This is a genomic window from Citrobacter sp. Cf116, assembly GCF_030336505.1.
In the GTDB taxonomy this organism is placed as follows: Bacteria; Pseudomonadota; Gammaproteobacteria; order Enterobacterales; family Enterobacteriaceae; genus Citrobacter; species Citrobacter freundii.
In genome coordinates, this window is sequence record NZ_JAOWEQ010000037.1 from 60611 (window position 1) to 117959 (window position 57349).

General features: G+C 51.5%; 54 protein-coding genes and 1 pseudogene (2 of these 55 cut by a window edge). 21 read left to right on the forward strand and 34 right to left on the reverse strand.

Translation table 11 applies throughout. The features are described from left to right. Positions 1–555 carry the 5' portion of a tartrate dehydrogenase gene (locus OGV74_RS09685; protein ID WP_086504161.1) on the reverse strand. 531 nt of this gene lie to the left of the window's left edge, so only the first 555 of its 1086 coding nucleotides appear in the window; the start codon lies at positions 553–555; its stop codon lies off the left edge, out of view. A gap of 103 nt (positions 556–658) precedes the next feature. Between OGV74_RS09685 and OGV74_RS09690 the strand changes: the two genes are divergently transcribed. Next, positions 659–1576 (forward strand): LysR family transcriptional regulator, encoded by a 918-nt coding sequence (locus tag OGV74_RS09690; protein WP_003020959.1) that lies wholly within the window; start codon positions 659–661, stop codon positions 1574–1576. Positions 1577–1662: 86 nt separating this feature from the next. On the opposite strand, the gene minE is transcribed toward OGV74_RS09690, so the two are convergent. From minE to minC, 3 genes are read right to left on the reverse strand one after another with little or no spacing between them, the layout of a single operon-like run. Continuing rightward, positions 1663–1929 carry a cell division topological specificity factor MinE gene (gene minE / locus OGV74_RS09695; RefSeq protein ID WP_001185666.1) on the reverse strand — a complete coding sequence of 89 codons (267 nt, stop codon included), beginning with the start codon at positions 1927–1929 and terminating at the stop codon, positions 1663–1665. A gap of 3 nt (positions 1930–1932) precedes the next feature. Continuing rightward, entirely contained in the window at positions 1933–2745 is an 813-nt protein-coding gene (gene minD / locus OGV74_RS09700; RefSeq protein WP_003020956.1) for a septum site-determining protein MinD, read from the reverse strand. A 23-nt stretch (positions 2746–2768) separates the two neighbouring features. Beyond that, positions 2769–3476, reverse strand: a complete 708-nt coding sequence (minC, locus tag OGV74_RS09705; RefSeq protein ID WP_003020951.1) for a septum site-determining protein MinC — start codon at positions 3474–3476, stop codon at positions 2769–2771. 126 nt (positions 3477–3602) lie between these two features. Between minC and OGV74_RS09710 the strand changes: the two genes are divergently transcribed. From OGV74_RS09710 to ycgN, 3 genes are all read left to right on the forward strand, one after another. Further along, the gene (locus OGV74_RS09710) at positions 3603–3896 is read left to right on the forward strand and encodes a YcgL domain-containing protein (protein ID WP_003020949.1); all 294 of its coding nucleotides are present in this window, start codon (positions 3603–3605) and stop codon (positions 3894–3896) included. A 69-nt stretch (positions 3897–3965) separates the two neighbouring features. Continuing rightward, positions 3966–4625 (forward strand): fumarylacetoacetate hydrolase family protein, encoded by a 660-nt coding sequence (locus tag OGV74_RS09715; RefSeq protein WP_003020947.1) that lies wholly within the window; start codon positions 3966–3968, stop codon positions 4623–4625. Between the two features lie 92 nt (positions 4626–4717). Continuing rightward, complete coding sequence (ycgN, locus tag OGV74_RS09720; RefSeq protein WP_003020944.1) at positions 4718–5164, forward strand: cysteine cluster protein YcgN; 447 nt, start codon at positions 4718–4720, stop codon at positions 5162–5164. Positions 5165–5193: 29 nt separating this feature from the next. On the opposite strand, the gene OGV74_RS09725 is transcribed toward ycgN, so the two are convergent. From OGV74_RS09725 to nhaB, 3 genes are all read right to left on the reverse strand, one after another. Beyond that, a complete protein-coding gene (locus tag OGV74_RS09725) occupies positions 5194–5535 on the reverse strand; it encodes a TehB family protein (protein ID WP_003020940.1) in 342 nt (113 codons plus the stop codon). 110 nt (positions 5536–5645) lie between these two features. Beyond that, positions 5646–6176 (reverse strand): disulfide bond formation protein DsbB, encoded by a 531-nt coding sequence (dsbB, locus tag OGV74_RS09730; RefSeq protein ID WP_032949460.1) that lies wholly within the window; start codon positions 6174–6176, stop codon positions 5646–5648. 141 nt (positions 6177–6317) lie between these two features. After that, a complete protein-coding gene (nhaB, locus tag OGV74_RS09735; protein ID WP_086504160.1) occupies positions 6318–7862 on the reverse strand; it encodes a Na(+)/H(+) antiporter NhaB in 1545 nt (514 codons plus the stop codon). Positions 7863–8098: 236 nt separating this feature from the next. Between nhaB and fadR the strand changes: the two genes are divergently transcribed. Next, positions 8099–8818, forward strand: a complete 720-nt coding sequence (fadR, locus tag OGV74_RS09740; RefSeq protein WP_003020931.1) for a fatty acid metabolism transcriptional regulator FadR — start codon at positions 8099–8101, stop codon at positions 8816–8818. Positions 8819–8920: 102 nt separating this feature from the next. Here the strand turns inward: fadR and OGV74_RS09745 are convergent, their stop codons facing one another. Continuing rightward, positions 8921–10453: a SpoVR family protein gene (locus OGV74_RS09745; RefSeq protein ID WP_003844058.1), complete on the reverse strand. Its 1533-nt coding sequence runs from the start codon at positions 10451–10453 to the stop codon at positions 8921–8923. A gap of 322 nt (positions 10454–10775) precedes the next feature. Here OGV74_RS09745 and OGV74_RS09750 point away from each other — a divergent pair, with 322 nt between their 5' ends. Then, on the forward strand, positions 10776–12074 hold the full coding sequence (locus tag OGV74_RS09750; RefSeq protein WP_003841565.1) for a D-amino acid dehydrogenase: 1299 nt from the start codon (positions 10776–10778) through the stop codon (positions 12072–12074). Positions 12075–12086: 12 nt separating this feature from the next. Next, positions 12087–13157 carry a catabolic alanine racemase DadX gene (dadX, locus tag OGV74_RS09755; protein WP_086504159.1) on the forward strand — a complete coding sequence of 357 codons (1071 nt, stop codon included), beginning with the start codon at positions 12087–12089 and terminating at the stop codon, positions 13155–13157. 105 nt (positions 13158–13262) lie between these two features. On the opposite strand, the gene OGV74_RS09760 is transcribed toward dadX, so the two are convergent. Beyond that, positions 13263–14996: a potassium/proton antiporter gene (locus OGV74_RS09760; RefSeq protein WP_003844057.1), complete on the reverse strand. Its 1734-nt coding sequence runs from the start codon at positions 14994–14996 to the stop codon at positions 13263–13265. 97 nt (positions 14997–15093) lie between these two features. Next, positions 15094–16008, reverse strand: coding sequence for a muramoyltetrapeptide carboxypeptidase (gene ldcA / locus OGV74_RS09765; protein ID WP_032949456.1), 915 nt, complete (start codon positions 16006–16008; stop codon positions 15094–15096). Between the two features lie 98 nt (positions 16009–16106). On the opposite strand from ldcA, the gene emtA reads away from it, so the two are divergent. Then, on the forward strand, positions 16107–16718 hold the full coding sequence (gene emtA / locus OGV74_RS09770; RefSeq protein WP_003020914.1) for a membrane-bound lytic murein transglycosylase EmtA: 612 nt from the start codon (positions 16107–16109) through the stop codon (positions 16716–16718). 11 nt (positions 16719–16729) lie between these two features. Here emtA and ycgR read toward each other — a convergent pair whose 3' ends face one another. Then, positions 16730–17464, reverse strand: a complete 735-nt coding sequence (ycgR, locus tag OGV74_RS09775; protein ID WP_003020911.1) for a flagellar brake protein YcgR — start codon at positions 17462–17464, stop codon at positions 16730–16732. Between the two features lie 201 nt (positions 17465–17665). On the opposite strand from ycgR, the gene OGV74_RS09780 reads away from it, so the two are divergent. Further along, the gene (locus OGV74_RS09780) at positions 17666–17920 is read left to right on the forward strand and encodes a GlsB/YeaQ/YmgE family stress response membrane protein (RefSeq protein WP_003020908.1); all 255 of its coding nucleotides are present in this window, start codon (positions 17666–17668) and stop codon (positions 17918–17920) included. A gap of 41 nt (positions 17921–17961) precedes the next feature. Here OGV74_RS09780 and OGV74_RS09785 read toward each other — a convergent pair whose 3' ends face one another. The 17 genes from OGV74_RS09785 to OGV74_RS09865 all read right to left on the reverse strand — a co-directional run bounded on the left by OGV74_RS09785 (position 17962) and on the right by OGV74_RS09865 (position 38630). Then, positions 17962–19932 (reverse strand): TonB-dependent receptor plug domain-containing protein, encoded by a 1971-nt coding sequence (locus OGV74_RS09785; protein WP_016150376.1) that lies wholly within the window; start codon positions 19930–19932, stop codon positions 17962–17964. A 23-nt stretch (positions 19933–19955) separates the two neighbouring features. Next, positions 19956–20813, reverse strand: a complete 858-nt coding sequence (gene modD / locus OGV74_RS09790; RefSeq protein WP_003841555.1) for a ModD protein — start codon at positions 20811–20813, stop codon at positions 19956–19958. Continuing rightward, positions 20810–21622, reverse strand: coding sequence for a class I SAM-dependent methyltransferase (locus OGV74_RS09795; protein WP_032949452.1), 813 nt, complete (start codon positions 21620–21622; stop codon positions 20810–20812). The genes modD and OGV74_RS09795 overlap by 4 nt, the downstream gene beginning before the upstream one ends. A 9-nt stretch (positions 21623–21631) precedes the next feature. Beyond that, the gene (locus tag OGV74_RS09800; RefSeq protein WP_060854779.1) at positions 21632–22393 is read right to left on the reverse strand and encodes an ABC transporter ATP-binding protein; all 762 of its coding nucleotides are present in this window, start codon (positions 22391–22393) and stop codon (positions 21632–21634) included. Beyond that, on the reverse strand, positions 22390–23349 hold the full coding sequence (locus OGV74_RS09805; protein ID WP_369712959.1) for a FecCD family ABC transporter permease: 960 nt from the start codon (positions 23347–23349) through the stop codon (positions 22390–22392). The genes OGV74_RS09800 and OGV74_RS09805 overlap by 4 nt, the downstream gene beginning before the upstream one ends. 26 nt (positions 23350–23375) lie before the next feature. Beyond that, the gene (locus OGV74_RS09810) at positions 23376–24398 is read right to left on the reverse strand and encodes an ABC transporter substrate-binding protein (protein WP_086504158.1); all 1023 of its coding nucleotides are present in this window, start codon (positions 24396–24398) and stop codon (positions 23376–23378) included. A gap of 207 nt (positions 24399–24605) precedes the next feature. Then, on the reverse strand, positions 24606–26318 hold the full coding sequence (locus OGV74_RS09815; RefSeq protein WP_003841545.1) for an alpha,alpha-trehalase: 1713 nt from the start codon (positions 26316–26318) through the stop codon (positions 24606–24608). Positions 26319–26488: 170 nt separating this feature from the next. Beyond that, positions 26489–27919 (reverse strand): dihydroxyacetone kinase phosphoryl donor subunit DhaM, encoded by a 1431-nt coding sequence (gene dhaM / locus OGV74_RS09820; protein ID WP_016150370.1) that lies wholly within the window; start codon positions 27917–27919, stop codon positions 26489–26491. A gap of 10 nt (positions 27920–27929) precedes the next feature. Then, complete coding sequence (gene dhaL, locus OGV74_RS09825; protein ID WP_003020881.1) at positions 27930–28562, reverse strand: dihydroxyacetone kinase subunit DhaL; 633 nt, start codon at positions 28560–28562, stop codon at positions 27930–27932. 11 nt (positions 28563–28573) lie between these two features. Beyond that, positions 28574–29644 carry a dihydroxyacetone kinase subunit DhaK gene (gene dhaK / locus OGV74_RS09830; protein WP_003020880.1) on the reverse strand — a complete coding sequence of 357 codons (1071 nt, stop codon included), beginning with the start codon at positions 29642–29644 and terminating at the stop codon, positions 28574–28576. A 325-nt stretch (positions 29645–29969) separates the two neighbouring features. Beyond that, complete coding sequence (locus OGV74_RS09835; protein WP_003020877.1) at positions 29970–31244, reverse strand: Glu/Leu/Phe/Val family dehydrogenase; 1275 nt, start codon at positions 31242–31244, stop codon at positions 29970–29972. Positions 31245–31565: 321 nt separating this feature from the next. Then, the gene (locus OGV74_RS09840; protein WP_086504156.1) at positions 31566–32534 is read right to left on the reverse strand and encodes a Csu type fimbrial protein; all 969 of its coding nucleotides are present in this window, start codon (positions 32532–32534) and stop codon (positions 31566–31568) included. A 13-nt stretch (positions 32535–32547) separates the two neighbouring features. Further along, the gene (locus tag OGV74_RS09845; RefSeq protein ID WP_086504155.1) at positions 32548–34833 is read right to left on the reverse strand and encodes a fimbria/pilus outer membrane usher protein; all 2286 of its coding nucleotides are present in this window, start codon (positions 34831–34833) and stop codon (positions 32548–32550) included. 55 nt (positions 34834–34888) lie between these two features. Continuing rightward, positions 34889–35611 (reverse strand): fimbrial biogenesis chaperone, encoded by a 723-nt coding sequence (locus OGV74_RS09850; RefSeq protein ID WP_200054574.1) that lies wholly within the window; start codon positions 35609–35611, stop codon positions 34889–34891. Between the two features lie 14 nt (positions 35612–35625). Then, positions 35626–36156, reverse strand: a complete 531-nt coding sequence (locus tag OGV74_RS09855) for a Csu type fimbrial protein (RefSeq protein ID WP_086504153.1) — start codon at positions 36154–36156, stop codon at positions 35626–35628. 309 nt (positions 36157–36465) lie between these two features. Next, positions 36466–37197: a MerR family transcriptional regulator gene (locus OGV74_RS09860; protein ID WP_003841536.1), complete on the reverse strand. Its 732-nt coding sequence runs from the start codon at positions 37195–37197 to the stop codon at positions 36466–36468. 203 nt (positions 37198–37400) lie between these two features. Next, positions 37401–38630: a diguanylate phosphodiesterase gene (locus OGV74_RS09865; protein WP_286520736.1), complete on the reverse strand. Its 1230-nt coding sequence runs from the start codon at positions 38628–38630 to the stop codon at positions 37401–37403. 317 nt (positions 38631–38947) lie between these two features. On the opposite strand from OGV74_RS09865, the gene ycgZ reads away from it, so the two are divergent. From ycgZ to OGV74_RS09885, 4 genes are all read left to right on the forward strand, one after another. Continuing rightward, a complete protein-coding gene (ycgZ, locus tag OGV74_RS09870) occupies positions 38948–39184 on the forward strand; it encodes a regulatory protein YcgZ (protein ID WP_003020856.1) in 237 nt (78 codons plus the stop codon). Positions 39185–39225: 41 nt separating this feature from the next. Continuing rightward, entirely contained in the window at positions 39226–39498 is a 273-nt protein-coding gene (locus tag OGV74_RS09875) for a hypothetical protein (RefSeq protein ID WP_003844030.1), read from the forward strand. Positions 39499–39532: 34 nt separating this feature from the next. Next, on the forward strand, positions 39533–39799 hold the full coding sequence (locus OGV74_RS09880; protein ID WP_086504151.1) for a biofilm development regulator YmgB/AriR family protein: 267 nt from the start codon (positions 39533–39535) through the stop codon (positions 39797–39799). 132 nt (positions 39800–39931) lie between these two features. Beyond that, positions 39932–40483 carry a LuxR C-terminal-related transcriptional regulator gene (locus OGV74_RS09885; RefSeq protein ID WP_003020846.1) on the forward strand — a complete coding sequence of 184 codons (552 nt, stop codon included), beginning with the start codon at positions 39932–39934 and terminating at the stop codon, positions 40481–40483. 77 nt (positions 40484–40560) lie between these two features. Here the strand turns inward: OGV74_RS09885 and OGV74_RS09890 are convergent, their stop codons facing one another. From OGV74_RS09890 to OGV74_RS09900, 3 genes are all read right to left on the reverse strand, one after another. Next, on the reverse strand, positions 40561–41820 hold the full coding sequence (locus tag OGV74_RS09890) for an MFS transporter (protein ID WP_086504150.1): 1260 nt from the start codon (positions 41818–41820) through the stop codon (positions 40561–40563). 64 nt (positions 41821–41884) lie between these two features. Further along, complete coding sequence (locus OGV74_RS09895; protein ID WP_086504149.1) at positions 41885–42832, reverse strand: PfkB family carbohydrate kinase; 948 nt, start codon at positions 42830–42832, stop codon at positions 41885–41887. Positions 42833–42862: 30 nt separating this feature from the next. Next, positions 42863–44299 (reverse strand): glycoside hydrolase family 32 protein, encoded by a 1437-nt coding sequence (locus OGV74_RS09900; RefSeq protein ID WP_086504148.1) that lies wholly within the window; start codon positions 44297–44299, stop codon positions 42863–42865. Between the two features lie 173 nt (positions 44300–44472). On the opposite strand from OGV74_RS09900, the gene OGV74_RS09905 reads away from it, so the two are divergent. From OGV74_RS09905 to OGV74_RS09925, 5 genes and pseudogenes are all read left to right on the forward strand, one after another. Then, positions 44473–45468, forward strand: coding sequence for a LacI family DNA-binding transcriptional regulator (locus tag OGV74_RS09905; protein ID WP_086504147.1), 996 nt, complete (start codon positions 44473–44475; stop codon positions 45466–45468). Between the two features lie 477 nt (positions 45469–45945). Next, positions 45946–46866: pseudogene (locus tag OGV74_RS09910) on the forward strand (helix-turn-helix transcriptional regulator). A gap of 38 nt (positions 46867–46904) precedes the next feature. Continuing rightward, positions 46905–48002 carry a hypothetical protein gene (locus OGV74_RS09915; protein WP_003020828.1) on the forward strand — a complete coding sequence of 366 codons (1098 nt, stop codon included), beginning with the start codon at positions 46905–46907 and terminating at the stop codon, positions 48000–48002. A 46-nt stretch (positions 48003–48048) separates the two neighbouring features. Further along, positions 48049–49620, forward strand: coding sequence for a cobalamin adenosyltransferase (locus OGV74_RS09920; protein WP_286520742.1), 1572 nt, complete (start codon positions 48049–48051; stop codon positions 49618–49620). Next, the gene (locus OGV74_RS09925; RefSeq protein ID WP_003020821.1) at positions 49617–49883 is read left to right on the forward strand and encodes a YkgJ family cysteine cluster protein; all 267 of its coding nucleotides are present in this window, start codon (positions 49617–49619) and stop codon (positions 49881–49883) included. The genes OGV74_RS09920 and OGV74_RS09925 overlap by 4 nt, the downstream gene beginning before the upstream one ends. 167 nt (positions 49884–50050) lie before the next feature. On the opposite strand, the gene ychF is transcribed toward OGV74_RS09925, so the two are convergent. Both ychF and pth read right to left on the reverse strand, forming a co-directional pair. Continuing rightward, positions 50051–51145: a redox-regulated ATPase YchF gene (gene ychF / locus OGV74_RS09930; RefSeq protein ID WP_003020818.1), complete on the reverse strand. Its 1095-nt coding sequence runs from the start codon at positions 51143–51145 to the stop codon at positions 50051–50053. A 115-nt stretch (positions 51146–51260) separates the two neighbouring features. Next, entirely contained in the window at positions 51261–51845 is a 585-nt protein-coding gene (gene pth / locus OGV74_RS09935) for an aminoacyl-tRNA hydrolase (protein ID WP_003020814.1), read from the reverse strand. A gap of 274 nt (positions 51846–52119) precedes the next feature. Here pth and ychH point away from each other — a divergent pair, with 274 nt between their 5' ends. Then, positions 52120–52401, forward strand: a complete 282-nt coding sequence (gene ychH, locus OGV74_RS09940; RefSeq protein WP_003020810.1) for a stress-induced protein YchH — start codon at positions 52120–52122, stop codon at positions 52399–52401. 114 nt (positions 52402–52515) lie between these two features. Here ychH and lysC read toward each other — a convergent pair whose 3' ends face one another. Then, positions 52516–53877: a lysine-sensitive aspartokinase 3 gene (gene lysC / locus OGV74_RS09945; protein WP_286520744.1), complete on the reverse strand. Its 1362-nt coding sequence runs from the start codon at positions 53875–53877 to the stop codon at positions 52516–52518. A 608-nt stretch (positions 53878–54485) separates the two neighbouring features. Here lysC and OGV74_RS09950 point away from each other — a divergent pair. Further along, on the forward strand, positions 54486–55871 hold the full coding sequence (locus tag OGV74_RS09950) for a diaminobutyrate--2-oxoglutarate transaminase (protein ID WP_003020802.1): 1386 nt from the start codon (positions 54486–54488) through the stop codon (positions 55869–55871). Positions 55872–55886: 15 nt separating this feature from the next. Continuing rightward, positions 55887–57349 carry the 5' portion of a pyridoxal phosphate-dependent decarboxylase family protein gene (locus OGV74_RS09955; RefSeq protein WP_086504144.1) on the forward strand. The gene runs 1 nt beyond the window's last position, so the window shows 1463 of its 1464 coding nt (coding positions 1–1463); it begins with the start codon at positions 55887–55889; its stop codon straddles the right edge of the window (only 2 of its three bases are visible, at positions 57348–57349).

Here is a 57349-nt window from a genome sequence, read left to right on the forward strand (position 1 = left end):
CGTTTTGCGTGGTCGACTTTGTGCCAGTTCAAAGGCATAACGCAAAATTCGGTCGACGCCACGGCGGGTGAAGACCGACTCCTGGATCACCATCTCGTGTTCAGTACCTTCGCTCACGCGTCCGCCGAGGGCAGAGTATTCTCCCTCGGTGTTTTCGCGTACGACGTAGAAATCAATGTCGCCAGGCTGCTTGCCAACCAGTGGGCAAGGAACTCCCGGAAACAGGCGCACCGGGCGCAGGTTGACGTACTGGTCGAATTCGCGGCGAAACTTAAGCAGCGAACCCCATAATGAGATGTGGTCAGGCACGGTGTCCGGCCAGCCAACCGCGCCAAAATAGATAGCATCGAAGGATTGCAACTGCTCATGCCAGTCATCGGGCATCATTTTGCCGTGATGGGCGTAGTATTCGCAGCTGGCCCATTCCATTTGCTCAAAGCTGAGCGACAACCCCCAACGCTCGGCGGCTGCCTGCAAAACATGAATGCCCTCAGGCAGGACTTCTTTACCAATGCCATCTCCGGGGATAGCGGCGATACGCCAGGTTTTCTTCATAGCAGCTCTCACTTGTGCGCCATCAAAATTGACTTTCCCCTTATCCTATAATTGACTGATTAATAGTTAATCCCCCTAACTGGTGAAACATAAAACACAGATCATGAATAATCTGCCGCTGCTAAAAGATTTACGCGTCTTTATGCTGGTTGCCCGTCGTGCAGGATTTGCCGCTGTTGCCGAGGAACTGGGCGTATCACCGGCTTTTATCAGTAAGCGCGTTGCCCTGCTGGAGCAAACGCTGAATGTAGTGCTGCTGCATCGAACAACGCGGCGCGTAACCATCACGGAAGAGGGGGAGCGGATCTACGAATGGGCGCAGCGGATCCTACAGGATGTCGATCAAATGATGGACGAGCTTTCTGATGCCAGGCAGGTCCCGCGGGGGATGCTACGTATTATTAGTAGCTTTGGTTTTGGCCGCCGGGTGGTGGCTCCGGCGCTGTCGGCGCTGGCAAAAGAGTACCCGCAGTTAGAACTGAGGTTCGATGTTGAAGATCGTCTGGTGGATATGGTGAATGAGGGCATCGATCTTGATATTCGTATCGGGGATGATATCGCGCCGAACCTGATTGCCCGGAAGCTGGCGACTAACTACCGTATTTTGTGCGCCTCGCCGGAATTTTTGACGCAGCATGGGACGCCGAAGCAACTCAACGATCTTGCCACTCTTCCTTGTCTGGTCATCAAAGAGCGCGACCATCCGTTTGGTATCTGGCAAATGCGCAACAAAGAGGGCGCGCATTCGATTAAAGTTACGGGGCCTCTGTCGTCTAATCATGGCGAAGTGGTACATCAGTGGTGCCTTGATGGGCAGGGAATAGCCCTGCGGTCATGGTGGGACGTTTGCGACAACATTGCCAGCGGAAACTTGATACACATATTGCCCGAGTATTATCAACCAGCAAATATTTGGGCGGTGTATGTTTCCCGGCTGGCGACGTCGGCAAAAATCCGTATTACGGTCGAGTATTTGCGCCGCTATTTTACCGAAAACTATCCAAAGTTTACTTTGGAATAAAAGTGCAACAGGTTGGCAAGAAACAGAAAATAAAAAAGGCAGAATAATCTGCCTTTTTTGTAACGATGACTCTCTGAGCATAGCCGTTATTTAGATTCTTCGGCTTCAGGTAATGTCACGTTAAGTTCGAGGATAGAAATATCGCCGTCTTTTTGCTCAAGTTGTACGGTCACCATTTCAGGATCAATTTGTACATACTTGCAGATAACCTCGAGAATATCTTTCCTCAACTGCGGTAAATAATGTGGCTCGGCGTCACTACGACGGCGTTCCGCAACAATAATTTGCAGTCGCTCTTTAGCGATGTTCGCTGTGCTCTTTTTCCGCGAGAGAAAAAAATCCAGTAATGCCATAACTTATCCTCCGAACAGGCGTTTGAGGAAACCTTTCTTCTCTTCTTCAATGAAGCGGAAAGGACGTTCTTCTCCCAACAGACGGTCTACGGTATCAGCATAGGCTTTACCGGCATCGGCATTGATGTCGAGAATAACCGGCTCACCCTGGTTAGACGCGCGCAGGACTGACTGATCTTCAGGAATCACGCCAACCAGCTTGATTCGCAGAATTTCCAGTACGTCTTCCATGCTCAGCATGTCACCTTTATTTACGCGGCCAGGGTTGTAGCGCGTAAGCAACAAATGCTCTTTAATCGGATCTTCACCGTTTTCCGCACGACGAGATTTCGACGCCAGAATACCCAGAATACGGTCAGAGTCACGTACAGAGGAAACTTCCGGGTTAGTGGTGATTATCGCTTCATCGGCAAAATACAGGGCCATCAGCGCACCGGTTTCAATACCCGCCGGAGAGTCGCAGACAATGAAGTCGAATTCCATCGTTTTCAGGTCGTCCAGAACTTTCGCGACGCCTTCACGCGTTAGCGCGTCTTTATCGCGAGTCTGTGAGGCCGGAAGAATAAAGAGGTTTTCGGTACGCTTATCTTTGATTAACGCCTGATTTAACGACGCATCGCCCTGAATAACGTTGACGAAGTCATAAACGACGCGGCGTTCACAACCCATAATCAGATCGAGGTTACGCAGGCCGATATCAAAATCAATAACGACAGTTTTCTTTCCCTTCTGGGCCAAACCTGTAGCGATGGCCGCGCTGGAGGTGGTTTTGCCAACGCCCCCTTTACCCGAAGTAACAACAATAATGCGTGCCATAGAAATTCCTTGTTAAAAAGGGATCAATTCAACGGTTGAACTGTCAAAGCGTTCTCTGCTAATTGCAGACGTGCCGCTTTGCCATAAAATTCTGCTGGGATTTTATCACTCAGCCAATAAACACCTGCGATAGACACCAGTTCTGCCGTCAGATGGGTACAAAAAATTTGCGCTTCCCGATCACCGCTAGCGCCTGCCAACGCACGGCCTCTCATCATTCCATAAACATGAATATTGCCATCAGCGATAAGCTCTGCGCCTGCACTGACGTGGCTTGTAACAATCAGATCACATTGTGGTGCATAAATGCGCTGACCGGAACGAACCGGCACATTTATTAATCGTGTTTTTGTGATGGGAGTAACGTTTTGCGGCGGAGCGACGTGAGTCGGGGCCTCAACGGGCGCAGGACGAATAGCTTTTTCTTTACCTTCAGTCAGTAAAGGAAGACCCATTTCGTCGATTTCAGCCTTGAGTCTGGCGTCTTTGCATCCGCTAACGCCGATAATGCGCAATCCAGTAGACGCGACAACTTTCTGCAACGCTGACCAGTTTACTGGGCTTTCAAGACCACTCACGTTAACCACGACGGGAGCATGTTTTAAAAAAGCAGGTGCCTGCGCGATTTTGTCTTCCAACGCCTGACGAATAACCTCGGGTTCTGCTTCATGTAAGTGAACCACTGATAAGGTGAAGCTACTGCCTTTAAGCTCGATTGGCGTGTTTGACATCCTGGCCTTACTCAATTTGCTATTTATCATCCCCAGCGCGGGGTGATATTCCGAAGACTATAAGGCATGTTATAGTCAGTATTATATTGAGGCAAGCCACCATTCCGTGAATTCAGAGTAAAAGATATGTTTTGTGTGATCTACCGAAGCAGTAAACGTGACCAGACCTATTTATATGTCGAAAAAAAAGACGATTTCTCGCGAGTTCCTGAAGAACTGATGAAAGGATTTGGTCAGCCGACGCTGGCAATGATGTTGCCGCTTGATGGCCGTAAAAAGCTCGTTAATGCCGATCTGGAAAAAGTAAAACAGGCACTCACCGAGCAGGGCTATTATTTACAAATACCACCACCGCCAGAAGATTTACTTAAACAGCATCTGGCTGCGGCGAAACAAAATACACCAGACGCGAAACGTTAAACTGCATCCGGCAGCAGCACGCCCCATCGATGCAGTACCTGAAATCGATAACTACGTTAGGGGAAAATAATGTATCAACATCATAACTGGCATGGTGCTCTGCTGGATTATCCGGTGAGTAAGGTGGTTTGCGTAGGGAGTAACTATGCCAACCACATTAAAGAGATGGGCGGAACCCCTCCGGAAGAGCCGGTGTTGTTTATCAAACCGGAAACTGCGCTGTGCGATTTGCGCCAGCCGCTGGTGATCCCATCTGATATGGGTTCAGTTCACCATGAAGTTGAGCTGGCGGTACTGATTGGCGCGACCCTACGTCAGGCGACGGAAGAACATGTGCGCAAAGCCATCGCGGGCTATGGCGTCGCGTTGGATCTGACCCTGCGTGATATTCAGGGCAAAATGAAGAAAGCGGGGCAGCCGTGGGAAAAAGCGAAGGGTTTTGATAACTCTTGTCCGCTGTCGGGGTTTATTCCGGTGGCCGAGTTTAACGGCGATCCGCAGGATACGATGCTGGGGTTAACGGTCAACGGTGAAACACGCCAGCACGGCTCCACGGCGGATATGATCCATCAAATCGTTCCTTTGATTGCCTATATGAGTCGTTTCTTTACCCTCAAAGCGGGCGATGTTGTGTTGACGGGGACGCCAGCAGGTGTTGGGCCGTTAAACAGCGGTGATGAGCTGGCCATCAGTTTTCATGGTCAAACGCTGACGACACGCGTGCTGTAATCTCTTCTTGCCGCCTTTTCGGGCGGCAAAACTTGCATCAGCGTGCCAGACTGGTTATAAGGTGCAGCTTTATTGCAATAGCGGATACCCTGATGAGCGACATACCTTTCTGGCAAAGTAAAACCCTGGATGAAATGACCGATGCCGAGTGGGAGTCATTATGTGACGGGTGTGGTCAATGCTGCCTGCATAAGCTGATGGATGAAGACACCGACGAAATTTATTTTACCAACGTCGCGTGTAAGCAGCTCAATATCAAAACCTGTCAATGCCGTAATTACGAACGCCGATTCGAGTACGAGCCTGACTGTATCAAACTGACGCGCGATAATCTGCCTACCTTTGAATGGCTGCCGATGACCTGTGCTTATCGTCTGTTAGCGGAAGGTAAAGGGCTGCCGGAGTGGCATCCACTGCTGACGGGGTCCAAAGCGGCAATGCACGGCGAGCGTATTTCAGTACGTCATATTGCGGTGAAAGAATCGGAAGTGCGTGACTGGCAGGACCATATTTTGAACAAACCTTCATGGGCGGACTAAGCCGCCCATCGATTAGCAGGCGTAAGGGCTTAAGACTTTTTCGCCTGATACATCTCATCTCCATGGTTGTCATCTTCAACCCAGAAATTGATGTTGAATTGGGCGTCGTCGCTTAATTCAACGCGATGCCAGTACTGCGGCGGGCTGGTCGCGAACTGACCGGCATTAATCACCACTTTTACTTCAGGCTCTTTTGCGTCTTCATTGGCAAAACCGTAATACGTTACCGTACCTTCCATCACACAAAGCTGGCCAAAAACGCCTGCTGCAGTGTTATGGTGAGAAAGAAGTGCTGCGGGGACATTGTCTTTGGTAAAGAAGGGAGTAGAGCGTTTAACTTTCCAGTTTGCCGGGATGCGTAAATGGGACATAAGACATCTCCTTGGTGTGGCATCTATAAGATGTATTTAATATACATCTTATAGATGCCAGCAGGCAATGAATTTAAGCCAAAAAAAACGCTCCCGAAGGAGCGTCTCTGTTAGCGACCGAAGAGGTCACGTTTTTTCGGTTTGAACGGTTGTGCTATCACCACCAGCACGGCGACTACCAGGTAGGCAGTGAAGATCCCCAACAGCCACTGCGGCATTTCCAGGGTTAAAAAAGACCACTGGCGCTCAGCACAGTCACCGGACGCTAAAAACACCTGCGGCAGCCATTTGTCCAGTGGCAGCCAGCTTGGGAAGCGTGCGGCAAAATCACAGGTCATAAACGGGGACGGGTGCAGCTGAATCATGGTGTGCTCATATGCTAACTGAAGTCCGCGCCAGGCACTGTAAATCCAGATTATCATCGCCACATAACGCAGCGGTGTTTTTGGTGCAATAGCACCCACCAGCCCTGCACCCATAACGCCAAATAATGCGCTACGTTCGTAAATACACAACACGCAAGGTTTTAGCAGCATGACGTGCTGGAACCACAGCGCAACGAGCTCCAGCGCAAAGGCGGTTAACGCCAACAATAACCATGCCCCACGACCTCGGGAGCACTGGTTTAAAAATCGCAACATAATCATTTCCCTGCAACATGCGTAGAGACCGCAGTTTAAACCAATTCACTTTATGCGCCACTAGCGGGAATTGAAAATTTGCGTAATCGGATAATTATCATGCAAAAAGTCAAACCGGGCAGTGATTTGCCCGGTTAATTGTTATGAAAGTGTAGCTAACCAGCCCGTTTGGGTCATCCACTCGGTCACCGGGACAAGCGTGAACTCGACGCAAAGCAGACCGACGAGCGTCAGGACGAGAGTATAAGGCAGAGCCATCCACACCATGCGACCATACGAGAGGCGAATTAACGGCGCCAGTGCAGAGGTCAGCAGGAACAGGAATGCAGCCTGGCCGTTTGGCGTGGCCACCGAAGGCAGGTTGGTCCCGGTATTGATCGCCACCGCTAACAGCTCATACTGATTGAGGCTGATGGTCCCCTGTTCCAGCGCGGCTTTGGCCTCGTTAATGTAAATGGTGCCGACAAATACGTTATCAGAAATAGAAGACAGTAGGCCATTGAAGAGATAGAACAGCGTCAGTTGGGCATGTTCTGAGGATTGCAATACGAACTGAATGATCGGCGAGAAGAGCTGTTGATCGATAATCACCGCAACAACAGAGAAGAACACGGTCAGCAGGGCGGTGAAGGGCAGCGACTCGGTAAAGGCTTTACCTATCGCATGTTCGTCGGTGACTCCCGTCAAGGAGGTTGCCATAATGATGACTGACAAACCGATCAATCCTACTTCAGCCAGATGCAGGGCCAACGCAACTACCAGCCAGACGCCAATAATCGCCTGGACAATCAGTTTGATTTTGTCCTGGCGGGTACGTTGCTGGCGGCTCTGATCGTCAAACTGTTGCAGGACATCACGGACGGTCTCCGGCAGCGTTTCGCCATAGCCAAACCAGCGCAATTTCTCGACCAGTACACAGGTTAACAGACCGCAAATCAGTACCGGGACGGTAACCGGCGACATGCGCAGGAAGAAGTCGCCAAAATGCCAGCCAGCCGCTTTGGCGATAATCAGGTTTTGTGGCTCGCCCACCATGGTCATCACGCCGCCTAACGCCGTACCGACACCCGCGTGCATCATCAAGCTACGCAGAAAACCACGGAACTGCTCAAGAACGACCTTATTGTGCTGATCGATATGGCTGTCATCGAGCATGTTGTTGTCTTCCGCGCGGGAAGAGGCAACGCGATGGTAGATGCCATAAAAACCGACCGCAACGCTGATTACCACGGCCACGACGGTCAGCGCATCAAGGAACGCCGAGAGGAAAGCGGCCGCAACACAAAATGCCAGCGACAGCAGCGTTTTGGAGCGAATAGTGAGTAGCAGACGCGTGAAAATAAACAGTAGCAACTGCTTCATAAAGTAGATGCCTGCCACCATAAACATCAGCAGCAATAACACCTCAAGGTTTGCGGCAACCTCTTCACGAACATGCGTTGCGCTGGTCATACCAATAATGACAGCTTCGATAGCCAACAGCCCGCCAGGCAGCAGTGGGTAGCATTTTAACGCCATCGCCAGCGTGAAAATGAACTCGGCCACCAGCAACCAGCCGGCGATAAAGGGGTTGATGAAAAAAATAATCGGGTTAACGACTAAGAAGACAAGCAGTGCAAGTTTGTACCAGTCTGGTGATTGACCTAAAAAATTGCGCCACATCGCGCGGCCCCATGATAGCTCCATGGTGATTTCCCTACCTTTAAAAATGAAATCATATTTTTATGTTTGACCGCAAAGCTTAGCGGGAGGAGGGAGTACAGGCAAGCTATTCACAAGACTGGCAAGGTTGGCTGTACTGTAGCGTTATTTGGAAAATGAAGCCTTGATCCACTTTTTCTTCATTGCGTCAGCTATCAGCTAAGATACCCATCTGGTATGATGTGTGTAACTATGTTTTGCTGTGTAATGGAATTTTTACTATGGTCATTAAGGCGCAAAGCCCGGCTGGGTTCGCGGAAGAGTACATCATTGAAAGTATCTGGAATAACCGCTTCCCACCTGGCACTATTTTGCCCGCTGAACGTGAACTCTCCGAACTTATTGGGGTGACACGTACCACGCTACGCGAAGTATTGCAGCGTCTGGCGCGAGATGGCTGGTTGACCATTCAACACGGCAAACCGACGAAGGTAAATAACTTCTGGGAAACCTCCGGGCTGAATATTCTTGAAACGCTGGCGCGCCTCGATCACGAGAGTGTTCCGCAGCTGATTGATAATCTGCTGTCTGTGCGTACCAATATTTCGACGATCTTTGTTCGTACTGCGTTTCGCCAGCATCCTGATAAAGCACAGGAGGTTCTGGCGACGGCAAATCAGGTGGCTGACCACGCTGACGCATTTGCCGATCTGGACTATAACATTTTCCGCGGTCTGGCATTTGCCTCCGGCAATCCGATTTACGGTTTGATCCTCAACGGTATGAAAGGATTATATACCCGCATTGGCCGCCATTATTTTGCCAACCCGGAAGCGCGCGCGCTGGCGCTGAGCTTCTACCACAAGCTGTCAGAACTCTGCGAGCAGGGTGCTCATGAGCAGGTGTATGAAACGGTGCGCCGCTACGGTCACGACAGTGGCGAGATTTGGCATCGTATGCAGAAGAATCTGCCGGGCGATTTGGCGATTCAGGGCCGTTAATCGCTCAAAGCCGGATGGCGACGCCAAAGCGTCTTATCCGGCCTGGAATGCATGCACTTCGTAGGCCGGATAAGGTGTTTACACCGCCTCCGGCAATAAGATTTACAGACCGTTCATCCTTGGCGGACAACGCTCCAACAGCTCCACGCTGCCATCTTCATTCTGCTGCTCCAGCATCACATCAAAACCCCAAAGCCGGTGTACATGCTTGAGCACTTCTTTGCGTCCTTTATCCAACGGTGCGCGGTTATGCGGAATATAGCGCAAGGTGAGCGAACGGTCGCCACGCAGATCGACATTCCAGATTTGAATATTCGGCTCCAGGTTGCTCAGGTTGTATTGCGACGACAACCTGTTGCGGATCTCACGATATCCTTCCTCGTTATGAATCGCAGAAATCTCCAGATAGTTGTGACGATCGTCATCCAGCACGGTGAACAGGCGGAAATCGCGCATTACCTTCGGTGACAGGAACTGGCTGATAAAACTCTCATCTTTGAAATCGCGCATCGCGAAATGCAGGGTTTCCAGCCAGTCGGAACCCGCTATATCCGGGAACCAGTATTTGTCCTCCTCGGTCGGCGACTGACAAATACGTTTGATATCCTGGAACATGGCAAACCCCAGGGCATAAGGGTTTATCCCGCTATACCACGGGCTGTTGTATGGTGGCTGAAATACCACATTGGTATGGCTATGCAGAAACTCCAGCATAAACCGTTCGGTGACTTTACCTTCATCATAAAGGTGGTTCAGGATGGTGTAATGCCAGAAAGTGGCCCAGCCCTCGTTCATCACCTGCGTCTGTTTCTGCGGATAAAAATACTGGCTGACCTTGCGTACAATGCGTAGCACTTCACGTTGCCAGGACTCCAGCAGCGGGGCGTTCTTCTCCATGAAGTACAGCAGGTTTTCCTGTGGCTCAGAGGGATAACGCCGGGCTTCCGCCACGCTTTTCTCTTCCTCTTTCTTCGGTAGCGTGCGCCACAACATATTGACCTGACTTTGCAGATACTCTTCACGACTTTTCTGCCGGGCTTTCTCTTCCTGTAGGGAGATTTTTTGCGGGCGTTTGTAACGGTCAACGCCGTAGTTCATCAGCGCATGACAGGAGTCGAGGAGCTTTTCGACTTCATCCACCCCGTAGCGTTCTTCACACTGGGTTATATAGTTTCGTGCGAAGATTAGGTAATCGACGATGGAACTGGCATCCGTCCAGCTACGAAACAGGTAGTTGTTTTTGAAGAAGGAGTTGTGTCCGTAGCAGGCATGCGCCATCACCAGCGCCTGCATGGTGATGGTGTTCTCCTCCATCAGATACGCGATACACGGATTGGAGTTGATAACAATCTCATAGGCCAGTCCCTGCTGACCATGCTTATACAAGCGCTCGGTTTCAATAAACTTTTTACCAAACGACCAGTGAGGATAGTTGATCGGCATCCCGACGCTGGAGTAAGCGTCCATCATCTGTTCGGAGGTGATCACCTCGATTTGGTGCGGGTAGGTATCCAGTCTGTAGAGTTTCGCCACGCGGTCTATCTCTGCCAGATAGACATCCAGCAGATCAAACGTCCAGTCGGGTCCATCGCTTAACCGTGTGCTGTCCTTGTTCATGGAATCAATCGTAGCCATTCGCGCACCCTCATTGTTGGCGGCACTCTCTGTCTGGAGTACCTCATTTCAAGCATAGATCATGGTGTTAAAAAACGTGCTGCGGCAGAAATTTTTTCTTTGCGATTTCTCGTTAGCGAGGCGTTGAAAAACGGCATGGTCGCAAAATTTTATGCTGGATAAAAATAACGCACAGCAGGAGATGCCAAAGCAGAGAGTTCCCCGCCATCACCGCTATATGTGAGATAAGTCACCATAAAAAAGCCATATGTTGAATAATATTTTCAACTGAGTTATCAAGATGTAATTAGATGATTGTTCTTTTACTGTTAACGGAGTGGCTATGCGAGTTGTCATACTGGGAAGTGGTGTCGTTGGCGTGACCAGCGCCTGGTACTTAAGTCAGGCTGGACACGATGTCACCGTCATTGATCGTGAGCCCGGTCCGGCACTGGAAACCAGTGCGGCGAACGCGGGGCAAATATCTCCAGGTTATGCGGCACCATGGGCGGCACCAGGCGTACCGCTTAAAGCAATCAAATGGATGTTTCAGCGCCACGCTCCGCTGGCCGTTCGTCTTGACGGAACCCAGTTTCAGTTGAAATGGATGTGGCAGATGCTGCGCAACTGCGACACCAGCCACTACATGGAAAATAAAGGACGCATGGTGCGACTGGCGGAATACAGCCGTGATTGTCTGAAAGCGCTGCGCGCCTCTACCGGTATTGAGTATGAAGGACGTCAGGGCGGAACCCTGCAACTGTTCCGTACCGCTCAACAGTATGAGAACGCCACTCGCGACATCGCCGTGCTCGAAGACGCTGGCGTGCCATATCAGCTCCTGGAAGCAAATCGTCTGGCGGAAGTCGAACCGGCACTGGCAGAAGTAGCGCACAAACTGACCGGCGGTCTGCGTTTACCGAATGATGAAACCGGCGACTGCCAGTTGTTTACCCAGCGTCTGGCGCAGATGGCGGAGCAGGCGGGCGTTAAGTTTCGCTTTAACACCCCGGTCGATAAGCTGCTGAGCGATGGTGAGCAGATTTATGGCGTCCAGTGCGGCGAAGAGATTATCAAAGCCGATGCCTATGTGATGGCGTTTGGTTCGTATTCCACGGCGATGCTGAAAGGGATCGTTGATATCCCGGTCTATCCGCTCAAAGGCTATTCGTTGACTATTCCGGTAGCGCAAGACGACGGTGCGCCGGTTTCTACTATCCTTGATGAAACTTACAAAATCGCTATTACCCGCTTTGACAATCGTATTCGGGTTGGCGGCATGGCGGAGATTGTCGGTTTTAATACAGAGCTGCTACAACCTCGTCGTGAAACGCTGGAAATGGTCGTACGCGATCTCTTCCCGCGCGGTGGTCATGTGGAGCAGGCAACCTTCTGGACCGGACTGCGTCCGATGACGCCGGACGGTACGCCAGTGGTGGGGCGCACCCGCTTTAAGAATCTGCTGCTCAATACCGGCCACGGCACGCTGGGCTGGACCATGGCCTGCGGTTCCGGTCAGTTGCTGAGCGATATCCTTTCTGGCCGTACGCCAGCCATACCTTATGACGATCTGAGCGTGGCGCGTTACAGTCCGGGGTTTACCCCCTCTCGTCCACGGCATTTACATGGCGCACATAACTGATAAGGACGTGAGATGACCCGCCCGATACTGGCCAGCATTGACCTGCAGGCGTTGAAACAAAATCTGACCATTACCCGCCAGGCAGCGCCGGACGCTCGCGTCTGGTCGGTGGTGAAAGCCAATGCATATGGACACGGCATTGAACGCGTCTGGAATGCGCTGGGCACAACCGATGGTTTTGCCATGCTCAATCTTGAAGAGGCGATAACCCTGCGCGAGCGCGGATGGAAAGGCCCGATACTCATGCTGGAGGGTTTTTTCCACGCTGAAGACCTGACGGTATATGACAATTATCGACTGACCACCTGTGTACACAGTAACTGGCAGCTAAAAGCATTGCAGAATGCCCGCCTCAAAGCACCGCTCGATGTTTACCTGAAGGTGAACAGCGGTATGAACCGGCTTGGGTTTTTACCGGAAAGAGTTCCAACGGTCTGGCAACAGCTGCGGGCGATGCCCAACGTCGGCGAAATGACGCTGATGTCGCATTTTGCAGATGCAGAGCACCCGGAAGGTATCCAGGAAGCAATGGCGCGTATTGCGCTGGCAACAGAAGGACTGGAGTGCAGACGGTCACTGTCGAATTCGGCCGCCACGCTGTGGCACCCTGAAGCGCACTATGACTGGGTTCGTCCGGGTATTATTTTGTATGGCGCGTCGCCTTCGGGACAATGGCGGGACATCGCCAACACCGGCCTGAAGCCAGTGATGACTCTGAGCAGCGAGATAATCGGCATACAAACGCTGAAAGCTGGCGATCGGGTGGGTTACGGTGGCCGTTACACCGCCAGCGGCGAGCAGCGCATTGGAATAGTGGCGACCGGCTATGCAGACGGTTATCCGCGCCATGCGCCAAGCGGAACGCCTGTGCTGGTGGACGGTGTACGTACCGGGACGGTAGGGACAGTCTCAATGGATATGCTGGCGGTAGATCTGACACCGTGCCCGCAGGCAGGGATCGGGACGCCGGTAGAGCTGTGGGGCAAAGAGATTAAAATTGACGATGTAGCTACCTCAGCAGGAACGGTGGGCTACGAGTTAATGTGTTCTTTGGCGCTGCGCGTACCGGTTATGACGGTGTAACATTTACGGGGCTGCCTGATGGCGCTGCACTGATCCGGCCTGTAGATTCAGTGCATTTTACAGGCCGGGTAAGGCGCTGCCGCCACCCGGCAAACAACATCCTCTTTACTCATCCTCGTCTTCAGCAACGCGAACACCGACCTTCAGCACTGCATTATCTTCCTTCTCGGCCACCGTCCAGATCATGCCAGCGAATTCCACCTGGTCACCGACGACCGGCGCGGCACCAAGCAGATGCTGGACAATTTCACCCAGCGTTTGCTGCTTATCACGATACTCTGTGCCATCATCCAGGCCATAAATCAGCGCCACATCGGCATATTTCGCGCTGGCTTCCAGAATAAAATCACCGAAGAAGCGCTGGTCTAACGACACTGGTGGTGACTGGCTGAATAGCTTGCCGAGAGCGGGGAGATCGCGCTCGCGACCAATAACACACAATACGTCGCCTTCGCGCAGACGCGTGCTGCCGGAGGGGTGAAACAGCACGTTGTCACGAAACAGGGCGGCTATTCGCGTTTCTTCCGGCATATGCAGGTCGCGCAGCGCGGCACCCACACACCACTTATCTGCGCTGAGCTGATAAACAAACTGCTCCCACGGGTTATCTGGGTGAATATCGAGACCAATGCGCGAAACGGGCCAGCCGACAGGAGGGACCACCACCTTGGCTTTTTTCGCGGCCCATGAAAGTGACGTTCCCTGAAACAGCAACGAGATCAGTACCACGAAGAAGGCGACGTTAAAGAACAGGCGCGCGTTCTCTAGGCCCGCCATCATTGGGAAGACGGCGAGGATGATCGGCACCGCGCCGCGCAAACCCACCCAACTGATGAAAATACGCTCGCGCAGATTAAAGCCACGAAACGGCAGCAGTCCGGCGAAGACCGAAAGCGGGCGGGCAATGAATATCATCCACGCAGACAAAATCAGCGCAGGGATTGCGATAGGCAGCAGGTCGGAAGGCGTAACCAGCAGTCCAAGCACCAGGAACATGGCGATTTGCGCCAGCCAGGCCAGACCGTCAAAGTTTTGCAGAATACCAAATCGGTTGCGGATGGGGCGATTCCCCAGCAGGAAACCACACAGATAAACCGCCAGAATACCGCTGCCTTCCAGCGCAGTGGTCAGGGCAAAAATCAGGATCCCACCGCTTAACGCCAAGAGTGGATACAGTCCGGCAGGCAGAGAAATGCGGTTAATCATCTGCTGGAGCATATATCCACCGCCAAGACCGATAGCGATTCCTAAGCCAAACTGCTGGATAATGTGCACCGCGAACATCCAGCTTAAACCGGTCTCGTGATTTTGGATCATGGCGATGAGTGTGATGGTCAAAAACACGGCCATCGGGTCATTACTACCGGATTCAATTTCCAGCGTAGAGCCAACGCGTTCGTTAAGCCCCTTACCGCCAAGCAGGGAAAAGACCGCCGCGGCGTCAGTTGAACCAACAATCGCGCCAATCAGCAGTCCTTCGATAAGATCCAGATGAAACAGCCACGCGGCCATCATGCCAGTGAGTCCGGAAGTAATCAGCACACCGACCGTCGCCAACGATAGCGCCGGGCCTAACGCAACGCGAAAAGAGCTGGCCTGAGTGCGCATGCCGCCGTCGAGTAGGATAACCGCCAGTGCCAGGTTACTCACCATGTAGGCGAAAGGATAGTTATCGAAAGGTATGCCGCCAATACCATCCACACCCGCTAACATACCGATAGCGAGAAATATCACCAGAATTGGGATACCGAGACGTGATGAGAATGAACTGAGTAAGATACTGCAGGTGACGAGAACGGAACCCAAAATAAAAAGGCTAATAATTGCTGCGGCATCCAACGTTCGGTTACTCCTGAATTACGCTGTTTCGTATTAATAAACCCTACCATAATAACGACAGAAACAGCGTTTTACTTAGCCCCATTAGCTGCTTTTTTTACGATTTTAGTACCGGATGCCCACTTAAGGTGAGCTGAGTGCTGTTTTTATCGTTTTTCAGCACCGCTCTGGCTCCCAGCGGCAGGGTGACGGTGCGTTGTTCATGGCCAAAATCGAGGCCGCCGATCAACGGAACGGACAGCCTGGTGCGCAGAAAATCACAAACTGAATCAAGATTGTAACCAGCGTCGTAATCATTCGGCGCGCTGCCGCTAAAACTGCCGAGGATAATGGCGTTTTGCTGGGCCAGTATTCCCGCGTGGTACAGTTGCAGCAGCATGCGCTCGACACGGAATGGATGCTCGTTAATGTCTTCCAGCACCAAAATGCCGTTTTTGATGGCCGGCATCCACGGTGTACCCATCAGCGAAATGATCATCGCCAGATTTCCGCCCCACAGTGTACCTTCAGTCGCGCACTGCGGACCGTCACCCTGCCATTCGAGGGTAAATTGGGCATTACGCAATGCTTGCCAGAAATGGTGCTCGGTGAATGTGTTCATCTCCTCGGCACCGAAGTTGGCCGCCAGCATCGGGCCGCTGAAGCTAATCACATTCCCTTGAGCCAGTAGACCACACTGGATCGCCGTAAAATCGCTGTGCCCGCACAGCAGCAGCGGATCTTGTTGCTGGCGGGCTGCCAGCCCTTGCCAGTCAATATCTTCCAGTAAACGGCTCGCGCCATAGCCGCCACGTACCGCCATCACAATGGTATTGGGGGTTTTCAGATTAACGAGCGAGTTCACATCAGCAAGCCTTTCTGCCTCTGTACCCGCAAAACGCTGGCAGCGGCGCGCAATGACCGCTGAATTATCGACCTGATGACCGGCCTCAGTAAGACGTGCAAGCCCACGTAACGCAGCCTGCTGATTGATACAGTAGCCCGACGGGGCAATTAAGTGAAACCGGGACATGGCATTTCCTTGCTACAACTAAAACCAAATGTATATCATGCCGCGTAGGTATGTCGTTGTCACCTCAGCGACAGGTTCCGGCTATAAGGATAGATGACGTGAAATTGAGATGGTTTGCTTTTTTGGTTGTATTACTTGCGGGCTGTAGTTCAAAACATGATTACAAAAACCCGCCGTGGAATGCTGAAGTTCCGGTTAAACGCGCAATGCAATGGATGCCGATCAGTGAAAAAGCCGGTGCGGCCTGGGGTGTCAGTCCACAATTGATTACCGCTATTATTGCCATTGAATCAGGCGGTAATCCGAATGCGGTCAGTAAGTCTAATGCGATTGGTCTGATGCAGTTAAAAGCCTCGACTTCAGGCCGCGATGTTTATCGTCGCATGGGATGGAGCGGAGAGCCGTCGACCAGCGAGTTGAAAAACCCCGAACGCAATATCTCCATGGGGGCCGCATACCTGAGCATTCTGGAGACCGGGCCGCTGGCAGGGATTGAGGATCCACAGGTGATGCAGTATGCGCTGGTAGTATCGTACGCTAACGGAGCGGGAGCATTGCTGCGAACGTTCTCTTCCGACAGGAAGAAAGCCATCAATAAGATCAACGATCTCAGCCCGGATGAATTTATTGAACATGTTGCGGACAATCATCCGGCGCCGCAAGCTCCGCGCTATATCTGGAAGCTTCAGCAAGCGCTGGATGTAATGTAATTCAGGTGATGTTAATCGCGCACTTTGTTCGACTTTTCCCGGGCCTCGCGCTCAAGGGAAAAAATAATCCGCTGTAAGTTCCGCTCCACCGCCGGGCCGACGTTGAGAAAACGAAAGCTCAGGCGGGGAGTGGTAATGGTTTCGTTTTTACTGTCGATAACTTTGCGTTCGCTAATGGAAATAAGCTGGGCGTCAACGTGATACACTCCCCATTGTTCCATGTTCAGTTCAACCTGCGCGAAGCGTATACCTTCTACCAGTCCTTCTGGTTTTGCCGTTTCTAACAGCCCGCCCATACCGCCAAGCGACAAATCGAATAAGCGAAAGCACAGCGTGCTGTTGTCCGGCATTTTTGCCGTGCAGCGATAGGGAGGATGCAGCGGAGCGCCGATGCGGAAATATTCCCGACGCTGAACAAACCACAGGGAAGGCGGCAAGGATGAAATAAACGCTGGCAGTTGCTGATACTCACCTTTTTTTAACTGTGGCAGGGTGAATTCTACTTTGGCTCCCTGCGTTTCGGCGATAATCGAGATCTGACTGGCCCGCTGTACGGCCTGGTTTTCATATTCCTGGCTACCAAAATCCATGACCAGCTCGTCCGGGCTGACGGCCAGAACTTTGCTGATGAACTGGCCGCCCGACCAGGAGATACGCAGTGGAACCTGCTGCGATTTTAAGTCCCGAAGTACACCTAACACCGCTAACGGATTTTGCTTCAGGAACTGCTCATTGTAGTTACTCACACCTAATGACTCCCGGATGCCTGGTTTGTCGTTGGATTATCGGCATCAATCAACGGAACTTAATACAAATGGATGAAATTTTTTACCAACGCCAATGAATTAAGTCTGCGTGAAAACAGCATATAGCGATGGTTTGCCTATACTTTAAAGGCTGGCGCAAGAATGTCTTGCGCGTGCGTTCACTGGAAAGAGGGCCTGAAAATGGGAATTATTGCCTGGATTATTTTTGGTCTGATTGCGGGGGTTATCGCCAAACTGATTATGCCGGGGCGCGATGGCGGTGGATTTATCCTGACCTGTATTCTCGGTGTTGTCGGTGCTGTGGTCGGTGGATGGCTGGCAACGATGTTTGGTATCGGCGGCGATGTCAGCGGGTTTAATCTCCACAGCTTCCTGGTGGCCGTGGTCGGCGCGATTGTTGTGCTGGGTGTCTTCCGACTGGTGCGGCGAGATTAATCGAACGGCCCCCGCGGGGGCCGTTTCTCTGTATTGCTAAGTCAGAACTGATACTCAATCCCCGCCCAGTAATTACGGCCTTCTTCAATAAATCCTTCACTATAAACGTACTGCGTATCGAACAGGTTATTGACCGACGCGTTAACGCTGAATCCGTGACCGATGGCGTAGTCAGCGCGTAAATGGGTAATGGCGAAACCAGCGGCTTTCTGTGAGCCGTCGCTATTGCTATAGCTCGACGAACGGGCCTCTTCTGACAGCGTAATACTGAGCGGATCCCATGGCTTCAGCGTCATCCAGGCAGTCAGGGTTTGCGTTGGCAGGTCGGTAATCTTGCCGATGTCGCTGCGTTTGACGTCTGCATGAATAAGGCCGTAGCTCAGACCGACATCCAGTATATCAAAGACTTTACCTTTAACGCCTGCATCCAGACCGGTGTAATCCACCCGGCCGCTGTTCTGATTCTGAATGGTGTCGGCATCAATATTGTGTGAAAGGATGGCGTCGCTGATGCGGTTGTAATACACGCTGGCTTCGAATCCCCAGTTCTGACTAAGTGACCCATTCCAGGTCAGATCCACGCTGCGGGCGCGTTCAGGTTTAAGCTGCGGATTGACCAGCGCCACCTGGTTATAGGCCGGTTTTGAGGTCGTGTAGCGTTCTTTCAACGTAGGAAAACGCGTTCTGTCAGAATAGGACAGCGCTAATGTGTCTGCATTTTCGAAGTGATATTTGGTCATCATCTGCCAGTTGAAGGCCGACTGATTGTTGTCATCATAGTGGGTGACGCTACCATTTTTTTCGTGCTTCATGCCTTCCAGACTGTCACGCCAGTCATAGCTTATTCCCGCCACTACATCGACATTATCCGCCGCCGCCCACTGATATTCACTGGCAACAGACCAGGTACGGTCTTCGTAACGGTCGTAAGCCGCATTCGGTGCGCCTTTCTCGCGGTGAACATCATCCTTCCAGTTTACGGCGAAAGAGAGCAGGTCGTTTTCACGCATATCCGCAGCGAGCTGCAGGCCAGCTCCATCGCTATAGTCTGAATAATGACTGTAGTTGCCTTTTTTGTTTTTCAGATCGGCAAGCGAGTTGTACATCATCAACGTATTTTCAAAGGTATCGCGATACAGACGGCTTTTCAGAGTGAAACGATCGCCCAGATGGGTGGTGCCCTGATAGTAATAGCTCTCTTTATCGTACTGTGGCCATTGCCAGTAGCGTGATTTCTGACTGCTGGTCCCGGCATATGGTGGGTTATCTTTTTCACCGTCCTGATTAATATAGGTCAGGACATATTCATCATCGCCGCGAGGGGTAAAGCCCAGCTTCACGATGCCGCGTTTATCATCGGCGGACGAGTTGGCAATCTTGCCGTGACTGCCCGCAACCGGATTGTCCACGCCGTGCGGTAAGCCAAGGAAATCCTGCTTCAACTGGCTGCCGCTGAGCTGAATGTACCCCAGATCGTTACTGGCGCCAAATGAAGCGTGCATATCGTGAGCGTTGTCTTTGCTACGACTCCAGCCCTGGCGATAACCGATGCTGCCTTCAATTGGTTTGGTGGGCTTTTTGGTGGTGATATTAATGGCACCGCCCATCTGGTTAGGCCCTTGTAGCAGAGATGAGTAGCCTTTGGATACTTCAACTGAAGCGATATCGGATGTCAGAAAACGGCCTAAATCGAGGTTGCCGTCATAGGGGATGTACACCGGCACACCGTCAAAAAAGACGGGAACCTGACGGCTGTCAAAACCGCGTACTTTCACCTGCTGCTCATTGCGGTTGCCCGACTTTTGCAGCACCACGCCGGGGACGACGCTTAGCGCCTGCGCCACGTTTTGTTTATCCAACTGTTGGATCGTTTCCTGGCCGAGAACCGTAGTGGTTGCCGCAGAGGCCGGGCTTGACCAGACGGTCATGGTTTCGCTTTCTTGCCCAGCAAAAGCACTGTGCGCGAAAGCAAACGACAGGGCTGTGTAAAGACAACTTTTGTTGAAATTCATTATTGTTAGTCCATTTTTTAATGTTATATGCCACGTGCGTCCGGGCTCAGGTTAACTTTGATATCCGCAGGTGGAGCGTAATAAGGTGCGGAAGTGATAAAGAGCCTGATGCCACAGTCGAGATAACCCGCCAGCGAGGCGAGGGTAATGCCGCCAGTCAGCGCCAGCGTGCAATGGGGGGCCAGTGAAGGTGCCAGGCGGGCAATGTCTGTCGCCTGCTCAGGGGTGAATTTGTCGAGTTGCAGAATATCGGGCGCGGCGCGTAGCGCGGCTAATGCTTCATCTGGCGTATCCGCCTCGACGACGATCTTTTTTTCTGGCGCATGGCTGCGTAAGCGCGCAACCGCGTTTGTCCAGTCGTTTGGGTTGGTAAGAAAACGGCGGTGATTAGCGAACAGCAGCACCGTTTCGGCGCATCCTCCGCGATGAATAATGCCCCCGGCGGCGAGTATTGCCTGAGTCGCCAACGAACGCGTGCCGGGAATGGCTTTGCGGGTGCAGGCAATCTGCCCATCAGGATAGCGTTGGCGCAGTTGGCTCAACATGCTCTCAAGATAGCCCGAAACTCCGCAGCTCCACTCCAGGACATTTTGTACCGCTTTCCAGCCCTGGTGCAGCGCCGCCGCATTCCCATGCGCACAAATCAATCGCTGTCCTGCACTTACCTGTTCACCATCGGCCACCATGTCGCTGACTGTCAGCCCTAATGACGTCAGCATTTGTCTGGCAACGGCGGTGCCGCTAACACACCCGCCCTGGCGATGGTAAAACGCCATAACGCCCGGCTGTGCGCCAATTCCCAACGCGCGGGTAGTCAGATCGCCGCCCTGAATATCTTCCAGCAGCAGCGCGTCGGTTTGCGCCTGCGAAAAGTAGATCATCGCAGCGCCTCCCGTGGGACGCTGTCCCACCAGATAAGCGCCCAGTCACGGCTGGCAGGGGCAATCGCGCGTGGATCCTGCTGCTGATACCAGGTTTCCAGACGTTCGACCTCGTCGGCGCTTAGTTCGCCCATACTCCAGCGCACGTTTTCCAGAAAGCGCATCCAGGTACTATTGTCCTGCTGACAGTTGGGCCCGCGGATAAAATCAACGTGCGCGTGGATCCCCATCTGATACAGGACATTAAGCGCATAGATATAGTTGGGAAGTTCAATCACCTCGCGGCCCAGCGCACGTTGAATGGTGGGGGAAACGAAAGATGAACTGACGAGATGGGTGGTGTAAACCCGCAGCCGGGCCTGATTATTCAGTTTGGTCATCGCCTGGCGCATATCGGCAACCAGCGTAGAGCGCGAGGCTACGGCGATATCGCACTGGGGTAAATCATCCCAGTGTTCTTCCCAGGCCCGCTGCACCCACTGTACGTGACGGGCGTTCATTTGCACAGCGCGGCGGGCAGCAACGCTCAGCATTCCCTGGCTGTAATCTACGCCGTAAATTATTGGTATCTTTTTAGCCAGCGCCAGCGAGACCGTACCGGGACCGCAGCCCATATCAAACAGCGACTCCGCTCCTTGCAGGTCGATTTTCCCCAATAGCTGTAGCAAATAGCTGTCGGTTAATGAGGCGCAATTCTCTGCCATTTTTTCCGCACGTTTATCCCAGTGCTCCGGCTTTTTCTCGGTTCTGTTCGCCAGTTGTAACTGTTTACGGTAAAGATCGGCAAAATCAATGTCGTCAATGAGCATTCTTATTCCTTAATTGTGAGAGCCAAAGAGGTGGTGGGCAATTTGTGACGGTGTAACGTGATACAGCGCAGCCAGGCGATCGGTGGCGAGCTGGTGTTCAGGAAGCCCCTGCGAAACCTCACCGTTCGGTTCAACGCGTACCACGCTGTCGGCGATTGCCCGGGCGTGCAACGGATGATGCGTCGACATCAGCAGGGCCATACCCGAATTTTTCAGCGTCACCAGCGTGTCGAGCAGACGGATCTGATGCCCAAAATCCAGGCTGGAAGCGGGTTCATCCAGCAACAAAAGGCGCGGACGTTGCGCCAGCGCGCGGGCAATCAATACCAGTTGGCGCTCTCCGCCGCTCAGAGTGTTCCAGCGCCGGGGCGCCAGGTGAGAGATCCCCAGCATCGCCAGTTGTTGATGAGCAATTTCGTGTTCTTTAGCCCCGGGAACCGCAAATGCCGCCAGTTGCGGGGCCAATCCCATCATCACCATGTCCAGTGCGCTAAAGGCAAATGCGCCGTCATGCGCCTGAGGGACCCAGGCAATAGTGGCGGCGCGTTGCCGATCGTTGAGATGATTTATGGCGATGCCATCAAGCAAAATGTCACCGTGAAGCGGCGAAAGAACGCCGAGAATGGTGCGCATCAGGGTGGTTTTTCCGCTACCGTTGGCACCAAGCAGACAACAGACTGAGCCGGGCGAAACCTGAAATGAGACATCGCGTAGCACGGGCTGGTTACTGTGGTATCCCAACGACGCATGGCGGACGGTCAGTAGCGTCATGGGCGATTTCCCCGTAGCAAAAGCAGCAAAAAGAACGGTGCGCCAATAAATGCAGTCAAGATCCCCAGAGGAATTTCCGTGCTGCTAAGCGTACGGGCGAGGGTATCGGTGAGCAGCAGCAAAATGGCGCCGACTCCCATGGAAACCGGCAGCAACTGCTGGTGGTTATTGCCACTGAGGAGTCGGCCGATATGCGGCACAACCAGCCCAATCCAGCCGATGATGCCCGCGATGGCGACGGTACAGGCGGTGATTAACGTTGCGCAGACGATCAGTCCCAGACGCAGTCGGGCGACGTTGATGCCAAGCGATCGTGCTTCATCATCCGACAGGGTGAGCAGGTTCATGCGCCAGCGCAGCAGCAATAGCGGGACCAGTCCAGTGAAGATCAGCGGTGCTGAGAACCACAGATCGTGCAGCGTAATCGTTGATAAACCGCCCAGCAGCCAGAAGGTGATAGACGGGAGTTGGGTATACGGGTCGGCCAGCGTTTTGATGAGTGAAATCCCCGCGCCACATACCGTACCCAGCGCAATCCCGACCAGAACCAGCGTTAACACCGGGTCGTGGCGCTTGACTCGCCGGGTAATCAACCAGACACCGGCGACCACGAATAAACCGCCGGTGAACGCATACAGCTGAATGAACAGGATCGGTAATCCAAACAGGATTGCCGTACAGGCACCTAAACCGGCACCCGCCGCCACGCCGAGGATATCCGGCGAGACTAGCGGGTTGCGGAACATGCCCTGATAGGTGGTTCCTGCGCCTGCCAGCGCCGCGCCGAGCAGCAATGCAGCCAGAATGCGCGGCAGGCGGATTTGCCAGAAGACGATTTTGTCCTGCATCGGGACGTCATCAGTACCTGTAATAAGATTCACAACCTGTTGCGCATCCAGGCGGTACGCGCCCGATACCGCAGCGACGCTCGCGCAAAGCACCACCGCAGCAATCATCAGAAAACCGAGGGTAGATGTTTTCATCAGACTGCCACCAGACGTTGATACTGTGCATCGCTTAGCGTGGTATGCCAGAACAGTTCGCTGTAGCGCTGCATATCGGCTTTAAAGCTCTTGTTAACCTGCGGTTCAAGCCAGGCGTGCAGGCGGCGTAACCCCAGTAAACGGTTGATGCCAGGAGGTGCATCCAACCAGCCAAACGGCAGACCGCTGAGAAACAGAATGCGCCGGTCAGCAACCGCTTTGACTCCTTGCCAGACCGGATCTTCTCGTAGGTGCTGCGCTGTCATCGCATCCTGCACCAAAATAATATCGGGCTGCCAGCTGAGCAGATTTTCCATTGAAACCTGTGTGAGCCCCTGTCGTCCGGGGATGTGCGCCACATTCTGTAGCCCCAGCAGTTCTGCCGCTTCGGTATGCAGAGAACCTTGTAAACCTGTCTCCAGTCCTCTGGCACCGCGCGCGGCATAAAAACGCAGATTCGCCGCAGCTGTATGCGAGAAAGCTATTGCATTATCGATAAATCGACGGGCCAGCGCGGCCTGCATTGCAGTACGCGAGACGACGCCCAATGCTTCACCGGCTGCGTGCAACTGCCCTGGGGTATGGCGCAGTTCGCCGTTAATCAGCAGCCAGGGAATGTGAGTTTGTGCGCTCACTTGTCTGGCCTGAGAAAGCCAGGTTTCATCGGCATTGCCGCAGTCAACAACCAGGTCGGGTTTAAGCGCCAGTAACGCTTCAAGTGATAGGGTACTGGCGCGTCCTGCCAGCCTGCCCAGTTTCGGCAATGCCCGAATATCATCGTGGAACGGGATGGCGGTCTGGCGAGATAAATCAAAGGAGGAAAGCCCTACCAGTTTTTCCGGCGCGACGGCCAGCAGCAGCATGTCAGCGGGCGCCCCCGCGCTGACCACGCGTTGGGTTATATTCGGCCCTGGCGAGCCTCCAACGGCAACGGTTAGCGGCGTTTGCGCCAATGCGGGAAGATGGCGTAGCAGCAGTGCAGATGCCACGAGTTGGGCAAACATCCGTCTTGTCAGTGCCATTATCAGTATCCTGAAGGTTACAAATTCGCTATATATTTACATATACAGCGAATAAAAACATGTTCAGAATCAAATTCTCACGGATGAAAACACCGGATACCCCATAAGGGCTAGAGGGGATAGAGGCAGCTTAAATAGCGAAAAATATGACAGAAAAATCCGCGACGAAGCGCGGATTTGGGGAGTAAAACGGCTCAGGTAATGACGTTATGGCGTCGGTTGAGTCTGTTTTTTAGGCTCGGCTGGTGGTGTACTTGTCGGTGTTGGCCGCGATGCGGGTACGCTGTCACAGGGCTTCTCTTTGGCGCAGATCAGGTCAAGCATTTTTAGCGTGACGCCGTTGGTCCAGCCAAAACCATCCTGCAATGGATATTCCCCGCCACCACCGCCGGTGCCGGTGGTGCTCACGTCATATTTTTCAACCAGCTTTTTCTCTCGATCGTAGGTGTGCTGCACATTGGTAAGGAATCGCCAGGTCACATCCATCGCAACGTTATCCTGACCGTAATTCTGTAACCCGGATGCTGCGACCCACTGGAGCGGGGCCCAGCCGTTGGGGGCATCCCACTGCTGGCCGCTTTTCACCGACGTGGTAGCAAGGCCGCCCGGTTGCAGCAGATGTGCCTGGGTGGCTGTGGCGACTTTACTGGCGCGATCTTTTGCCGCCGCATTGACATACAGCGGGAACAGGGCGGCGGCCGTGAGCTGATTGCGTACTTTATGGCTTTTCAGATCGTAGTCGGCATACCAGCCTTCTTTGTCGTTCCACAGGTACTTTTCGATCCCTTTTTGTCGGGCATTAGCGAAGCCATCGTACTGCGCCGCTTTGGCATCATCACCGGCAGCCTTGCTGGCGAGGGCGATCATTTTTTCCATTTTGTACATCAACGCATTGAGATCGACCGGAACGATGCTGGTGGTGCGCAGAGTACCCAGCTGATTAGGATTGTCCATCCAGCGGGAGCTAAAATCCCAGCCGGACGCAGCCGCTGAACGCAGGTCGCGGTAGATTTCTGTGGCAGGGCGATTGGGGTTGCTTTTAGCGGTGGCGATATCCTCTACCCAGGACTCTGGCCTCGGCGTATCGCGGTCATCCCAGTAGCGGTTCAAAATGGTACCGTCATCCAGTTTAACCACGCGCTTATTTTGCTGACCGGGCTGGAGTGTTTCGACGCCTTCCATCCAGTAACTGTACTCTTTGAGCATCTGCGGGAGGTATTTTTTCAGCACGTCATTCCCGTCATGCTGCGCCAGCAGTTCAACCATAAAGGCAAAGAACGGCGGTTGCGAACGGCTCAGGTAGTAGGTGCGGTTGCCGTTAGGAATGTGTCCCCAGGAATCAATCTCGTAAGCGAAGTTTGCCACCATATCCGAGACCTTATCCCAGTGATTGCTTTCGGCAAGCCCCAGCATGGTGAAATAGCTGTCCCAATAATATATTTCGCGAAAACGCCCGCCAGGCACCACATACGGCTCTGGAAGTGGCAGTAGCGAGTCCCATTTTTCAGCGTCAGTTGTCGAGCGGGTGAGGACCGGCCACAGTCCGTCAATATGTTCGCGTAATGATTGCCCGGCCGGGGGAACGTATTTCTCGCCTTCTTTCGGTAAGGTGAAATTCACCTCCACAAAATGGCGTAAGTCGAATCCGGACTGATTTTTCTGCATCCGGTAATCGGCAAGGATCATGAGAGGATCGCTGTTAGGCACCGCGTCAGCAAAGGTTTTCTGGTCTGGAAACAGTTTAGCCGTTTGTACATCGTTAAACAGAGGTCCAAGCAGGATATCTGGCGGCTGCGGTGTAGCGGCTGGCGCGTCTTCTGCATTGACGGCAAAAGAGGAAAGGGCAAAAAAGGTACTGGCGAGAGTCAGTTTTATTGCAACAGAAAGCAGGCCTGGATGGCGAGTTGCAGGCGTTATCATCGGTTAATCTCCTTAGCGGTGTGCCGAAGTAGCGGCATTTACCATGAGAAAACCTTAGTTCAGGATCGACCGTTGCGCGTGATCGACACCCCATTTTGCGAACAAACAGACATTTCCCGACGCGAATAGGGAAGAAGCACACCCTTTGTCGAAAAGGGTGTGCTTCGGTATCAGTTTGCGCGGGTTATCCGCTGTGTGACACAGTCAATGGTCAGAGTATCGCCCATCTTTATGCTATCGAGAGCAGCGCCTTGCTGACACATCCAGCACAGACCCATTTCACGAGCGATAATCGCCGGATGAGAGGCTTCGCTGCCGTCCCGCAGGCAGATACCTTTGATGGTCTTCGGATCGAGTTGCAGTACCGTAGACGGATAAATGACATCAGCGACCAGGATAGTGGGGCGCAAGAACGCGGGAATTTGTGCGCTCTCTCCCGTCAAATGTTGCAGTGAACGAGACAGCAAATCTTCAATATCAATGTATCGCGCCTGCAGATAAGGGTCATCGAGCTGTAAATACTGCTGGCTGAGATCGCTCAGCACCTGATGCCAGGCCCAGGCGGCGCTGCATTGTTTTTCACGCATTACATCGCAGGCCATTTCAAACAGTTCAGGATCGTCCAACAGCGTGTGGTGACCGGAGAAGATGGCGGCGATATCTGCGGAATATCGTTCTTCAGCAAGAGCGGTGAGTTTGCTCAGATCGTTCAGCGTACTTTGGATGGCGGTCTGTAATCGCTGCTGCTCAGCCTGCAGTGATGCGGCGGACTGCGGGTTTACCTTTGGCGAGAACGGCGTGTGACAAAATGCCGTCCCCGTGACTTTTGAGGGAGCCAGAGTTGCCTTGTTATCAGTATGCGCGGGCTCGAGCGATTCACCAAAATTCTCTGCCGCCAACTGTTTAAATGCGGCCAGCGCATCCTCTGCCTGTTCGCCCTTAGCAATCAGGCGTAGCGTGTCATTACAGCGTACCTGCAGCAGGGCTATTTGATTCAGGCTATCAGGGACCACACACTTGCCGTTTTTCTCCAGCCACATGTCGGCGTTAAAACCAGACAACGCAGAAACCAGCCGCGAAGCCGGGCGGACGTGGATGCCGTTAGGGTTTTTCACCACAATGGCAACAGAACGGGCATCAGCGTCGGGAGACAGTTCAGCGGATGCGGGTTTCGCTGCGGATGGCGAAGGTAAACCCAGTTGTTCACATTTGGCGTCGAGGGCGTTCATGGCATCACGGATGACCCGATCGATATCAGCACCTGCGGCGGCGCTAACCGTCGCGGCCAGTGTGCCTTCAACCAGTGGTGCTGCGCACAAACGCACTTTGGCGGCAATGTTAGGGTCGAGCAGTTCCAGCGCGGTTTCCGCACTCAGTAATGCACTACCGATATCCATCATCACCAGCACGTGGTCCGTATCGGCCACGGACTCGATGGCTTCCATCACCTTAATCGGATCGGTGCCAATCGGATTCTCAGGATCGTCAATGCCTGCGGCAATGGCGATTTTGCAACCATCACCCATTAACATCTGCCGGGCCAGCACGCCGACGCCTTCGCCCAGTTGGGCGCTGTGAGAAACAATAACCAGGTTTACCATCGCTTTATCCTTACTCTCTGGACGCCTGAGCCAGCATTTGCATCATAAACATGACCGACGTTGCGCCGGGATCCTGATGCCCAATGCTGCGCTCACCTAGATAGCTGGCGCGGCCTTTGCGAGCCTGCATGGTGATGGTGCTTTGCGCTGCGACTTCCGCTTGTTGGCTTGCCGCTTCCAGAGCCGCCTGGACGCTCAGCTTCTGTTCGCATGACTGGCGTAAAGACTCCACTACCGGCAGCCAGACATCGCACATGGTTTTATCGCCAGGTTCAGCCTTACCGCGGCTAATCACACCTTCTGCGCCATCACGAATCATTTGATACAGCTCTTCAAGCGTCAGGCTTTGATGAGCCTGAGTCACCTGGGCGGCGCGGATAAAAAACGTGCCAAACAGCGGTCCACTGGCCCCGCCGACGCTTGAGAGCAGCACCATACCGGTGTTTTTCAAAATAAAGCCGATGTCTTTGTCTGCGATGGACGGCAGCTTTTCAACGACTTTGCTGAAACCACGATGCATGTTCAGACCGTGGTCGGCATCGCCGATCTCCCGGTCAAGTCCGGTGAGAAAATCACTTTCAGTGGTGAATATTTCACCGCAGCGATAGAGCCAGTTAACAATCTGTGTTCTGTTGAGGGACATCATGAATCTCCTTATTTACCCCAGTTGAGAGCAGGGGTGTGAACCGGTGCATCCCATAAGTTCAGCGTTTCGTCATCCACCTGTAACAGGGTGATGGAGAAGCCGGTCATATCCAGAGAGGTACAGTAAGAACCGATCAGGTTGCGCTCAATGACGATGCCTGCATCCTGGCAACGGCTTTCGAGGCGGTTATACACGCCGAAGAGTTCAGACAACGGCGTCGCACCGAGATTATTGACCAGCGCAATAACCCGATCGCCACTTTGTAACGCACGCTTGCTTTCTTTACCTTCATGCCACGCGCCCTGGACGTTGTCCCAGTGGCGGAGCGTACGGCTGTAGTTACCGTTTTCCAGCAGGGTATCGAACATTTCATCAACGGTCTGATCGAGAGAGGTGAAGGTGCGGCGGTCAATGCCCGGTTCCCCGTGGATACCTACGCCAAACTCCATCTCGTTATCCTGTAACGTGAACGACGGTTGTCCGGCTGCCGGAACGGTACAGGCGCCAATGGCTATGCCAATGGAGTGGCCCTGGTTATTCAGCTTACGACCCAGCGCAGCACAGGCTTCCAGCGAGTCACCGCGTTCGGCGGCCGCGCCGACCAGTTTTTCGATCAATACGGTATTAGCCACACCACGACGTCCGGCGGTATACAAACTGTCTTTCACCGCCACATCGTCATCCACCACCATGGTGGTGACCTTGACGCCGCTTTCGTGCAGCAGCTCGGTAGCGGTTTCGAAATTAAGAATGTCGCCGGTGTAATTTTTGATTATCAGCAGCACGCCTTCCCCGCCATCAATTTGCATGGCGCATTCGAACATTTTATCCGGCGTGGGGGAGGTAAAAATCTCACCCGGGCAGGCGCCGGAGAGCATGCCCTGACCAATGTAGCCGCAATGCATAGGCTCGTGCCCGCTGCCGCCGCCGGAAAGCAGCGCCACTTTGCCCATCACCGGTGCATCTGCGCGGGTGACATACACTGGGTCCTGATGCAGTGCCAGGGAAGGATACGCTTTCGCCAGTCCGGCGAGTTGTTCATTCAGTACGTCTTCAACACGGTTGATCAATTTTTTCATTATTTATGCTCCGCAGACAGTCCTGGATGGCTGCCAAATTCGGGCAGGCATCTGATGTAGGGTATCGGTTTGTACAACGCCACGGCGACCGCTCGCTGCCGATAAGGTAATTTTGCACACGGGTTTGCAAAAGAAAATTGCTGTGAAGAGCGTTTCAATACGAAACATAGCAGCATAATAATGTTCCGTATTGGAACGTCATGGTGCATAAAACAGCGAAAGTGAGAGGTCGGGCGGTATTTGTGCGGAAAGTTTTTGAACGATTTTTTATGGAAAACAAACCACCTGCAGAACAGGTGGTTTGTAGGCATGGTCGATTTCGGCGTTAGCCCGGATAAATTCCGCGATCTTTTCGTGCCAGCAGAATGCGTTCGCAGGCAACGATGTAGGCTGCGGTACGCAGGGAGCAGGATTTCTCAGCTGCTTTTTCCCAAACATGCACCATCGCATCAGTCATGATTTTGTCCATGCGATTGTTGATCTCTTCTTCACTCCAGAAGAAGCTTGCCATATCCTGAACCCATTCGAAGTAGCTGACGGTTACGCCGCCGGCGTTACAGACCACGTCAGGCACAACCACGATACCACGGCTTGCCAGCACATCGTCGGCATCCGGATAGGTTGGGCCGTTAGCGCCTTCAAGTACCAGTTTACAGGTCAAGGTTTCCGCACGGTGACGGGTGATCTGACCCTCAAGCGCGGCCGGAATAAGAATATCCATATCCAGGCTCCAGAAGGCCTCGCTGGCGATGGTTTCAGCGCCCGGGAAACCGGCAATCTGTTTGTGCTCTAACTGCCAGGCAGACAACGCGGTCATGTCGATACCTGTGGGGTTAAACAGCGTAGCGGTGTGATCCTGAATCGCGACCACGCGTGCACCAGCTGCCGCGAACAGTCGGGCGGCTTCGCTGCCGACGTTACCAAAACCTTGCACTGCAACGCGAGCACCTTCAACTTCGATGTTGGCACGGCGCGCGACTTCCAGACCGCTGACGAAAACGCCGCGACCGGTGGCTTTATCACGACCTAATGAACCGCCAAGGTGAATAGGTTTACCGGTGACCACGCTGGTCACGGTGGTGCCGTGGTTCATGGAGTAGGTATCCATCATCCAGGCCATGACTTTTCCGTTAGTACCTACATCCGGCGCAGGAATGTCTTTCTGCGGCCCAATGATAATGCCGATTTCGCTGGTATAACGACGAGTTAAACGCTCCAGTTCGCCTTCAGACAGCGAGAACGGATCGACGCGCACTCCACCTTTGGCACCGCCGTACGGCAGGTTCAACGCTGCGCATTTGATGGTCATCCATGCGGACAGGGCCATCACTTCATTAAGATCAACATCAGGATGATAACGCACACCGCCTTTGCCCGGCCCGCGGGAGAGGTTATGTTGCACGCGATACCCTTCAAAATGACGGATAGTGCCGTCATCCATCTGCACCGGGATATCGACAATCAGCGCGCGTTTTGGGTGGCGCAGGGTATCCACCCAATGGGAAAGTTCGCCCAGGTAAGGGGCCACACGCTCGATTTGTTGCAGGTAGGTATTCCAGGCAGATGTGCTGCTATCTGAAGCGTAAGATAACTTATCCATGATAAACCTTAGTTATAAAAGTAATATGTTCTTAATTTGGCCGTGGTATACAGTGAATCTCACCATATAAACCTAAATTTAACATTTTTTTCATAGAAGGGCCTGCCCGACCAGCACGAATTATCGCCATGATTAGTATGGGCTTTAACTTGCGATTGAATAGTTATTCTGTGTCTTTGCTTGTAATTGGGTTGTTTTGCAGGGTGCGTAATTTAATATGCAGAATATATAAAAATCGTAATTTGTTAGATTTATGACGCACCTCTAAAAGTAAATAATTTGATAACAAAATGTATTTGCTTTATTGCGGTTAAGATGAGGTCAGTAGGTTACGGCGATGGTAACGGTATCGGCATAGTTGTCTGGCGTGTGGTTCGCGCTGGGGACGGTGGCGTAAACCGGGTAGATAGTTGTTGTTCCCGTACCGTTGCCCGCGACGGTATTGAGTGATGTATTGCCCCAGACCGTACCGGAAGGACCTGGCGTCGAACTAAGCTGGTAGGGGACTTTATCCGTATTTGACCCCGTGCCCGCCATCACGCCGCTGCCTGCCGTATTACCGTTGGAGGGCTGAAGCCCGATGGTGTAAGGCGTGTTATTGGAACATGCTACGCCCACGGTATTTGAAGCCGTAAGGTTACGCCCGGTCGCCCTGGCTGGCGCAAAGCTAATATCGGTTGCAGAGGTGATATTGCACTGTTTGCTTACGGTCGCCGATACGGTGAAAGGCAGCCTGGCGGCAACCGTATCGCCACAGGTTGTTGGCGGGAAAAGCAATCCGGGATTGAGAGTGACAAGGGCTGTTGCCGTCGTATAGTTATCCTGATAATTTCCGGGGACGGCTGCGGTTTGTGGTGTGACGATCTGCGCCGATACCGTGAGTGAACCCGTCACTGGCGTCAGATTCAGCAGGTTAAGCTGTACCATGGGAAAAGTGGTTCCCGACTGATACTGGCTGCCCCAAACTTTGGTGCGCCCGCTATCCTGGTAAAGCTGGTATGCCAGTGTACTGGCAGGCGTTCCGCTTAATGACATATTTCGCGGTGTCACCTGGCCGCTGACGGCCGAGGAGCCAATATTAAAACAGAGATTGATCCCTGCCAGCGCGTCACCAAGCTCTTTGGTGCAGGTGTAACTGAACGTCATTGATGACGTTGCGCCTGTCGCAGACAGTGGATTGACCGAACCTAAATTTATGGGTTGCACATTGCTCACTGAACAGGTAACCGCATGGCTAATAGCCGGACAAAAAAGTACGGCAGCGATGAGTAGCAGATGTCTTAACCTCATGAACGTACTCCTGTTAGTGTGGGCGACAAACCAGTGGGCCTATTTGCATAATCCCCTTTGCTGACACGGGATAGTCAAATTGCACGCGACAACTACCGGTGTCCGTATCAACGCGCAGCGTGTTGTGCTGCTCCAGGGTGTCGAACCAGGTCATCCCATCAAAACCAACGACAGACGACTGTCCTTTTCCGTTGATGGCGTAAGCCATGCTACCTTCAGCAATTGGCTTACCCTGATTGTCGACGAGGATAACCTGCGCAGCACGTACGGGGGTGATGCCAAAACTAACCAAAGTACCAGAACGATCGGCAGGCGTGGCATTCGTCTCAACGCGTGCGATCCGCATATTGGTGGGGAGATCCATCGGGTCAATACTGATCAGGTTTTTTTGATAACTGTTGAGCGGCGTGACCAGCAGTAGTCCCTGGTCATCGCTGCGGCCAATCAGGTTATTTTGCAATTTGACTGGAACATCAGGCACGCCGTCAGTTGAGACGACGGCAAAACCATTGTTGATTTCCCTTGCTGCAAACAAGCCGCCTCCCATGGTCACCAGCGATCCGGTTGCGCCTGCGTAGCCGTAATGGTTATCCGGTAAACGGCTGAATCCCGCGTACGCTTTACCATAACGCCCCAGATATCCTACTTCTCCCTGGCCACTTTGTCGGGAAGCCTGCTGACTGGCGGCCAGATTCCAGCCCCAACCGCCGTCGGCAGGCGGCGTCTTGCTGGCGTTGAGCTGATAGCCGGTTTCATCGTTGGTGCGTTGTAGCGTGCTGCTGGCGCTCAGATTGTTATCAGTGGTAATCGTTACCATCAGATAGATACTGCGATCGCGGTTATCGTCAATGTTCTGGTTGAATCCGGCATTCAGTGAGATGTTGTCTGTAACGGATTTGAACCAGCTGGCGTTGGCGTAGCGCACCGCATTTTCGTGTGGATAACGAAACTGCAGGTAACTCAGGCTGACATTTCCGGCAGATTCCAGCGAATAGCCAATGACCGTGTTGCTGTTAAGCGTTGGGGGCGGCTCACCATAATGGGTGGCGACATCGCGGTAATCGCCAGAAGTTGCCGTGGTACTGGTACTGAAATTAAACCGTTCGCCGGACCAACGATAACCAAAGCTATACAGAAATCCGTTCTGCCCTGAATCGCTACTTGCGGCAAGTGATGTCGAAAATGTGCCGCTGCGGGTTCCCGGGATCCAGTCGTTACTGAAGCCTGCGTTAATTAGTCCATCGCTGGTTTCCGCGTGAGCCCCGGCGGTCAACGTATTGCTAAACCCGCGACGCCACGTAGCGCTCAATACCGGTGCGCTGGCATAGTCAAAAGAGGAATAACCATAATTTTCGCGTACCGTGCCCAATTCTGCCGACCAGGCGGTTAATCCTTCCCGCAGGAGTTGTTGATCGTTGTAGAACGAGAAATTTTGTACGCTCGTTCTGCCCAGCGCGTCTGTCATCATCACCTGACCCGTTCCCGCGCCGCTGATGTTAGGCATGGTGTTGATCTGAAAACTACCTGCGGGGACTTCTCCGTTGTAGTACCTGACACCGTCCACGTACAGCTCAACGTTTGATGGCAACGTCGCGGATCCCAGATATGCAGGGAGCGGGGTGGTTGGCATATAGGGCTGTAAACCAAAATCGGTGCCTATCTGAATGCCGCCGATACGCGTTGGTCGGGACCAGATGAGTGAGCTTGTCAGGGTATCGCCAACGGTTAACGCCAACATCGTATCAGGAAATGAGGTACGCCAGCTGGTATCAAGGCGCTCAAAGCTGTTATCGGCGTATTCCTCGGTGGAGTACTGCGTCAACTGGGTGGTGCTGAGCACGCCGGCAGCATTGAAGGCGCGAAGTTCACTGAAGGTATTTATTACGCTCTCATCCCCCTGCTGGGTATAGATATCATAATTGAGCAGCGCTCCGCGTGATGTTGTCGCCGTTGGCGCGGTTTCGGTAGGCGAGTTAAGCTGCGTGGTGGCAAGATCGAGTGAACTAAGTGGCGCAGTAAGCGAGAGCGTTTGCAACTGAACGTTGTAGTCAATGGTTAACTGGGGGATATCGTTCAGGCAGACGGCGTTAGTGGCGTCTGGAGCAAAGCGAAAGCCCATTTTACTCAGGGTATTAGCCCCCGCATAAAGCTTTCCATTATCGTAGCCAAAATGTACCAGCCCAACGGGATTCCCATTTAAGGTGACATCGAGATACAAATCGACTCCCGTAATTTGTGAGGTGCTATTAATAACACCATTCTCACTCTGGTTATTATTCAGCGTTTGTGCGCAAACCATTCCCGATATTAATACTCCATTGAGAAAGCAAAATTTCACCAGAAGCCAGAATCTGTTACAGATCTTGTACTGTTTTTTGGCCATTGATTGTGACTTCAATTTTCCCGCCATAATGATTATTACTGGCCGACGGGGAGACTATCCAGCGCATTGTTGAGCCTGGTAAAACGTAGCCTAATAGTCCGGGTGTAATGACTTTTTTAGTACCGTCAGGGCTTATAAATGTTGCAGCAGATAACTGTGCATGCCCATTTCCCTGATTACTGATTTCAATAAATTTTTTGCCATCCAGTTGTTGTAATTTCCATTGCAGTTTTGCCTGCGTTTGTGCCGCTGATGTTGGTTGAATGAAAACGGGAACGGAATAATGCAGCACAAACTGAAGCTTATTTTTTTCTACTTTTGCAGGCGGTAACTCATCTATCGACAAACGATAAGCGTCTTCGGCATGTGCCGAGGGAGGGCTTGTGCGAATAACTCGAATCAACTGACGTTCTCCAGGGGCTAATGCCAACATCGGCGGGCTTATCACCAGCCCCTGAGAGGGGGAAAGTTTGTTGTCATAAGCACTTTGACTCCAGCGAAAAACCCGAACCTGGGCATTGAGCACATTTTCACCCGCGTTACTCAACCAGATACCATCGGCATTTTGCGTCGCTTGCAACGTTAACGTGACCGGGGCTATTTGCAGCCCACTGGCAGTGGCAAGGTTGGCGCTCGCAACCATCCCTAGCAGGCATGCGCAGGCACACTGCTTAACAGGCAGTTTTACTCTCATATAGCTTCCTGAAGTTAGTAGTTAACGTTAACCGTTACCGTGTCGGCATAGTCGTCAGGAGTGAAGTTGGCGCTCGGTGCGGTGGCATAAACAGTAAAAGTTTGCACCAGGCCGGTCCCTGTCGCTGCTACGCCATTCCCAGGTGCGGTGTCGGTGGCGGTATTTCCCCATACCGGACCTGTTGCTGACGTGCGATATAGCTGATAGGGCACTTTATCGGTATTGGTAGCAGCGTTAGCCACAGAGGACATGGCGCCCGAGCCCGTCGTCGTCCCTCCATTAGCGGCCGACGGCGCCAGCCCGATAAAATAGGGCGTGGTTTTTGAGCAATTAATTGAAATAGTGTTGCTTGCACTGGTATTTGTCGCCGTGGTATTCACCGGACCAAGTGTGATATTTGAAGCCGAACCCGCAGTCACGGTACAGGCCTTTTGAATCGTCATCAGCACCTGAAATGTTCCGTTAACGGTTGCTGCATTTGCCACAGAGATAATGGAAAAGGCGCAGCAACAAAGAATTAAGCGTTTGTCTAAGACTAGAGCCATATCCTTTACCTTTTTCAAATAACCACATTTATTACTTTAGAAAAACAATAATGTGGCACAAGAAGACATAATTTAACCCTAGAATAAGTATTAGGTGTACGCCAGTTGATCTAATGAATTTTACTTAGGAAAAAGGTGATGTCGTCGACAAAAAAATAATACCAACGGGTGAGTATGTTGTTTTGTTTTTATGCTATGGCGGGTGTTAAGTCAGGAGAATAGGGGGCAACATATTCCTTGGATGGTACTCAAAATAACCACCCAAAAAATGAGAGTCGTATGATTTATCTTACACGTATTACGTATTGGCTACGGGCTGTGGAAAATGACCTTATAACCTTGCTCATTCCAGTGTTGTAGCAGTTCATTTTGTCTGCGGGTTGGCGCGATACCGGTCCAGACAAAAAGCGTTTGCCCAGGGAAAAGTTCAGGTCTTGGCGATTCAATGGGTTCAGCCAGAACGGCAATATGCCAACCAGATTGCGATAAACGCCAGGCTTCGAGCCACAGACGGGTTCTGTCTTCAACATCCCAGGCCAGCAGGAGAGCATCCTTTCCTGACTTGCGCCGCGTTTCAGACAGCAGTGTTGCAACATATTCAATCAATGCGCCATCAAGCATGCTGTTCATTATGCGGGATGTATTATGGTCAAGTATCAGCCGTTGACGTACGGGAAGATAAACGTGATCAATCAGCGCATCTACGGGGTGAACGCGACCGAGTGCGGTAATTTTGGCTCGCAGCTTCGGTGGATGTGCCATGCGAAGAATGCTCATCATCTCTTCTTGTAATTGATTCCAGTCGTCGTCAGCTTGACGGGTACTGGTTTCCAGCAATGCCTTAACTTTACCAACAGGTATGCCATTGCTAATCCAACGTTTTATTTCTTCAATACGCTGAATATCTTCTTCATCAAAGAGTCGGTGGCCACCTTCACTGCGTTGAGGTTTGAGTAAACCGTAACGTCGTTGCCATGCCCGAAGGGTGACAGGATTTATCCCGCAACGTTCTGCGACATCCCCAATGCTGTAATAAGCCATAGTTCCCCCGGACACTCCTGATTCTCCGTCACCGATATGCGGTTCCTGCTACTTTGTACAACATTCATCAAATTGTACAAAACATATATAAGATTCTAGCAAAATTAAGATTTACTTTACTATCATGCAAGGAGTAAATGCTGTTTTTTTATGTTCGGCATGAGGGCGGTTGTGGTGATTGTTGATTTATAACAATGCGTTAGTTATTGTGACGCTGAGAAATCATTTTTCTCTGGCCATGCAACAGATGGAATACCATTCAGGCAGGCTTGTGCAAAAAGGTTACCCTGGAAGATTTCAATGCCCGCGGATTCAAGCCACATCCACTCTTCGGGTGTTTCAACGCCGACTGCGGAAATCATAATTTCCAGTGACGCGCAGCATTTGATAATTGCCTGAATGATAGCCTGCCGCGGTCCACTTTTATGCACATCCGTGATCAGCTCGCGGCTTATCTTAATTCGGTCGGGTTGAAAACGAGACAGAAGCTGAAGCCCGGCAAAACCTGCCCCAAAATGGTCTATCGCCACACAGATCCCCGCAGCCTTGAGTGACTTCACGGCCTGCGCGAACGTATCAAAGCGAGAAATAACTTCACTTTCGGTAAACTCTACAATGATTTGTTCAGGCACTAGCCCGTGCGCAGCGATTTCGTTTATAAGAAAGCTGACTGCATTGGGTTTGTTTACCAGCGTCATGGGGAGCAGATTGACTGACAGCATTTTGTCGTTAAGTCCCAGCGCGCTTGCCATTGCAAAAGCAGTCTTTTTGCTCTGCAGATCCGCGGTATACAGTTCCTCAGGATTTAAGTTGTCAAAATAAGTTGCGGGCGTTTCACCGTCTCTACCACGAATAAGTGCTTCCAGAGCAATGACGCGTTGCGACATAGGATCGATAATTGGTTGAAAAGCAAAGCTGAAATCGATATCGGATGGGAGTGTGTTTTCATCCAGGAGAGTACAAGAGTTGTTGGCAATAAAACTCCAGCAATCCGGCGCTGGTATTTCAAAATAGCTCGATTTTTCCGTCGCAAGGACAAATGTGCGGAAAAACTGTAACGCCCTGTCATCATAGGTGAGCTGAAATTTTGATGTTCCCTTATTCAGCACAGCTTGCAGAACGTCATTGCGTTCATGTTTTTGTAGATCAAATAACTCCATTCCCACTTTTCCGAATCTTCTCGCAGGAGCGTAATCACACATCAGCTCAACGATATTGTGGTGCCGTGGATCGTTACAAATACAACAATAAATCTCTTTTACCTGCTCCTCAGGGCCTTCAAGCAGTTGGAAAAAGTGGTGACCGTTAAAGAGTAAGATTCCCGTAACATCAGATCGCCTGTTTTTGATATTTGCGGCTGTCACCATATCCTCAAGCGCTTTGAGGGGGGCGTCATCACGTAGATGGCTGCGGTAAATAATGGTCGTGAGCATGGACAGTCCGGGAATAAGGGAGAGGAAGATATATGACAGTATCAGACAACCCAGGTTATGTCCTGATTTTAATACATTATTCTAACTTTAACTTCACAATTGAGCGGTCTGATTAAGATGAAATTTAGCCATGTTACGACGTGATTTGTACAGTGATCCTAATGTTTATATCAATCGATACAATTATAAGTAATTGATTTGTATCATTTAGCATATTTTGGTAAAAACAAATTAATCTTGTTGTACACATTTTTGGTACAACTTTGCTACTGTTATAAAACTTAATATTCACCAGCATTTTGATACAGGAGCATGACATGCAGCAGCATAACGTTCGCACTGATACTGCAAGCGCGATTTCTCGTTACTTTGCAAAGGCGCATCTGCCAACTCAACAGGAAACATTGGGAGAAATCGTCACTGAGATACTCAAAGATGGACGTAATCTGAACCGCAAATCACTTTGCACTAAGCTTCTGTGTCGTCTTGAAAAAGCATCAGGGGAGAAAGAACAAAAACATTACAATGCGCTAATTGGCCTGCTCTTTGAATAAAATAAACCCCTTATATGATAGGGGTAAGTAGTGAAGGCGTTATGAAGAAAACTGATAGTGAACGCTTGAAACATGAAATTACAGGTTTGGCTGTGCTAGAAATTCTGCGAATGCATAGAGACGTTTCGTTAGCTGCAGTGATTAAGCAATTGCGACTTATGCAGGCCAGTGAAATAGATGGCACACGCAAGCAATTAATTGACAGCGTTATCAATGATTTTACAAACATTAATCCGGAGAAAATAAGCAGAAAACCGGATAAAACCAGAGATGAGAGTGCATTCAGTGCCAGCAAAAACCCTAAATTACATTAAAGATAATCTTCCAGACTATACAAGCGAGGTTACCATGCTCCATGAAATTAATGTCCACAACGTAATGACGGATAAAGCTTTATCAAGTTACTTCCATAATGCAGGTGAGCTATTAGCAGATGAATCTGTGGTATTGGGGCAGGCGGTAACAAATGTAATTCTGGCAGGTGATAATGTTAATAATAAAAACATCATTTTAAGCCTGATTTGTTCTCTGGAGTCAACGGTTGACGTTGTCCAGGCAGATGTTATCAGAAAAACCCTGGAAATAGTATTGCGCTACACAGCTGACGACGTTTAATAAGTCTTCATATTAACAAAATATGTACAGTACCCTTGTTATATGCTGAAAGCCCTTATGCTAAGCATTTTTTGGATTAAGACTATACATAGCACCCCTCTAAATCAATTATGATTTTTCATTGAGGCCATAATGATGAACATCGTTCAGGAACATACTCTAAACGCAGAGTTATGGATTGATGATATTTTTATCAGGCAAGGGTTAAAGAATATTCTTGCAGATATCGTTTTTGAAGATGACAAGGCGCGACTTGTATTCTTTACCGCGAATCACTTTGAGGCGGTAAAAAAGCAAAATTACAATCTGAAAACGCATCGTCTGGTATTGCTGATTGATGGTCATTTGTATCAGTATCTTAATGATGTTTCGCTTTACAGACTACCAGTAGATATCGGAGTTGCCTCAATCAAACAATTTATTGTTGATATTACTCGTGCTGGTGGTAATCACGAGAATCAATCGGATTCAAATATCTCATTAACCGCGAGAGATAAATATATTTTAACGCAGTTAGGAGAAGGTCGAACTATTTTTGAGATATCCGCATTGTTAAATCTACACTTAAAAACGATTTACCAGGCCCGGCAGAATCTGATCAAGAAGCTTGGTTGTTCTGGGCTGATTGATTTTCAGGGAATACTGCGAGCGCAAATATTCCGCAACTGGCTGGAACATGCCTGAGTAAATCGACAGTTCGTACTTACTGTTGAGGGGGACGACAGGGCTAATGGCCCTGTCGCGATATTAATAAAACTTCGCTACTCAGTCACCAGTTCATTGATACCCTTCTGCTGATGATGCTTTTTACTCAGCGAGAAGTAGCCAAATATTAGTGTTATTACCACGATGCTCGCCATAATCAGGAAGATTTCCTGATAGCCCACTTTATCAAACAACTTACCGACAGGCAGTGACAGCACGATGATGCCAATGGAACTGGCAATATTGAAGCCAATAAGATATATCGTTGACGACAGGCGCTTATCAAAATTCGCTACGCTGAATTTAAACACTGAAATAACAAACAGTGGGACCTCCAGCGCATGGAGCATTTTAATCAAGGAGATAATATATATATCGGTGAACAGTGCTGAACCCAGGATTCGACAGGTCATGATTGTTCCACCCAGCAGCAATGCGGATTTAGGCCCGATGCGGTTAATCAGGAACGGAACCAGCGCCATACCGACGGCCTCCATAAAGACTTGTACCGAGTTGAGGTAGCCGTATACGCGTGGTGCCAGTTCGGGATCGTCAAATAAGCTGGCGTAAAACACCGGGAACATCTGCTGATCGTAGATGCTATAGAACGACCAGGTGCCGACGACAAAGATAACGAAAAACCAGAACTGCGAATCTTTAAAGATGGTGAGAAAATCCTTTCGGGTCAGCGCGTCTGGCTCGGGCGAACGTGTATCCGCGGATGCCGGGGCCGGTGCGTCGGTTTTGAACACCACGTTAATCACCAGGAATAACACCCCCATGACCGACACGCACCAGAAGTTAATGTGTGGGTTGATGCTGAAGAAGATACCGCCAACAAAAGTCCCTGCGGCGTAGCCAAGCGATCCCCACAAGCGGGCGGTGCCGAATTCAAAGTTGAATTTGCGGCTCACTTTCTCGACGAAGCTTTCCACCAGACCGCAACCGGCGAGATAGCCAAGGCCAAAGAAAATGGCGCCTAGCACCATGCCAAGCTTGAAGTTGGAGACCAGCAGCGGTTCATAAACATAAATCAGGAACGGACCGCTGAGCGTGATGACAGTCCCTATCATCCAGATAAGGGGTTTGCGGGTACCGAGCTTATCCTGCATAAAACCGTAGCCCAGCATAAACAGCATGCTGAAAAACTGGTTTACGGCATACAGCATTCCCAGCTCCGTTCCGGACAGGCCAAGTTTATTTTTTAGCCATATTGCATAAAAAGACCACCACAACGACCAGGCGGCAAAGAAAAAGAGCAGATACCCGGATGAGTATCGATATTTATCATTACTGAACGGCATATTTATCTTCATGATTTTTCCAATCCAGATCAGGTCATTGTAAGGTCTTTCTGATACGACATAACAGTGCGCTTTATTACGGGGTAATCGTTCTCCGTAGCGACGGTTGTGACTGAATAAAGCTGCTCAGGTGTTGGCTGTCGGGAAACGCGCTTAGCGCGCCACGCCGGGTGGTCGCCAGAGCACCACAAGCGCTGGCCTGCTCGATAAGCGGAAGTAGCGTTGATGTCGATGTGGGCCAGCCTTCTCCGGCGAGTGCCGCCAGCAGCCCGGCCATAAAAGCGTCACCGGCGCCGGTGGTATCGATGCTGTCGACGAGATAGCCGCTTAAAGTCAGCCTGTTGTTCTGCCAGAAAACGATAGCGCCGTCGGCACCGCGGGTTATGATTTTCAGGCGTGCGGGAAAACCAGTCAGGCGCTCGCAGGCGCTGCTTAAATCCTCGGTCTGTGTTAGCCAAAGCAGTTCTTCCTCTGACATCTTCAGAATGTCGCTCTGCCGGGCAAACTCGCTGACAAGGTCAAACATCTGCATCTCGTTGCTCCACATCTGCGGACGCAGATTGATGTCAAAGCTCAGCGTACCGCCGGCCTGTCGCAATGCGTCCATTGCCTGGGTAAGGGTGGCGCGGCACTCAGGGGCAACCAGCGCCAGCGAGCAGAAGTGCAGAGTGTCGGCACCAAAGTCGGGCAGGCTCGCCGGGCTGAGAAATTGATCGGCAGACGGATTAACCAAAAACTCAAACTGCCGCTCACCGTTGGGAGCTAGTGAAACCAGTACGGTACTGGTGTGCTGTTGTGCATCAAACTCCAGACTTCCTGTATCCACCTGCGCTGTTACCAGCGTCTGATGCAGAAAGCGGCCAAAAGTGTCATTGCCCACACGGCCGATAAAGCCGCTGTCATGGCCGAGGCGGGCGACGCCGATGGCCACATTGAAGGGCGCGCCTCCCGCACAGGCTTCAAACTGCATATTGTCGCGCGGTAGCAAATCCACCACGGCATCTCCAAGCGTCCAGATTGTCATTATTTTTCCCCAAAGCAGTGAGACGGGTGGTTAATTGGCGGCGAGCGGCCAGGCATGCCCGTTATTAAAAATGGCGTGTCCGTTCTGGCTAAATAAGGTCAGTTGGCGATCGTCCGGTTCAGGATAAATACGGCTGCTAAGGGTGTACTCGCCGTGATTAACAAAGACCTCTACCGACGAACTATCGATAAATAGATGTAGGTCCAGCACATCATTGGCGGGCAGCGGTACGCTACGGCAGCCCGACAGGCCGTGTTGCGGATAGCGGCGTTCCAGCACCAGACGCTGTGCCTGGGTATCGACGAAGACGCGCAGCCCGTCACCCAGCGCGATGCCATACTGTTCAGCATGGCTGCGGGCGATATCGAGGCTCAGTTCGACTTCGAGAGCATGCGCCTGTTCTTCTACCATCAGGGTGCGATTGTTCAGGTCACTGACCGGCCAGACATGAAGCTGACCGCGTAATGCCTCCAGCTCTTTGACCGGGTTCATGCGCAGCCGCAGATCTGCATCGAGCGTCACTTCCCGGGGAAGAGTAAGCATGCCCGCCCAGCCGTCGGCCTGTTCTGGCATCGGCGACTCCCACATGGATAGCCAACCGATCACCACGCGGCGACCGTCCGGAGTGATAAATGATTGAGGGGCGTAAAAATCATGCCCGTGATCCATCTCCTGGAAGGGTTGGGTAACGTGGAACTGATGGTTATCCTGCCATTCGCCGACCATATAGCCGCTCTGGAACAGGTTACGGTAATCGTATCCGTCCGCGGCGATGCCCTGCGGCGAGAACATGAAGACGAGCTTATCGTTCAGTGGGAAGAGGTCCGGGCACTCCCACATGTAGCCCATGCCGTCATCGGCCTGGGCGAGCGTACTGGCAAACTGCCAGTGCTGCAGATCCTGCGAGCGATAGAGCTGTACTTCGCCCACGTCGTCGACCCGGGCACCCACCACCATGTACCAGCTGTCTCCCTCTTGCCAGACTTTCGGATCGCGAAAATGGTGTACGCCTCGCGGGGTATTCAGAATCATGCCCTGGCGTTCAAAGTGAATCCCGTCGGTGCTGGTAGCCAGGCACTGTACCTGATACAGGTTTTCCTCTCTCGCTTCGCCGTCGAATTTGTGCCCGGTGTAGATCAGGGCCAGTTTATTGCCGTCAACCACCGCTGAACCGGAAAAACAGCCGTCTTTATCTTCTGGTCCTTCTGGCGCCAGTGCTATCGGCAAGTGCTCCCAGTTCACCATGTCGCGGCTGCGCGCATGGCCCCAGTGCATTGGCCCCCAGACCGGTTGCCACGGATAGTGCTGATAGAACGCATGGTAGTAACCATCGAACCAGGACAGGCCGTTAGGGTCATTCATCCAGCCCGCCGGAGGGGCGAGGTGATAGCGCGGATACCAGCGCGGATTGATACGATCTTTTTGCTGGTTTAGGGCCTCGTTGGCCGCGGCGAGTAATGCTGTCATTTGCTTGTCCCTGTCAGTGAATTGAGCTAAAGATAACGTTAACATTCTCGGTTTTCTCGCGGAATTGATGGTAATATCGATGTTAATCACAAAAGTTAACGTTAACATTTTGCGGGTGTTATCAAGATCGCATTTTCAGACCCGCAAGGGTGAACGCCGTCAAAGGAGAGGGTATGGCATCTTTAAAGGATGTGGCGCAACGGGCTAACGTCTCGTTAATGACCGTATCGCGAGCAATTAACGAGCCCGAACGACTGCGGCCAGAAACCTATAAAAAGGTGATGGAAGCGGTAGATGCGCTGGGGTATGTCTCCGATCTCTCCGCGAAAAAAATTCGTGGCGCGAAAACCACGGCTAACACTATCGGGGTGTTAGCGCTGGACACCATGACCACGCCGTTTTCCGTGGAGATAACGCTCTCTATCGAAGAGACCGCGCGGGCGCACGGTTGGAATAGCTTTGTGGTGAATATGTTCAGCAATGACCAGCCAGAGAAAATGGTGGATCTGCTGCTGGCGCATCGCCCTGACGGCATTATCTACACCGCGATGGGGCTGCGTCAGGTTCCGGTGCCGGAAAAGCTGCATAAGTATCGCTGCGTGCTGGCGAACTGCGAAAGCATCAGTGGCCCTTTTCCCACCTATATTCCTGATGATGAGCAAGGGCAATATCTTGGCGTGAAAGCGCTGTTGGCCGCAGGCTATCGTCGGCTGCTGTGCATCCACCTGCCAAAAGGGATTGTGGCCACCAATCGCCGCCGGGCGGGAATGGAGCGCGCCTGTCGTGAAGCGGGCGTAGACCCTGATGCCATGTTCCACCACTATCTTCCGGCGGGCGAGAGTCACCATATTGATGCGGCGGAGATTGCCGGGCATTACCTGAGTGGCACGGGTCCGATGTTTGATGCGGTGGTATGCGGTAACGACCGCGTGGCTTTTGTTATCTACCAGGTCTTGCTGGGGCGAGGGCTGCGCATTCCGCAGGATGTTGCCGTACTGGGCTATGACAACATGGTAGGCACCGGCGAGCTGTTTTTGCCGCCGCTATCCACAGTACAGCTGCCGCATTATGAAATTGGCCGTCTCAGTGCACTGCATCTTATCCAGGGGCTCGATCACCGCGATACCGTGCGGGTAGACAGCCCCTGGCTTCCGCGCGCCTCAATATAATTAACCCAATCGCTTCCTTTCATCAACCGGAGGAATGAGTGCATTATGTGGAGGGAATCGCTAATTTGCTGGTGGATGTTACAAAGCTGAAACGTGGAGGTACTGTTAAGTCACTGTTTAGCGCACAAGGCTCAAAGTTGGGTCGTGTATTAAACGCTCGCCGAAATTTTGGGTTTCAATAAAATAACCGTTATTTATTAATGTTAACGTATCAACACATTGTAAATTTGGCTTAGTGGAAGAGATAGCCGTTAGCCAGTTTGTTGAGTATGTATGCAGGCGGTCTTTTGGCTGTATATCTCAGGTAGTTACTCTTGACGAGGAGAGCTTTTTGCCCCTAAAAATTGCCCAATGCGACTAACGGTCAAATAAATTGCCGATTTCTCTAAAAAAAATGATCAACGTGCCGATACACTGACAGGATATGTCAGCATTTTATATATAATTCATGTCAGGAAAACAGAAAAGTAGGTGCTTATGGCTGATTCAGCAAGGAGTTGCTCAGCAGAACGTTTAGTCGATATCCTAATAGAGCTACAAACTTGTGGCGTTGTGAATCGCTATCAGTTGATGAAGAAATTTAATATCACTGAACGAACGGTCTATCGTGATCTTAATATGCTTTCCTCCTTTATTGAGGGGTGTGGTGGCGGAGAGTATCGATTGATACCGATTCGAGCGCAGAATAATAGCGCCTATGCCCTTCATGATCCACTGGCAAAGCTGCTGGACGCCGACGCGGTTTTTCCTGACAGAGATGAGGATTTTTGGCTTAGCTTAGAGAAAAGAGCTGCAGAACAGCATGTTAGAGTTCAGGTTGGTCGTCCTGAGCATTCAGTCAGAAATGATTTGTGAAAGTATTTTAACTTATTAGAAAAAGCGATTCAGAAAAACAGCGTCTGTCATATTTTATATAAAGACAAAACGCGCACCGTTCATCCTTATAAATTAGCTAACCAGAAAAATATTTGGTATCTGCAGGCGACTGAGGACGGGAAACTAAAGTCTTTTTCGTTAAGTAAAATTCGGTGGTTGGATATCCGGAAAGAGCATTTTGCTGTCGATACACCCACACTGTCATTAATTGATGAGCATCGCGATCCTTGGGTGAGTGAAGAGACGTTTGAGGTGCGGGTGCGTATTAAACACAGTATTGCTGGCTACTTCTTAAGACGAGACTTACTGCCTCAGCAAGAATTGATTCGCGAAGAGAATGATGGCGTGACTTTGCTTTGCAAGGCAGCACATGAGAATCAAATTATTCCACTAATTCTATTCTGGTTACCGAATATAGAAATTCTGGAACCAGAATGGTTGAAAAAAACGGTCATCAACTTACTGCATAACTACATCACTGGCGATCGCAACTCAGTTCCTGTTCAGGAATGTGATGCGTAGCGGGTAACAACGACTTATTGCACAGGAGATTATTATCTATGGCATTACCATTCATTATTCTGGGCGTCGCGGCAGCGGCAACGGCGTTTGGCGGCAAAAAAGCTTATGATGGCTATCAGAAAAAATCGGAAGCTGATGATGTATTAGATCGCGCGCAGCGTCGCTTTGATAAGCATAAAGAGAGCTTTGATCTGGCAAATGAAACAACGTCGAAAAAACTGGCCGAACTGGGTGAAAAAGAGCTGGAAATCGGTAAAGATTTCAATGAGTTTAAAACGATTGCCGACGATCTGCTGGCGCGTATGGCGAAAGATGGACATAAAGATCTTCGTCTGAAGGTACCACAGCATAACATCAATAAAATTCAGAACCTGGCGATTTCCGCCACGGAATACCTAACGACGGTCGTCGGAGCCGGGGTTTCTGGTGCTGCCGCTGGTTTTGCCGTGTACAGCGGCGTGATGGCGTTTGCCGCAGCTTCTACCGGTACGCCGATCGCCGCCCTGTCTGGTGCGGCGGCGTATAACGCCACAATGGCGGCGATTGGTGGTGGTTCCCTGGCCGCAGGTGGTTGGGGGATGGCGGGCGGCGCGATGGTGCTTGGCGGTGCAGTGGTGGCTCCGCTGATTGCTATTGCGGGCTGGGCTTACGATAGCCATGCCGAAAAGGCGCTTAACAATGCTTATCAAAGCTCCCGTGAAGTGACCGCGGCGGTGGAAAAAATGAATGCGGCTGAAGCGCAGCTGACGAAGGTGCAGCAGTATGTAAATAGCATTTATGAATCAATAACCCGTATGCATAGCGTCTTTATTCAGCATTACTTTGAGCCGCTGAAAGCGATGCATGCCATCATTGTTGAACGTCATGAGAAGAATATCACTACCGAGATTAGTGAGTCGGAAGAGATCATGGCGATTATCGACCATGGTTATGAATTAGCCGCCATCATGACCGACGTGATCACCACGCCGCTGTTCAAGCCGGTGACGCAGGAAAACGGTGAAGCCATTATCGAAGATGGGGTGATCCAACTGCAGACCGACAGCAATGGTATGAACCTGCTGAACAAAGAGATTCTGGACGAAAAACTGGCGGCTTCTGCTTCTGAGTTTGACGCATTTTCTTCTCGTATTTAATCGACTCGCCGGGCGAATCTGCCCGGCATTGCTATGGGCGAGCACAATGAACACAGCCAGGTTTGACTGGGGTGAAGAGTTACATCAGACGGTGGTCAAGAGTCTGACCACCTCTTTTGGGTTGGATTTTCTCTTGCTGGAGGATAAACACGGCGGCGATGTGAATACCATTCATAACGCTCGCGAGGGAGTGTATGCTACCGATGCCGAGCGTCAACGGTACGAGCAACGTGAAGGGTATGATTCTCATCATTACCATAGCCACGAAAACTACATTGCCACCAACCAGGCGGGAAAAAAGGCGCACGAGGCCGGTACGTTGACCGATACCTACACCGGTGAGAAATTTGCGGCTAATGATAAAAAGAACCTCGACCATATTATTGCCGCCCATGAAATTCACAACGATCCAGGGCGTATCCTTGCCGAATGCGATGGTGCCGATCTGGCTAATGATTCATCAAATCTGACCTTCACGAATGAGTCGCTGAATAAGGCGAAGAAGGCGAAAACGATGGATGCCTTCGTGCAAACGCTACAAGAACAGCATGCTGTGACCACGCAGGAAATTGCCCGTTTGCGCAGCCAGCCAACGCTTTCCGAGCAAGAGCAAAAACAACTGAATAAGCTGGAAAATAAAGCCGCCGCCGATTTTGAACGGATGAAAGAGGCCGACAAAAAGGCGCGGGCAAAATACAACAGTACGATCAATGGGGAATATTACACCAGCAGCAAGTTTGCGAAGAATGTCGCCACCGCCACAATGAACAATGCATTTCGCATGGGAACGCGGCAGATGTTGGGGCTGGTTCTGGCAGAGATCTGGTTTGAGTTCCGCGAGCGTATTCCCGTGATGTTTGAGAAGCATCGTCGTTCATTCGATGCCGGAGACTTCCTGCAAGATGCGGCGGAGGCATTACGCGCAGTCTGGCAGCGAGTGCAGGGTAAATTCAGCACTTTCCTGACGTCCTTTAAAGACGGTGCCATCGGTGGCGTGCTCTCCAGCATTACGACGACGCTCTTCAATATCTTCTTTACGACTAAGAAGATGATGGTGCGCCTGATTCGTGAGATGTGGAACAATTTGGTACAGGCCTTTAAAGTTATGGTCTTTAACCCTGAGGGGTTAACGCCGGGGCAGCTAGCTAAAGCGGTGAGCAAGCTGGTGGCTGCAGGTGTGGCCGTGGCTGCTGGAGTGGTGGTTAATGATGCTTTAGCCAAGATGCTCGTCTTTCCTTTTGGTCCGGAACTGGCCGCGTTCTGCGGTGCGCTGGCGACAGGTATTCTGACGCTGGTAATGAACTACTTCCTGGAACACAGCGCATTGATGAAAAAGGTCTGGGCGTTTCTGGATACGTTTAAAGATAAGTATCAAAAAGCACTAGAGTATTATCAGCAGGTGAATGTTGAACTCGATCGTTATCTACTGGAGCTTTCGGCGTTAGAGTTTGCTATTGATACGTCTGCGTTATCGCGTTTCTCGCTGCATCTTAACGCGGTGAATAGTGAAATTGAGCGCGGTTTGTTGCTGGGTGCAGAGGTTGAGCGCCGTAATATTACGCTACCGTTTGAAGCAGGGAATACCCGCTCTGTGCGTAGCTGGTTAAGTAAGCTATGACGCTAACGCCCGCGTTTCCCTGTAACCAGTGCGGCGCTTGTTGCCGCCACGTCGATCGCGCCAGTGAAACGCAATTTCTAGATCGCGGTGATGGCATTTGTCAGCACTATCAGATGGAGACAAAGCTGTGTGCGATTTATGAAACACGTCCGCTTATTTGCCAGGTAGAGAAGCAGTATCAGCTTAACTACCAACAGCAATATAGCTGGCAGGAGTTCATTACGCTTAATCGTGAAGCGTGTTTAATTCTGGAGAAACTGTAGGACGGTCTGCTTCACGAAGGAGCCAGTGTCAATATGTACTCATTTTTGACGGTGTTGTGACGAGATGAGTTGAGACGCAATGAAAACAAAAATCCACGCAATTGCGTGGATTTTATAGCTTTTTGCGATTCTTATGAGATGTGTTGAGATCTCATGAGACAACAAATTTAGACATTGAACAGGAAGTTCATGATATCGCCATCTTTGACGATATAGTCCTTACCTTCGGCACGCATTTTCCCAGCTTCTTTCGCACCTTGCTCACCTTTATAGGTGATGAAATCTTCAAACGCGATGGTTTGTGCGCGGATAAAGCCTTTCTCGAAGTCGGTATGGATTTTACCTGCTGCCTGCGGAGCCGTGGCGCCGACAGGAATGGTCCATGCACGGACTTCTTTCACGCCAGCGGTGAAGTAGGTCTGCAGGTTCAGCAATTCGTAACCAGCACGGATAACGCGGTTCAGGCCCGGCTCTTCCAGACCCATTTCAGCCATGAATTCTTCACGGTCAGCATCATCGAGTTCTGCGATGTCAGCTTCAACGGCAGCGCAAACGGCAACCACAACAGAACCTTCGGCAGCCGCGATTTCGCGCACTTTGTCGAGGTACGGGTTGTTCTCAAAACCGTCTTCGTTGACGTTAGCGATATACATGGTTGGCTTCAGGGTCAGGAAGCTCAGGTATTTGATGGCCGCTTTGTCTTCGTCAGTCAGCGTTTTCAGTGCGCGCAGCATGCCGGCGTTTTCCAGCTGTGGCAGGCATTTTTCCAGCGCAGCCAGTTCCGCTTTAGCGTCTTTGTCACCGCCTTTGGCCTTCTTCTGCACACGATGGATAGCGCGCTCACAGGTGTCGAGGTCGGACAACGCCAGCTCGGTATTGATAACCTCGATGTCGTCAGCCGGATCCACTTTGTTATTAACGTGGATGATGTTGTCGTTTTCAAAGCAACGCACCACGTGGCCGATAGCTTCGGTTTCGCGGATGTTGGTAAGGAATTGGTTACCCAGACCTTCACCTTTGGACGCGCCTTTTACCAGACCGGCAATGTCGACGAATTCCATCGTTGTAGGCAGGATACGCTGTGGTTTGACGATTTCGGCCAGCTGATCCAGACGCGGATCGGGCATCGGGACAACACCCGTGTTCGGCTCGATAGTACAGAACGGGAAGTTTGCCGCTTCAATACCCGCTTTTGTGAGCGCGTTGAACAGGGTGGATTTGCCTACGTTTGGCAAACCGACGATACCGCATTTGAATCCCATGTTTAAATCACCTTAATCTTTTGATATTCAACCTGTTATGGAAAACAGATTGTAGAAATGTAAATAACTTTGCCTATTATACACAGCACGCGAGAAAAATGCCGCACATCACTGCTTATTGCGCTTTAAAGGTGTGTAACCGGCTCGTAGCTTTGGTCAGGCCATCTTTGAACAAAATCTCGGTACAACGTGCCGCTTCGTCAATCGCTTCATCAATTAACTTCTGTTCTGAAACAGGCGGTTTGCCTAAAACAAATCCGACAACTTTGTTTTTATCGCCCGGATGGCCTATTCCAACGCGTAAACGATGAAAGTTGGGGTTATTACCTAATTTGCTAATGATGTCTTTCAGGCCATTATGTCCGCCATGACCTCCGCCAAGCTTAAATTTGGCGACGCCAGGAGGCAGGTCTAATTCATCGTGCGCGACCAAAATTTCATCTGGGTTGATACGATAAAAACTGGCCATCGCGCCGACGGCCTTGCCGCTAAGATTCATAAATGTGGTCGGTACCAGCAGACGGACATCTTCACCTTCAAGCGTTACTCGGGAGGTGTAACCGAAGAATTTCGGCTCATCGCGCAGGGGGGCGCGTAATCTCTCTGCCAGTAGATCGACATACCATGCGCCTGCGTTGTGTCGCGTTGCCGCATACTCTGCGCCGGGGTTCGCCAGGCCGACAATCAATTTAATCGCCACGTGTTTTGTCCTGAGTGTTTCGATAAACGACGTGTAGTTTACTGTCTGACGGTGCGCTTGACAAAAAACTGCGTGCTTATCGCCAAAAGCTGAATAATTGCACAAATGGACTATTAGAAAATGAGTATGTTCAGTGGCTTATTTGTAAAGTTTTGTTGCATGAGTGTTTGTAATTGTGATCGCTCCCGCACTTGCGAACGGCAGTGTTGTCTATACTTTACACATAAGGATTAGGGGTATTCCCTGTAACAACCCAAAGTTCCGGAGGTGACACATGAAACGCAAAAACGCTTCGCTACTCGGTAACGTGCTCATGGCTTTAGGGTTGGTGGTAATGGTTGTGGGTGTGGGTTATTCAATTTTAAACCAGTTGCCGCAATTTAATCTGCCGCAGTTTTTCGCACATGGTGCGGTGCTCAGTATTTTTGTTGGCGGTATTCTCTGGTTAGCAGGTGCCAGAGTGGGTGGACACGAACAAATCAGTGACCGTTACTGGTGGGTACGTCATTATGACAAACGCTGTCGTCGTGGTGACACCAATCACCGTCATAACTAAATTCTCCCTCTGTTGAGAGGGCGGTGGTCAGAATGAAGAGCCCCGGTTATAAAACCAGGGCTCTGCTTGTTTATGATCATTGCTTAAACTGGATGCGACAGAATAAGAGAAGAATTATTCGAATAACCGGTAATGTAATGCTCTAATCGCGCTATCTGCATCGTCAGCCGGTAACAGGATGCACAGGTTGTCGTTCGATGCTCCATGGCAAATCATTCGTACCGTATGCTCTTCAAGCCAGGCAAAAACGTCTTTGCAAACTCCCGCAGCCTGTGTGAGTTGATTCCCCACCAAAGTGACCAACGCCAGCCCGGTTTCCACTTCCACGCGACAGTGGGAGGATAATGCGGTAAACAATGCGGTGGTCAGCACATGGTCTTCACCTGAAGTTGCATGAGTGGCGTCCAGCGCCAGCGCAATACTATTCTCTGAGGTTGTAACCAAATCCACCGTGACAGCGTGGCGAGCCAAAATGGCGAAGGACTGCGCCAGGAAAGAGCAGGAAGGTTGCTTCTCCAGACTGTGTAACCGCAACAGCGTCTGTTTACGACGCACGGCGAGCGCACGATAGCGAGGTGGATTATCGGTGGTGTTGTGCACCAACGTACCTCCGGCGGCAGTATCCTTACTTGAGCCAACAAAGACCGGAATGCTTTTACGCATTGCCGGGAGTAGCGTAGCCGGGTGGAGGACCTTCGCACCGTAGGCGGCCATATCGCTGGCCTCGGAAAATGAGATATGGTCGATTCGTTTGGCCCGCGGCGCAATGCGTGGGTCGGTGGTGTAGATCCCTGCGACGTCGGTCCAGATGTCAACGCGTGTGGCGTGAAGCGCCTCACCGAGAAGCGTAGCCGTGTAATCACTACCGCCGCGTCCAAGCGTTGTGGTGTGTCCTGCGGCATCACGCCCGATAAATCCCTGAGTCACCATAATCGCTTGCTCAAGACGAGGGCGCAGGTGAGTCTCCACCTGGTGGTGCAGTGTGCCAAGCTCGGGTTCGGCGCAGCCGAAGTTCGCGTTAGTACGCATCACGCAGCGGGCGTCAAACCACTCGGCCTCGGCCTGCCGTTCACGTAAGACTTCAGTAAACAGTAGTGAGGACATCAGCTCGCCATGGCTGACTAATTCATCGCTTAACGCATTAGACGGTGAAACCATCGCCGTTTGTGCAAGACGATGTATATTGTTGAGAAGATTATCGATTTCCGTGCTGATAACGGAAGGCTGCTTCAGGCGGGAAATAATGTTGTATTGGATGGCGCGTAAAGTCTCAAGCTTATCTAATTGTTGATGCGTTTCCAGACCTTCAGAAAGCTCGACCAGTAAGTTTGTCACGCCTGCTGAAGCAGACAAAACGACTAAACGGACATCTTGATCAGCAAGGACAATGCTGGCGCTTCGGTTCATCGCATCAAAATCAGCGACGCTGGTGCCGCCAAATTTGGCAACGACGGATGGTGGATAAATGCGAGTCATAACAATCTCATATCAGGGCGCCATAAAAGTATGGCTAGAAAATTTTCATTCTCGGCATAAGGGAACAAAGTTCGCCTTACGAAATGTCCGCCCGCGAACATTTCTGCTGACAACCCAGGGTATACCTGTTGTCGATAACGAGTGTCGCCTGTACGCGTTACCGGGTGCTGCGCATTAATTTTATTTACAAAGCCTGCAAATAAGCGCGCCATACTAAGTGATTTATATTAAGGGATCGACTTTTTTATTCGGTTTATAGGCAAATAAGTGAAAAATCATGTCGTAACAAGAAAGTGCCTACATTATTAATGGTAAAAACGTGTAAAAAAATAATAAAAACATGAAAATCTCATGGTTTTTATTACATTGTCTGCGTTGCAATTAGCGACAACATTGTTAATTAAATAGCTATATTTCTTTAGGATTTAGTAATGGCGGATGGTCTTTGTGCTTTGATTTTTAAGGGGAAAGTTGTTATTTCTGATGCAAGGAAATAAATGATTGAGTCCTAAGCTAAAACAACATATATTAGCCGCGCTTTTTTACAGGTAATCCTTATAACCATTTATTCAATCAGGCGTTAATCTACACCTGGTTGTAGGAGTGATATGATGACGGATAAAGTCCGTATTGATACTTTAAGTGCTAATTCATTACCACAGAGCAATGATACCTTTTTAGCAAGACAGGCTGAGTTTGAATCTAATGTCCGCAGCTATCCACGTAAACTGCCATTAGCAATCGCTAAAGCGCAGGGCGTCTGGATTACTGATGTAGAAAATAATCAATATCTTGATTGCCTGGCAGGTGCCGGAACCCTGGCGCTTGGTCATAACCATCCTGAAGTGCTGCAGAGCATTCAAAGTGTCATCACAAGCGGCTTACCGTTACATACGCTTGATCTTACTACCCCATTAAAAGATGAATTCTCATCATATTTACTGTCCTTATTACCGGGCCAGGGCAAAGAATATTGCCTGCAGTTCACCGGTCCGTCCGGTGCAGATGCTGTTGAAGCGGCGCTGAAGCTGGCGAAGAAAGTGACCGGCCGTTCCAGCATCATTAGTTTCTCCGGCGGCTACCACGGGATGACCCACGGCGCGCTGTCCGTGACCGGCAACCTGTCGCCGAAAGAAGCGGTCAGCAATATGATGGCGGAAGTGCAGTTTATGCCGTATCCACATCAGTACCGTTGCCCGCTGGGTATCGGCGGCGACGCTGGCGTCAAAGCATTAACTTACTACTTCGAAAACCTGATCAACGACGTTGAAAGCGGCGTGCGTAAACCGGCTGCCGTAATCCTCGAAGCGGTGCAGGGCGAAGGTGGCGTGAATCCGGCTCCGGTTGAATGGTTACAGCGTATTCGTAAAGTGACTCAGGAACACGGCATTCTGCTTATCATCGATGAAGTTCAGGCTGGTTTCGCACGTACCGGTAAGCTGTTCGCCTTCGAACACGCTGGCATTGAGCCAGACATCATTGTGATGTCCAAAGCGGTTGGTGGCGGTCTGCCACTGGCGGTACTGGGCATTAAAAAGCAATTTGATGCGTGGGCTCCGGGCCACCACACTGGCACCTTCCGCGGCAACCAACTGGCGATGGCGACCGGTCTGACAACGCTGAAGATCCTCAAAGACGACAAGATTGCCGATAAAGTTGCCGCCCAGGGCGAGTGGCTGAAAGGCAAACTGACTGACCTGCAGAAACGCTACCCGGTTATCGGCCAGGTGCGTGGTCTGGGCCTGATGATCGGCCTGGAAATCGTGAATCCGAACGAAGCGCAGGATCATATGGGTTGCTACCCGGCTGATGGCGAGCTGTCTGCGTTGCTGCAGAAGAAATGCTTCGAAAACGGGCTGATTCTGGAGCGTGGTGGCCGCAACGGCTGCGTGCTGCGTCTGCTGCCGTCTCTGCTGATCACCAACGCTGAGCTGGAAATTTTCCTCGATAAATTCGAAAACGCCCTGCTGGGCGCTGGCGTGAAGCCGGTTTAAACGGAGTTGGATCGAATGTCAGACGTAAACCCGACTCTGTCCGGCTCGGCGCAAAGCATCGCCGCCTATCAGGACGCTATCGAGCAGAGTACGCAAGCGGTCGTTGAATGGTTGAAGCAGCCTGAGATGTATCAGGGCAAAACCGTTGAACAACTGCGTGAACGTATCAACCTGAATTTTACGTCTCAGGGCCTGGGCAACCAGGCCGCTATTGAGCGTGCGGTTGAATACTTTCTCAAAGACAGCCTGTTGGTTCACCATCCTCAGTGCGTGGCGCACCTGCACTGCCCAAGCCTGGTGATTAGCCAGGCGGCGGAAGTGCTGATCAACGCCACTAACCAGAGTATGGACTCCTGGGACCAAAGCCCGTCGGCCACGATCATTGAGATCAAACTGATCGAATGGCTACGTGAGCAGGTGGGTTATGCGGCAGGCGATGCCGGCGTGTTCACCAGCGGCGGCACCCAGAGCAACCTGATGGGCCTGATGCTGGCGCGCGACGCCTTCTTTGCTCGCCTGGGACATTCCATTCAGCAAGATGGTCTGACCGGTGATCTGAGCAAAATTAAAGTGTTCTGCTCTGAAAGCGCGCACTTCTCCGTGCAGAAGAACATGGCGTTAATGGGGCTGGGCTACCGCTCCGTCACCCAGGTGAAGACCGATGCGTTTTCACGCATGGATCTGGCTGACCTGAAAGACAAGCTGGCCCAGGCGAAAGCCAACGGTGAGCAGGTGATGGCCATTGTTGCGACGGCTGGTACGACAGATGCGGGCGCCATCGATCCGTTAGCGGATATTGCGGCGCTGGCGGCAGAACATCAGATCTGGATGCACGTGGATGCGGCATGGGGCGGGGCGTTACTGCTTTCTGAGCAGTATCGTCACTTCCTCAACGGCCTTGAGCTGGCAGATTCCGTGACACTGGATTTCCACAAGCAGTTCTTCCAGACCATCAGTTGCGGTGCGTTCCTGTTAAAAGATGCGCGCCACTACGAGCTGATGCGTTACCAGGCGGCGTACCTGAACTCTGATTTCGATGAAGAGGCTGGCGTACCAAACCTGGTATCGAAGTCGCTGCAGACCACGCGTCGTTTCGATGCGCTGAAGTTGTGGATGGGCCTCGAAGCGCTGGGCAAAAAGCAGTATGCCGAAATCATTGATAATGGCGTAACGCTGGCGCGTGATGTTGCTGAGTTTGTCAAAACCCAGTCGCATCTTGAACTGGTGATGGAACCACAGCTGGCAAGCGTGCTGTTCCGCTTCCGTCCTGAAAGCGACGATATGGCGTTCGTTGCGCTGCTGAACCAGCGTATTGGCGACGTGCTGCTGGCTTCAGGTAGCGCCAACGTCGGCGTGACTGAAGCGGATGGCATCACCTGCCTGAAGCTGACGCTGCTGAACCCGACGGTGTGCCTGGAAGATGTGAAAGTCCTGCTGGCCAGCGTGAAGGCAACGGCATTGAGCATTTTAAGCGCGTA

Coding starts and splice junctions, on each gene's coding strand:
- nhaB (WP_086504160.1), bottom strand. CDS start 7,862: ATGGAGCTATCATGGGGCCGCGCGATGTGGCGCAATTTTTTAGGTCAA.
- OGV74_RS09850 (WP_200054574.1), bottom strand. CDS start 35,611: ATGAGAGTAAAACTGCCTGTTAAGCAGTGTGCCTGCGCATGCCTGCTA.
- OGV74_RS09925 (WP_003020821.1), top strand. CDS start 49,617: ATGACGCTAACGCCCGCGTTTCCCTGTAACCAGTGCGGCGCTTGTTGC.
- OGV74_RS09950 (WP_003020802.1), top strand. CDS start 54,486: ATGATGACGGATAAAGTCCGTATTGATACTTTAAGTGCTAATTCATTA.
- ychF (WP_003020818.1), bottom strand. CDS start 51,145: ATGGGATTCAAATGCGGTATCGTCGGTTTGCCAAACGTAGGCAAATCC.
- dsbB (WP_032949460.1), bottom strand. CDS start 6,176: ATGTTGCGATTTTTAAACCAGTGCTCCCGAGGTCGTGGGGCATGGTTA.
- dhaL (WP_003020881.1), bottom strand. CDS start 28,562: ATGTCCCTCAACAGAACACAGATTGTTAACTGGCTCTATCGCTGCGGT.
- OGV74_RS09750 (WP_003841565.1), top strand. CDS start 10,776: ATGCGAGTTGTCATACTGGGAAGTGGTGTCGTTGGCGTGACCAGCGCC.
- OGV74_RS09795 (WP_032949452.1), bottom strand. CDS start 21,622: ATGCTCATTGACGACATTGATTTTGCCGATCTTTACCGTAAACAGTTA.
- ycgZ (WP_003020856.1), top strand. CDS start 38,948: ATGCAGCAGCATAACGTTCGCACTGATACTGCAAGCGCGATTTCTCGT.
- OGV74_RS09690 (WP_003020959.1), top strand. CDS start 659: ATGAATAATCTGCCGCTGCTAAAAGATTTACGCGTCTTTATGCTGGTT.
- ychH (WP_003020810.1), top strand. CDS start 52,120: ATGAAACGCAAAAACGCTTCGCTACTCGGTAACGTGCTCATGGCTTTA.
- OGV74_RS09805 (WP_369712959.1), bottom strand. CDS start 23,349: ATGATTGCTGCGGTGGTGCTTTGCGCGAGCGTCGCTGCGGTATCGGGC.
- modD (WP_003841555.1), bottom strand. CDS start 20,813: ATGATCTACTTTTCGCAGGCGCAAACCGACGCGCTGCTGCTGGAAGAT.
- minC (WP_003020951.1), bottom strand. CDS start 3,476: ATGTCAAACACGCCAATCGAGCTTAAAGGCAGTAGCTTCACCTTATCA.
- OGV74_RS09915 (WP_003020828.1), top strand. CDS start 46,905: ATGGCATTACCATTCATTATTCTGGGCGTCGCGGCAGCGGCAACGGCG.
- OGV74_RS09715 (WP_003020947.1), top strand. CDS start 3,966: ATGTATCAACATCATAACTGGCATGGTGCTCTGCTGGATTATCCGGTG.
- OGV74_RS09840 (WP_086504156.1), bottom strand. CDS start 32,534: ATGAGGTTAAGACATCTGCTACTCATCGCTGCCGTACTTTTTTGTCCG.
- OGV74_RS09890 (WP_086504150.1), bottom strand. CDS start 41,820: ATGAAGATAAATATGCCGTTCAGTAATGATAAATATCGATACTCATCC.
- dhaM (WP_016150370.1), bottom strand. CDS start 27,919: ATGGTAAACCTGGTTATTGTTTCTCACAGCGCCCAACTGGGCGAAGGC.
- OGV74_RS09710 (WP_003020949.1), top strand. CDS start 3,603: ATGTTTTGTGTGATCTACCGAAGCAGTAAACGTGACCAGACCTATTTA.
- OGV74_RS09895 (WP_086504149.1), bottom strand. CDS start 42,832: ATGACAATCTGGACGCTTGGAGATGCCGTGGTGGATTTGCTACCGCGC.
- lysC (WP_286520744.1), bottom strand. CDS start 53,877: ATGACTCGCATTTATCCACCATCCGTCGTTGCCAAATTTGGCGGCACC.
- OGV74_RS09885 (WP_003020846.1), top strand. CDS start 39,932: ATGATGAACATCGTTCAGGAACATACTCTAAACGCAGAGTTATGGATT.
- OGV74_RS09900 (WP_086504148.1), bottom strand. CDS start 44,299: ATGACAGCATTACTCGCCGCGGCCAACGAGGCCCTAAACCAGCAAAAA.
- dadX (WP_086504159.1), top strand. CDS start 12,087: ATGACCCGCCCGATACTGGCCAGCATTGACCTGCAGGCGTTGAAACAA.
- dhaK (WP_003020880.1), bottom strand. CDS start 29,644: ATGAAAAAATTGATCAACCGTGTTGAAGACGTACTGAATGAACAACTC.
- OGV74_RS09780 (WP_003020908.1), top strand. CDS start 17,666: ATGGGAATTATTGCCTGGATTATTTTTGGTCTGATTGCGGGGGTTATC.
- OGV74_RS09815 (WP_003841545.1), bottom strand. CDS start 26,318: ATGATAACGCCTGCAACTCGCCATCCAGGCCTGCTTTCTGTTGCAATA.
- OGV74_RS09865 (WP_286520736.1), bottom strand. CDS start 38,630: ATGCTCACGACCATTATTTACCGCAGCCATCTACGTGATGACGCCCCC.
- OGV74_RS09785 (WP_016150376.1), bottom strand. CDS start 19,932: ATGAATTTCAACAAAAGTTGTCTTTACACAGCCCTGTCGTTTGCTTTC.
- OGV74_RS09800 (WP_060854779.1), bottom strand. CDS start 22,393: ATGACGCTACTGACCGTCCGCCATGCGTCGTTGGGATACCACAGTAAC.
- OGV74_RS09835 (WP_003020877.1), bottom strand. CDS start 31,244: ATGGATAAGTTATCTTACGCTTCAGATAGCAGCACATCTGCCTGGAAT.
- OGV74_RS09810 (WP_086504158.1), bottom strand. CDS start 24,398: ATGGCACTGACAAGACGGATGTTTGCCCAACTCGTGGCATCTGCACTG.
- minE (WP_001185666.1), bottom strand. CDS start 1,929: ATGGCATTACTGGATTTTTTTCTCTCGCGGAAAAAGAGCACAGCGAAC.
- OGV74_RS09725 (WP_003020940.1), bottom strand. CDS start 5,535: ATGTCCCATTTACGCATCCCGGCAAACTGGAAAGTTAAACGCTCTACT.
- OGV74_RS09880 (WP_086504151.1), top strand. CDS start 39,533: ATGCTCCATGAAATTAATGTCCACAACGTAATGACGGATAAAGCTTTA.
- minD (WP_003020956.1), bottom strand. CDS start 2,745: ATGGCACGCATTATTGTTGTTACTTCGGGTAAAGGGGGCGTTGGCAAA.
- ldcA (WP_032949456.1), bottom strand. CDS start 16,008: ATGTCCCGGTTTCACTTAATTGCCCCGTCGGGCTACTGTATCAATCAG.
- OGV74_RS09920 (WP_286520742.1), top strand. CDS start 48,049: ATGAACACAGCCAGGTTTGACTGGGGTGAAGAGTTACATCAGACGGTG.
- OGV74_RS09855 (WP_086504153.1), bottom strand. CDS start 36,156: ATGGCTCTAGTCTTAGACAAACGCTTAATTCTTTGTTGCTGCGCCTTT.
- fadR (WP_003020931.1), top strand. CDS start 8,099: ATGGTCATTAAGGCGCAAAGCCCGGCTGGGTTCGCGGAAGAGTACATC.
- OGV74_RS09875 (WP_003844030.1), top strand. CDS start 39,226: ATGAAGAAAACTGATAGTGAACGCTTGAAACATGAAATTACAGGTTTG.
- OGV74_RS09745 (WP_003844058.1), bottom strand. CDS start 10,453: ATGGCTACGATTGATTCCATGAACAAGGACAGCACACGGTTAAGCGAT.
- OGV74_RS09905 (WP_086504147.1), top strand. CDS start 44,473: ATGGCATCTTTAAAGGATGTGGCGCAACGGGCTAACGTCTCGTTAATG.
- OGV74_RS09845 (WP_086504155.1), bottom strand. CDS start 34,833: ATGGTTTGCGCACAAACGCTGAATAATAACCAGAGTGAGAATGGTGTT.
- OGV74_RS09860 (WP_003841536.1), bottom strand. CDS start 37,197: ATGGCTTATTACAGCATTGGGGATGTCGCAGAACGTTGCGGGATAAAT.
- ycgN (WP_003020944.1), top strand. CDS start 4,718: ATGAGCGACATACCTTTCTGGCAAAGTAAAACCCTGGATGAAATGACC.